This window comes from Curtobacterium sp. WHRI 8282, from assembly GCF_040223925.2.
GTDB classification, from domain to species: domain Bacteria; phylum Actinomycetota; class Actinomycetes; order Actinomycetales; family Microbacteriaceae; genus Curtobacterium; species Curtobacterium flaccumfaciens.
The window spans coordinates 166,873-224,543 of sequence record NZ_JBEHCD020000003.1; the positions used below are offsets into that span (position 1 = coordinate 166,873).

Annotated in this window: 49 protein-coding genes and 1 pseudogene (2 of these 50 only partly in view); 7 read left to right on the forward strand and 43 right to left on the reverse strand. The window is 70.8% G+C overall.

The annotated features are described in order from the left end of the window. On the reverse strand, window positions 1–584 hold the 5' portion of the coding sequence (dnaJ, locus tag ABRP24_RS11740; RefSeq protein WP_349848342.1) for a molecular chaperone DnaJ. It extends 529 nt beyond the left edge of the window; the window shows 584 of its 1,113 coding nt (coding positions 1–584); its start codon is at window positions 582–584; the stop codon falls past the left edge of the window. 33 nt (window positions 585–617) lie between these two features. After that, on the reverse strand, window positions 618–1,637 hold the full coding sequence (gene hrcA, locus ABRP24_RS11745; RefSeq protein WP_027465308.1) for a heat-inducible transcriptional repressor HrcA: 1,020 nt from the start codon (window positions 1,635–1,637) through the stop codon (window positions 618–620). A gap of 110 nt (window positions 1,638–1,747) precedes the next feature. On the opposite strand from hrcA, the gene ABRP24_RS11750 reads away from it, so the two are divergent. Beyond that, window positions 1,748–2,221, forward strand: a complete 474-nt coding sequence (locus ABRP24_RS11750) for a DUF4870 domain-containing protein (protein WP_083404419.1) — start codon at window positions 1,748–1,750, stop codon at window positions 2,219–2,221. 37 nt (window positions 2,222–2,258) lie between these two features. Here ABRP24_RS11750 and hemW read toward each other — a convergent pair whose 3' ends face one another. Continuing rightward, window positions 2,259–3,512, reverse strand: a complete 1,254-nt coding sequence (gene hemW / locus ABRP24_RS11755; protein ID WP_027465306.1) for a radical SAM family heme chaperone HemW — start codon at window positions 3,510–3,512, stop codon at window positions 2,259–2,261. A gap of 28 nt (window positions 3,513–3,540) precedes the next feature. Between hemW and ABRP24_RS11760 the strand changes: the two genes are divergently transcribed. Continuing rightward, the gene (locus ABRP24_RS11760) at window positions 3,541–4,233 is read left to right on the forward strand and encodes an HAD family hydrolase (RefSeq protein WP_051596685.1); all 693 of its coding nucleotides are present in this window, start codon (window positions 3,541–3,543) and stop codon (window positions 4,231–4,233) included. 61 nt (window positions 4,234–4,294) lie between these two features. Here ABRP24_RS11760 and ABRP24_RS11765 read toward each other — a convergent pair whose 3' ends face one another. Then, window positions 4,295–4,942, reverse strand: coding sequence for a DUF1990 family protein (locus ABRP24_RS11765; RefSeq protein ID WP_035808235.1), 648 nt, complete (start codon window positions 4,940–4,942; stop codon window positions 4,295–4,297). A 131-nt stretch (window positions 4,943–5,073) separates the two neighbouring features. Between ABRP24_RS11765 and ABRP24_RS11770 the strand changes: the two genes are divergently transcribed. After that, window positions 5,074–5,571 (forward strand): hypothetical protein, encoded by a 498-nt coding sequence (locus tag ABRP24_RS11770; RefSeq protein ID WP_349848346.1) that lies wholly within the window; start codon window positions 5,074–5,076, stop codon window positions 5,569–5,571. Between the two features lie 76 nt (window positions 5,572–5,647). Here ABRP24_RS11770 and lepA read toward each other — a convergent pair whose 3' ends face one another. Continuing rightward, window positions 5,648–7,495 carry a translation elongation factor 4 gene (gene lepA / locus ABRP24_RS11775; RefSeq protein ID WP_027465303.1) on the reverse strand — a complete coding sequence of 616 codons (1,848 nt, stop codon included), beginning with the start codon at window positions 7,493–7,495 and terminating at the stop codon, window positions 5,648–5,650. A gap of 147 nt (window positions 7,496–7,642) precedes the next feature. Continuing rightward, on the reverse strand, window positions 7,643–8,809 hold the full coding sequence (locus tag ABRP24_RS11780) for a pyridoxal phosphate-dependent aminotransferase (protein ID WP_027465302.1): 1,167 nt from the start codon (window positions 8,807–8,809) through the stop codon (window positions 7,643–7,645). 222 nt (window positions 8,810–9,031) lie between these two features. Here ABRP24_RS11780 and rpsT point away from each other — a divergent pair, with 222 nt between their 5' ends. Next, entirely contained in the window at window positions 9,032–9,292 is a 261-nt protein-coding gene (gene rpsT, locus ABRP24_RS11785) for a 30S ribosomal protein S20 (protein WP_017886662.1), read from the forward strand. Window positions 9,293–9,489: 197 nt separating this feature from the next. On the opposite strand, the gene holA is transcribed toward rpsT, so the two are convergent. The 13 genes and pseudogenes from holA to ABRP24_RS11850 all read right to left on the reverse strand — a co-directional run bounded on the left by holA (window position 9,490) and on the right by ABRP24_RS11850 (window position 26,684). Beyond that, complete coding sequence (holA, locus tag ABRP24_RS11790) at window positions 9,490–10,509, reverse strand: DNA polymerase III subunit delta (RefSeq protein ID WP_027465301.1); 1,020 nt, start codon at window positions 10,507–10,509, stop codon at window positions 9,490–9,492. A gap of 622 nt (window positions 10,510–11,131) precedes the next feature. After that, window positions 11,132–12,832, reverse strand: a pseudogene (locus ABRP24_RS11795) (ComEC/Rec2 family competence protein); the annotation flags it as partial. Window positions 12,833–12,925: 93 nt separating this feature from the next. Next, window positions 12,926–13,699, reverse strand: coding sequence for a ComEA family DNA-binding protein (locus ABRP24_RS11800; protein WP_349848349.1), 774 nt, complete (start codon window positions 13,697–13,699; stop codon window positions 12,926–12,928). 107 nt (window positions 13,700–13,806) lie between these two features. Continuing rightward, complete coding sequence (gene leuS / locus ABRP24_RS11805) at window positions 13,807–16,368, reverse strand: leucine--tRNA ligase (RefSeq protein WP_301600596.1); 2,562 nt, start codon at window positions 16,366–16,368, stop codon at window positions 13,807–13,809. Between the two features lie 50 nt (window positions 16,369–16,418). Beyond that, window positions 16,419–18,107, reverse strand: a complete 1,689-nt coding sequence (cydC, locus tag ABRP24_RS11810) for a thiol reductant ABC exporter subunit CydC (RefSeq protein ID WP_349848352.1) — start codon at window positions 18,105–18,107, stop codon at window positions 16,419–16,421. Further along, the gene (gene cydD, locus ABRP24_RS11815; RefSeq protein ID WP_349848354.1) at window positions 18,104–19,786 is read right to left on the reverse strand and encodes a thiol reductant ABC exporter subunit CydD; all 1,683 of its coding nucleotides are present in this window, start codon (window positions 19,784–19,786) and stop codon (window positions 18,104–18,106) included. The genes cydC and cydD overlap by 4 nt, the downstream gene beginning before the upstream one ends. Before the next feature lie 10 nt (window positions 19,787–19,796). Continuing rightward, entirely contained in the window at window positions 19,797–20,801 is a 1,005-nt protein-coding gene (cydB, locus tag ABRP24_RS11820; protein ID WP_111057761.1) for a cytochrome d ubiquinol oxidase subunit II, read from the reverse strand. A 34-nt stretch (window positions 20,802–20,835) separates the two neighbouring features. Further along, complete coding sequence (locus ABRP24_RS11825; RefSeq protein ID WP_027465275.1) at window positions 20,836–22,248, reverse strand: cytochrome ubiquinol oxidase subunit I; 1,413 nt, start codon at window positions 22,246–22,248, stop codon at window positions 20,836–20,838. Between the two features lie 275 nt (window positions 22,249–22,523). Then, window positions 22,524–23,447 carry an ABC transporter substrate-binding protein gene (locus ABRP24_RS11830; protein WP_027465274.1) on the reverse strand — a complete coding sequence of 308 codons (924 nt, stop codon included), beginning with the start codon at window positions 23,445–23,447 and terminating at the stop codon, window positions 22,524–22,526. After that, window positions 23,444–24,172 (reverse strand): ABC transporter permease, encoded by a 729-nt coding sequence (locus ABRP24_RS11835; protein WP_027465273.1) that lies wholly within the window; start codon window positions 24,170–24,172, stop codon window positions 23,444–23,446. The genes ABRP24_RS11830 and ABRP24_RS11835 overlap by 4 nt, the downstream gene beginning before the upstream one ends. Beyond that, the gene (locus ABRP24_RS11840; protein ID WP_027465272.1) at window positions 24,169–24,885 is read right to left on the reverse strand and encodes an ABC transporter permease; all 717 of its coding nucleotides are present in this window, start codon (window positions 24,883–24,885) and stop codon (window positions 24,169–24,171) included. The genes ABRP24_RS11835 and ABRP24_RS11840 overlap by 4 nt, the downstream gene beginning before the upstream one ends. Further along, window positions 24,882–25,808 carry an ABC transporter ATP-binding protein gene (locus ABRP24_RS11845; protein WP_214521243.1) on the reverse strand — a complete coding sequence of 309 codons (927 nt, stop codon included), beginning with the start codon at window positions 25,806–25,808 and terminating at the stop codon, window positions 24,882–24,884. Before ABRP24_RS11845 ends, ABRP24_RS11840 begins: the two co-directional genes overlap by 4 nt. Window positions 25,809–26,036: 228 nt before the next feature. After that, window positions 26,037–26,684, reverse strand: coding sequence for a TetR/AcrR family transcriptional regulator (locus ABRP24_RS11850; RefSeq protein WP_071248156.1), 648 nt, complete (start codon window positions 26,682–26,684; stop codon window positions 26,037–26,039). 138 nt (window positions 26,685–26,822) lie between these two features. On the opposite strand from ABRP24_RS11850, the gene ABRP24_RS11855 reads away from it, so the two are divergent. Beyond that, entirely contained in the window at window positions 26,823–27,887 is a 1,065-nt protein-coding gene (locus ABRP24_RS11855) for an App1 family protein (protein WP_035808219.1), read from the forward strand. Between the two features lie 78 nt (window positions 27,888–27,965). Continuing rightward, window positions 27,966–29,924: a glycoside hydrolase family 15 protein gene (locus tag ABRP24_RS11860; protein ID WP_349848359.1), complete on the forward strand. Its 1,959-nt coding sequence runs from the start codon at window positions 27,966–27,968 to the stop codon at window positions 29,922–29,924. Between the two features lie 210 nt (window positions 29,925–30,134). Here ABRP24_RS11860 and ABRP24_RS11865 read toward each other — a convergent pair whose 3' ends face one another. From ABRP24_RS11865 to ABRP24_RS11890, 6 genes are all read right to left on the reverse strand, one after another. Beyond that, window positions 30,135–31,508: a glucose-6-phosphate dehydrogenase gene (locus ABRP24_RS11865; RefSeq protein WP_027465268.1), complete on the reverse strand. Its 1,374-nt coding sequence runs from the start codon at window positions 31,506–31,508 to the stop codon at window positions 30,135–30,137. A 158-nt stretch (window positions 31,509–31,666) separates the two neighbouring features. Beyond that, complete coding sequence (locus ABRP24_RS11870; RefSeq protein ID WP_349848361.1) at window positions 31,667–32,083, reverse strand: cytochrome c oxidase subunit 4; 417 nt, start codon at window positions 32,081–32,083, stop codon at window positions 31,667–31,669. A 4-nt stretch (window positions 32,084–32,087) separates the two neighbouring features. Next, window positions 32,088–33,824, reverse strand: a complete 1,737-nt coding sequence (ctaD, locus tag ABRP24_RS11875; protein WP_027465266.1) for a cytochrome c oxidase subunit I — start codon at window positions 33,822–33,824, stop codon at window positions 32,088–32,090. 11 nt (window positions 33,825–33,835) lie between these two features. Next, on the reverse strand, window positions 33,836–34,738 hold the full coding sequence (coxB, locus tag ABRP24_RS11880; RefSeq protein WP_027465265.1) for a cytochrome c oxidase subunit II: 903 nt from the start codon (window positions 34,736–34,738) through the stop codon (window positions 33,836–33,838). A gap of 156 nt (window positions 34,739–34,894) precedes the next feature. Further along, window positions 34,895–35,263 (reverse strand): iron-sulfur cluster assembly accessory protein, encoded by a 369-nt coding sequence (locus ABRP24_RS11885; RefSeq protein WP_035808216.1) that lies wholly within the window; start codon window positions 35,261–35,263, stop codon window positions 34,895–34,897. 58 nt (window positions 35,264–35,321) lie between these two features. Continuing rightward, window positions 35,322–36,773, reverse strand: coding sequence for a dipeptidase (locus tag ABRP24_RS11890; RefSeq protein ID WP_301566646.1), 1,452 nt, complete (start codon window positions 36,771–36,773; stop codon window positions 35,322–35,324). 52 nt (window positions 36,774–36,825) lie between these two features. Between ABRP24_RS11890 and ABRP24_RS11895 the strand changes: the two genes are divergently transcribed. Then, on the forward strand, window positions 36,826–37,401 hold the full coding sequence (locus tag ABRP24_RS11895) for a DUF3043 domain-containing protein (protein ID WP_173033354.1): 576 nt from the start codon (window positions 36,826–36,828) through the stop codon (window positions 37,399–37,401). A gap of 161 nt (window positions 37,402–37,562) precedes the next feature. On the opposite strand, the gene ABRP24_RS11900 is transcribed toward ABRP24_RS11895, so the two are convergent. From ABRP24_RS11900 to murD, 18 genes are all read right to left on the reverse strand, one after another. Then, window positions 37,563–38,639 carry a quinone-dependent dihydroorotate dehydrogenase gene (locus tag ABRP24_RS11900; RefSeq protein ID WP_349848365.1) on the reverse strand — a complete coding sequence of 359 codons (1,077 nt, stop codon included), beginning with the start codon at window positions 38,637–38,639 and terminating at the stop codon, window positions 37,563–37,565. Beyond that, entirely contained in the window at window positions 38,636–39,136 is a 501-nt protein-coding gene (gene nrdR, locus ABRP24_RS11905; protein WP_027465260.1) for a transcriptional regulator NrdR, read from the reverse strand. Before nrdR ends, ABRP24_RS11900 begins: the two co-directional genes overlap by 4 nt. Before the next feature lie 13 nt (window positions 39,137–39,149). Next, window positions 39,150–40,457, reverse strand: a complete 1,308-nt coding sequence (hisD, locus tag ABRP24_RS11910; RefSeq protein ID WP_349848367.1) for a histidinol dehydrogenase — start codon at window positions 40,455–40,457, stop codon at window positions 39,150–39,152. Next, window positions 40,454–41,359 carry a hypothetical protein gene (locus ABRP24_RS11915; RefSeq protein WP_349848369.1) on the reverse strand — a complete coding sequence of 302 codons (906 nt, stop codon included), beginning with the start codon at window positions 41,357–41,359 and terminating at the stop codon, window positions 40,454–40,456. The genes hisD and ABRP24_RS11915 overlap by 4 nt, the downstream gene beginning before the upstream one ends. Continuing rightward, complete coding sequence (locus ABRP24_RS11920) at window positions 41,356–41,706, reverse strand: DUF2200 domain-containing protein (RefSeq protein WP_214521248.1); 351 nt, start codon at window positions 41,704–41,706, stop codon at window positions 41,356–41,358. Before ABRP24_RS11920 ends, ABRP24_RS11915 begins: the two co-directional genes overlap by 4 nt. Before the next feature lie 11 nt (window positions 41,707–41,717). Then, entirely contained in the window at window positions 41,718–45,197 is a 3,480-nt protein-coding gene (gene dnaE, locus ABRP24_RS11925) for a DNA polymerase III subunit alpha (protein WP_071245757.1), read from the reverse strand. A gap of 873 nt (window positions 45,198–46,070) precedes the next feature. Continuing rightward, window positions 46,071–47,000, reverse strand: coding sequence for an RluA family pseudouridine synthase (locus ABRP24_RS11930; protein WP_138803090.1), 930 nt, complete (start codon window positions 46,998–47,000; stop codon window positions 46,071–46,073). Then, a complete protein-coding gene (lspA, locus tag ABRP24_RS11935; RefSeq protein ID WP_349848372.1) occupies window positions 46,997–47,701 on the reverse strand; it encodes a signal peptidase II in 705 nt (234 codons plus the stop codon). Before lspA ends, ABRP24_RS11930 begins: the two co-directional genes overlap by 4 nt. A gap of 2 nt (window positions 47,702–47,703) precedes the next feature. Next, window positions 47,704–48,381, reverse strand: a complete 678-nt coding sequence (locus tag ABRP24_RS11940; protein ID WP_349848374.1) for a DivIVA domain-containing protein — start codon at window positions 48,379–48,381, stop codon at window positions 47,704–47,706. Between the two features lie 185 nt (window positions 48,382–48,566). Further along, the gene (locus ABRP24_RS11945; protein ID WP_017886631.1) at window positions 48,567–48,863 is read right to left on the reverse strand and encodes a YggT family protein; all 297 of its coding nucleotides are present in this window, start codon (window positions 48,861–48,863) and stop codon (window positions 48,567–48,569) included. 68 nt (window positions 48,864–48,931) lie between these two features. Further along, the gene (locus tag ABRP24_RS11950; protein WP_027465253.1) at window positions 48,932–49,516 is read right to left on the reverse strand and encodes a cell division protein SepF; all 585 of its coding nucleotides are present in this window, start codon (window positions 49,514–49,516) and stop codon (window positions 48,932–48,934) included. 41 nt (window positions 49,517–49,557) lie between these two features. Continuing rightward, a complete protein-coding gene (locus tag ABRP24_RS11955) occupies window positions 49,558–50,283 on the reverse strand; it encodes a YggS family pyridoxal phosphate-dependent enzyme (RefSeq protein WP_349848377.1) in 726 nt (241 codons plus the stop codon). Window positions 50,284–50,290: 7 nt separating this feature from the next. Further along, window positions 50,291–51,451, reverse strand: coding sequence for a cell division protein FtsZ (gene ftsZ, locus ABRP24_RS11960; RefSeq protein ID WP_027465251.1), 1,161 nt, complete (start codon window positions 51,449–51,451; stop codon window positions 50,291–50,293). A 146-nt stretch (window positions 51,452–51,597) separates the two neighbouring features. After that, window positions 51,598–52,872 (reverse strand): FtsQ-type POTRA domain-containing protein, encoded by a 1,275-nt coding sequence (locus ABRP24_RS11965; RefSeq protein WP_349848379.1) that lies wholly within the window; start codon window positions 52,870–52,872, stop codon window positions 51,598–51,600. Further along, entirely contained in the window at window positions 52,869–54,290 is a 1,422-nt protein-coding gene (gene murC / locus ABRP24_RS11970) for a UDP-N-acetylmuramate--L-alanine ligase (protein WP_349848381.1), read from the reverse strand. Before murC ends, ABRP24_RS11965 begins: the two co-directional genes overlap by 4 nt. After that, window positions 54,287–55,384, reverse strand: a complete 1,098-nt coding sequence (gene murG / locus ABRP24_RS11975) for an undecaprenyldiphospho-muramoylpentapeptide beta-N-acetylglucosaminyltransferase (protein ID WP_173033332.1) — start codon at window positions 55,382–55,384, stop codon at window positions 54,287–54,289. The genes murC and murG overlap by 4 nt, the downstream gene beginning before the upstream one ends. Continuing rightward, window positions 55,381–56,646 carry a putative lipid II flippase FtsW gene (ftsW, locus tag ABRP24_RS11980; RefSeq protein ID WP_232749389.1) on the reverse strand — a complete coding sequence of 422 codons (1,266 nt, stop codon included), beginning with the start codon at window positions 56,644–56,646 and terminating at the stop codon, window positions 55,381–55,383. The genes murG and ftsW overlap by 4 nt, the downstream gene beginning before the upstream one ends. Further along, a protein-coding gene (murD, locus tag ABRP24_RS11985; RefSeq protein ID WP_027465247.1) for a UDP-N-acetylmuramoyl-L-alanine--D-glutamate ligase crosses the window boundary here: on the reverse strand, window positions 56,609–57,671 show its 3' portion. It continues 473 nt past the right edge of the window; 1,063 of the gene's 1,536 nt are visible here — the last part of the coding sequence; the start codon falls outside the window, past its right edge; its stop codon occupies window positions 56,609–56,611. Before murD ends, ftsW begins: the two co-directional genes overlap by 38 nt.

Below are 57,671 nucleotides of genomic sequence, written 5' to 3' on the forward strand. Positions count from 1 at the left end.
GGGCAGGGGCTCGGGATGACGGTGCCGTAGCCGCGGCACGTGCCGCACGGGGCGCTCGTCACCACGTTGCCCAGGAGCGAACGGACCTGGCGCTGGATGTGCCCGGAACCGCCGCAGATGTCGCACGTGCGTGGGCTGGTGCCCGGTGCGCAGCAGGAGCCGTGGCAGGTCTCGCACAGCACCGCCGTGTCGACCTCGACGTCCTTGTGGGTGCCGAAGACGACCTCGTCGAGGTCGACCTCGATGCGGAGCAGAGCGTCCTGGCCGCGCTCGGCACGGCTGCGCGGGCCCGATCCACGGCCGCCACCACCGCCGCCACCGAAGAAGGCGTCGAAGATGTCGCTGAAGCCACCGGCGCCACCACCGAAGGGGCTGTCGGCCTGCGGCCCGGCGTCGTACCGGCGCCGCTGCTCGGGGTCGCTCAGCACGTCGTACGCGTGCGTCACGTCCTTGAAGCGCTCGGCGGCGTCGGGTGCCGGGTTCACGTCCGGATGGAGCTCACGCGCCAGGCGGCGGTAGGCCTTCTTGATGTCGGCATCGGAGGCGTCTCGCTGGACGCCGAGGACGTCGTAGTGGTCTGCCACGTATCCCTCAGTCGGTTGGGTTCGGTCGGTTGGTCAGTGTTCGCCCAGGAGCTTGGACAGGTAGCGGGCGACGGCGCGGACGGCCGCCATGTTCGTGCCGTAGTCCATGCGGGTCGGTCCGAGGACGCCCAGGCGGGCCACCTCGCCACCGGCCAGGTAGCCGCCGGCGACGATGCTCGTGGCGTCGAGCCCGTACTCGGCGTTCTCGACGCCGATGCTGGCCGCCACCGCGATGTCGTCCACCTGCATCTCCCCGAACAACCGGAGCAGGGTGACTTGTTCCTCGATCGCTTCGAGCACCGGGAAGAGCCCGCCGGAGAAGTCCTGCTCGCTCTTCGCCAGGTTGGCCGCACCGGCCATCAGCAGGCGGTCCTGCCGGTTCGCCGCGACCTGCTCGATGAGCGTGGCGACGACGACCCCGCCGAGCGTCTGGGCGTCGGGGCGGAGCTGCTGCGGCACGGCTCGGAGCGCGGTCGGGACGTCCTGCAGCAGGAGCCCCACCGTCGCGCCGTTCACCACGGTGCGGAGTTCACCCAGCGAGTCTTCGTCGAGCGGGACGTCGGTCTCGACCACGCGCTGTTCGACGCGGGCGGTGTCGGTGATGAGCACCACCATCAACCGGGCGTCACCGAGCCGGACGAGCTCGACGTGCTGCACCCGGGCGCGCACCATCGAGGGGTACTGCACCAGGGCGACCTGGTTGGTGAGCTGGCTGAGCAGCCGGACGGTGCGCCCGAGGACCTCGTCGAGGTCGTTCGGGGCGCCGAGGAAGGTCTCGATGGCGTGGCGCTGGGCGCTGGAGAGCGGACGGGCACCCGCCAGGTGGTCCACGAAGACGCGGTACCCCTTGTCGGTCGGCACCCGGCCGGACGAGGTGTGCGGCGCGGCGATCAGCTGCTCGTCCTCGAGCAGGGCCATGTCGTTGCGGATCGTCGCGGCGCTGACCCCGAAGGCGTGCCGCTCGACGATGGTCTTCGACCCGACGGGTTCACGCGACGCCACGTAGTCGCGCACGATGGCCTTGAGGACCTCGAGGCTGCGTTCACTGACCACGAGCGCCTCCTTTCCCGATCTACCTGGCACTCGGACGTGTCGACTGCTGATCCTACGCCCGACCGCTGACGGCCCGGGACTTCCGGGCGGTCGGCCGATACGCTTCCGCCATGACCTACGGACAGCAGCCCGACGGCCCCGGACCCGAGCAGCCCGGCGGCCAGTACGGCCACGGCCCCGGTGGCCCCCAGCAGCCCGGCGGACCGCAGTACCCCGGCGGACCGCAGTACCCCGCCGGCTACACCCCGCCCCGGCCGATGAGCCCGGAGGACCAGCGCCTGTGGGCCACGCTGACGCACATCGGCGGCATCTTCTTCAACTTCATCGCACCGTTGGTCGCCTACCTGGTCCTCCGCGACCGCGGCGGCTTCGTCCGCGAGCACACCCGCGTCGCGCTGAACTTCCACATCACGATGGGCATCGCCTACGTGGTCGGTTCGCTCACGTCGGTGTTCGGCGTCGGGGTCCTGATCGTGCTGGCAGCGGGCATCGTGTCGCTGATCTTCAGCATCATGGCCGCGATCGCCGCGAACCAGGGCCAGTTCTACCGCTACCCGCTCTCGATCGAGTTCATCAAGCAGTAAGCGGCAAGCACTGCGCAGCCGGCAGTGCGCCGGCCCCTCAGTCGAGCAGCTCCCGCACCACCGCGTCGGCGAGCAGGCGACCCTGCAGGGTCAGGTCGATCCGTCCCCGCACCGCGGCCGACCCGTCCACGAGTCCGCGTGCGATGAGGCCGGCGACCCGGCCACGGGCCTCCTGGCGGATCTCGCTCGTCGCGAGCTCCCCGCGGACCCGCGCCGCCAGCAGCAGGCGCTCGACGTACCGCGTCTCGTCGTCGATGGTCTCGCGGCCGGCGGCCGGCGACTCCCCCGACAGCACCCGGTTCGCGTACGCGGCCGGGTGCTTGACGTTCCACCAGCGCGTGCCGGCGACGGCGGAGTGTGCGCCGGGGCCGACGCCCCACCAGTCGTGGCCCTTCCAGTAGGACAGGTTGTGGCGACTCGCGTGCGCGTCGCCGCGCGCCCAGTTCGACACCTCGTACCAGGAGTAGCCGGCGTCGCCGAGCACCTGGTCGGCGAGCTCGTACATGTCGGCGGCCAGGTCGTCATCGGGGGCTGGGAGCTCGCCGCGGGCGACCATGCGGCCCATCGCAGTGCCGTCCTCGACGATGAGCGAGTACGCCGACACGTGGTCGGGCTCGCAGGCGATCGCGGCGTCGAGCGAGGTCCGCCAGTCGGCGAGGGACTCCCCCGGCGTCGAGTAGATGAGGTCGAGCGAGACGTCGAGCCCCTGCTGCTTCGCGAGGTCGACGACGACGGGGACCCGGAGCGGGTCGTGCGTGCGGTCGAGCGTGGCGAGCACGTGCGGCACGGCGGACTGCATGCCGTAGCTGATCCGGTTGAAGCCGCCGGCCCGCAGGGTCTCGAGCGACGCCGCGTCGACGGAGTCCGGGTTCGCCTCGGTGGTGACCTCCGCCCCGGGCAGGATGCCCCAGGTGTCGTCGATCGCACGGAGGATCATCGCCAGGTCGGACGCCGGGAGCATGGTCGGGGTGCCGCCACCGAAGAAGACGGTCGACACCGGCCGCCGCGGCACACCGGAACGGTCGAGCACGGTCGCGGCCCACTCGATCTCGCGCACGGCGTGCCCGGCGTAGTCGTCGCGACGGACGCCGCGGAGCTCCGACGCCGTGTAGGTGTTGAAGTCGCAGTAGCCGCAGCGCACGCGGCAGAACGGCACGTGCACGTACACGCCGAAGGGCACGTCACCGGCGGTGGGACCAGCCCCCGGCCCGGCAGCGGAGCCCGCCGCCGCCCACGGGGTGATCAGGCCGTCCGCTGGTGCTGGATCGGCGATCGGGAGAGCACTCGGCATGGGCTCCATTCTCCGTCATGATGGAGCCATGGAGCACCATCCCGTCCCCACCACGGTCCTGTGGGACATCGACGGCACCCTCGTGATGAACGCGTCGTCCCCGGGCAACCTCTACCACCTCGCCCTCGAGCGGGCGGTGGGCCGCGACCTCACCCTGCGGGTCGGGCACCAGCACGGCCGGACCGACGCCGGGCTCATCGCCGAGCACGTGCACGCCCACGCGTTCGAGGACACCCTGATCCCCACGGTCAGCCGGCACCTGCACGACCTGACCGCCGAACGGCACGCCTCCGGCGACCACCGCAGCCCCGTCCCCGGGGCGAAGGCGCTCCTGACCCGCTTCGCCGAACTCGGGTGGCGCAACGGCCTGCTCACCGGCAACTCCGAGTACCGCGCCCGGGTGAAGCTCACCGGCGCCGGGTTCGACGCCGACGTCTTCGACTGGGAGCACTCGTACTTCGGCGACACCGAGGTCGAGCGGGCCGGGGTCACCCTGCGCGCCGCCGCCGAGCTGGTCGGCACCCGGGCGGTCATCGTCGGCGACACCCCGCGCGACGGTGAGGCCGCGGACGCCGCGGGCATCCCCTTCCTGGCCGTGGCGACGGGTGTCTACGACGTGGACGCGTTGCGGCACACGAACGCCGTGACGGTCGCACGCGACTGCCAGCAGGACGCCGCCCTCATCGAGGATGCGATCGCCGCACTCCCGCCGCTCCGCTGAGGAGCAGGAGCGAGCGGGGTCGCGAGACCGCGGGCGCGACCGCGAGACCGCGACCAGACGCCTAGTCGCCCCGCAGCGCCGCCAGGTACTTCTCCGCCATGACCTTCTGCTGCCGCCGCACGAACGGCGCGACGAAGCGCCACTTCCGGCTCGCCGGCTGCGAGAACTGCCGGACCTGCAGCCACACCGAGCCGTCCGGGGTGCGCTCGACGACGAACGACTCCTCACCGGAGAGCGGGTGCCCCTCGAGCGTGCCGTAGGCGAACCCCTTGCGGTCGTGCTCGTCGATGATCGACACGACGCGCACCGGTGCCAGCACCGTCTGCCCGAACGCGTGGATCGTCAGCGTCGCGCTGGTGCCCGCCGTCAGCAGCGGGGTGCCGTCGGGTGCGAACTTCTCGACCCGGGGTGTCCCGATGGACGCCGGGGCGATCGGCACACCGTCGTCGTCGAAGGTGACCGGGTTGTACCGGACCTCGTCGTCGTCGGGCTGCTCCTCGACGCGCACGCGGACACCGCTGCGTTCCTGGATCTGCCACGTGAGCGCCTGCACCACGGCGGTCTCGAACCGCTGGTCGCCGTGTCCGATCCGCGCGCGCGACTCGGCCGGCGTGAAGCCGTCCGGCGGGTAGGTCATGAGGTCCGACGCCTGGGTCGCCCCCACCGCGCCGTACGTCAGGGCGGTCCGGTAGCTCCCGCGGATGCTCATGCCGCCATGTTACTTGGGCGGGCCGCCCCGGATCGAACCGATCCACGCTCACCTCCGTCGGATCGGCCCACCCGCCGTGCACCCCGAACTGGAGGCCCGACAACCGCCCGCCCCGGGGCTATCGTCAGCAGGTGCCCCACGCCACCCCCGTCCGTCCGCGGTCCGTCGACCGCCGGACCGCCGTCCTCGCCGCGCTCGCAATCGTCGCGTTCGGCGTGGCGGCGACCGCCCGGGTGCTGGTGGACGTGACCACGTCGGCCGCGGCGTCACCCGCCCGGTACGCCACCGTCGCGCTCGCTCCCGAGGCGTGGAACGGCTTCGACACCGCGAACGTCATCGCCGCCGTCGGGGCGAGCTGCGCCGGCGCCGGGGTGCTGCTGTTCGGTGCAGCACTGGTGTCGGCCGTGCGGCGTCAGCGCGGCCGTCGGCTGCCGCTGGTCCTCGCGGTCGTGACGCTCGCGATGGTCGTCGGCGCCGTGGTCGCCGGGGTGGCCTCCGGCGAGCAGACCGACTTCGACGCGGCTGCCCACTGGGCCATCCTGCGGACCGCACTGGCGGGACTGGCCGCTGCGAGCCTCCCGGCCCTCTGCCTGGCCGCCCTGCGGGCGCGCGCCCGCCGGACCGGCTGACCCGCGCCGAGCTTTCGCGCTCACCGACAGATCTCGGCGGTCGCAGTGCGTGAGCTGTCGCTCAGCGCGAAACGCGCTACTTCTTCTTCTCTTCGACGTCGCCGGAGAGCGCCGCGATGAAGGCTTCCTGCGGGACCTCGACCCGACCGATGGTCTTCATGCGCTTCTTGCCCTCCTTCTGCTTCTCGAGGAGCTTGCGCTTGCGGGTGATGTCACCGCCGTAGCACTTCGCCAGGACGTCCTTGCGCATCGCGCGGATGCTCTCGCGGGCGATGATGCGGGCGCCGATGGCAGCCTGGATCGGCACCTCGAACTGCTGGCGCGGGATGAGCTTGCGCAGCCGCTCGGTCATGAGCGTGCCGTAGGCGTACGCCTTGTCGCGGTGCACGATCGCGCTGAAGGCGTCGACCTGGTCGCCCTGCAGCAGGATGTCGACCTTGACGAGGTCGGCGGCCTGGTCGCCGGTGGGCTCGTAGTCGAGCGACGCGTAGCCCTGGGTCTTGCTCTTCAGCTGGTCGAAGAAGTCGAAGACGATCTCGCCGAGGGGCATCTCGTAGCGGATCTCGACGCGGTCCTCGCCGAGGTACTCCATGCCGAGCAGGGAGCCGCGGCGCTGCTGGCAGAGCTCCATGATCGCGCCGACGTAGTCCTTCGGGGCCAGGATCGCGGCGCGGACCATCGGCTCGCGGACCTCGACGATGCGCCCGCTCGGGAACTCCGAGGGGTTCGTGACCTCGGTCACGGCGTTGTCCTCGGTCGTGACCTCGTAGATCACGCTCGGGGCGGTGGTGATGAGGTCGAGCCCGAACTCGCGGGACAGCCGCTCGGTGATGATCTCGAGGTGGAGCAGCCCGAGGAACCCGCAGCGGAACCCGAAGCCGAGCGCCACCGAGGTCTCCGGCTCGTAGACCAGTGCGGCATCGGAGAGCTTGAGTTTGTCGAGCGCTTCGCGGAGCACCGGGTAGTCGCTGCCGTCGATCGGGTACAGGCCCGAGAACACCATCGGCTTCGGGTCCGTGTAGCCGGGCAGCGCCTGCGTCGCGGGCTTCTGTGCGCTCGTGACGGTGTCGCCGACCTTGGACTGGCGGACGTCCTTCACACCGGTGATCAGGTAGCCGACCTCGCCGACGGACAGCCCCTTCGTGGGCTTCGGCTCCGGGCTCGAGACCCCGATCTCCAGGATCTCGTGCGTCGACTTGGTCGACATCATCTGGACCTTCTCGCGGGGCGAGATGGTGCCGTCGATCATGCGGACGTAGGTGACGACGCCGCGGTAGCTGTCGTAGACCGAGTCGAAGATCATCGCGCGGGGCGCTGCCTCGGCGTCGCCGACGGGGGCCGGCACGCGACGGACGACCAGGTCGAGGAGCTCCGGCACCCCGACGCCGGTCTTGCCGGACACCCGGAGGACGTCCTCGGGCTTGCCACCGATGAGCTGCGCGAGCTCGGCCGCGTACTTGTCCGGCTCGGCCGCCGGGAGATCGATCTTGTTGAGGACCGGGATGATCTCGAGGTCGTTCTCGAGCGCCAGGTACAGGTTCGCGAGCGTCTGCGCCTCGATGCCCTGGGCAGCGTCGACGAGCAGGATCGCGCCCTCGCACGCGGCCAGGGAGCGCGAGACCTCGTACGAGAAGTCGACGTGCCCGGGGGTGTCGATCATGTTCAGCGCGAAGGTCTCGCCGTCGAGTTCCCACGGCATGCGCACGGCCTGCGACTTGATCGTGATGCCGCGCTCGCGCTCGATGTCCATGCGGTCGAGGTACTGCGCACGCATCGCGCGGTCCTCGACGATGCCGGTGATCGACAGCATGCGGTCGGCCAGCGTCGACTTGCCGTGGTCGATGTGCGCGATGATGCAGAAGTTGCGGATCGCGTCGGCCGGGGTCGCTGCGGGCTCCAGCGGAGCGGATGCTTGTGGGCTCACGGTTCCTCAGGTGGGTCGGACGGTCGCAACAGTCTCCCACGCTTCACCCGCCCTGGAGGCACGGCGCGCGTCCGCCACGTGCGTGACGGACGCGGGGCGCGCCTCCGAAGCGGTGATGCGGTCGACGAGGCGGGCGTCGGCCGCCGGTCAGACGGTCGCGTGCGCCGGGGCCGGCAGGGCACCGAGGCCGCGCCGCAGGTCGTCCGCGGTGGCTGCGAGGCACACGCGGATCCACCCCTCGCCGGTGCGTCCGAAGGCGCTGCCCGGCGCGACGGCGACCCGCTCACGCTGCAGGAACCCCAGCGCCCACTCGGCGATGTCCCCGTCGGACGCGTGCGACATGTCGATCCACAGGTAGAACGCCCCGCGCGGGTCGAGGTACCGGATGCCGGCGGCGTCGAGCGTTTCCTTCGCGACCTCGAGGTTCGCGCGGTAGTGCTCCCGAGCGTCGCGCACCGCGGAGTGGTCCCCCACGATCGCCGCGAGGGCCGCGTACTGGTCGGGTTCGGCGACGCAGCTGATCATGGCCTCCTGCGTGGTCCGCATCGTCGCGCCGAGTCCCTTCGGCGTGACGAGGTAGCCCACGCGGACGCCGGTCATCGCGTACGTCTTGCTCAGCGAGAACGCGGAGAACACGCGGTCGTCCTCGTCGAGCGCCGCCAGGCTGACGTGCCGGGTGCCGTAGGTGAAGTACTCGTAGACCTCGTCGCTGATCACCCAGAGGTCGTGCCGCTTCGCGAAGGCCAGGAGCGCACGCAGGGTCTCCTCGCCGAAGACCGAGCCGAGCGGGTTCGACGGCGAGTTGACGATGAGCACCCGCGTGCGTTCGGTGACGCTCGCCTCGAGGGCCTGCAGATCGGGTTCGAACCCGTGCTGCGGCTCGAGCCGGTACGGCACGGGGGTCGCCCCGATGATGTGGGCGTTCATCGTGAAGGTCGTGTAACCCGGGTCCGGCACGAGCACCTCGTCGCCCGGGCTCAGGGTCAGCGTCATCGCCTGGAAGAGCGCCTGGGTCGCACCGATCGTCATCCAGATCTGCTCGAGGTCGGCCTCGATCCGGTTCTCACGGCGGAGCTTGTCGCGGACGGCTTCGCGGAGCGGCGCGATCCCGCCGTTCGGCGTGTACCCGGTGCGGTCCTCGGTCCAGGCGCGACGGGCCGCCTCGCCGATGTGCGGCGCCACCGGGACGTCCGGCTCGCCGATCACGAGCATCGTGACGTCCGTGCCGCTCGACTGCAGCAGGGCCGCCTGCTCGAAAACCCTCCGGATGCCGGAGGCGGGCACGGTGTCGATGCGCGGTGCGAGGGAGGGCATGTCCGTCACGGTATCCGGTGCGTGTTGCCGTGGGGTTTGGCCGCGGTCGGCCGCGGGCTTCCGCCGATCCGGCGGTGTTTCGTGCTTTGGTGGCAGCCCGCTTGCCTGGTAGTGTTGGTGGCTGGCTTCCGCGTTCCCCGCCCACGGGTGGAACGCGATGCGACCAAGGGCCCCTCTACCCTGCGGTCGCGCCCACCCGTACGAGACGAGCAGGAGCAATTCATGGCGAACATCAAGTCGCAGATCAAGCGCATCAAGACCAACCTCAAGGCCACCGAGCGCAACAAGGCCTACAAGTCGGAGCTCAAGACGCACATCCGTCGTGCCAACGACGCCGTCGCCGCCGGTGACAAGGACAAGGCCGTTGCCGCCCTGGCCCTCGCGTCGAAGAAGCTCGACAAGGCCGTGAGCAAGGGTGTCATCCACAAGAACCAGGCCGCGAACCGCAAGTCGGCCATCGCGAAGAAGGTCTCGTCGCTCTGACGTCCTGACCCTTCTGGTCCGAAGGCCCCGCACCGTTGGTGCGGGGCCTTCGTCGTGTGGGGTGCGTGCGCGGCGTGGGGTGCGTTTGGTTCGCTTCGTGAGCAGAAAGGGTCGGGTCGTGATGGAACACCCGACCATTTGTGCTCACGAAGCGCCGGCCGACCGCCGCGCGAGAAGGCCGGGAGGCCCGACTCGCCTCAGCGGGGCTCGCCGCGTCGGGCGATGGTGCGGACCATGACCTCGAGCGCGTAGTGCGCGTCGCGCGAGCCACCCTTCACCGCGGTGTCCGCCTCGGCGATGCTGATGATCGCGTTCGCCAGCCCGGACTCGCTCCAGCCGGCGACGTCACGCTGCGCGCGCTGCACCTGCCACGGCGCCATGCCGAGCGCCGAGGCCGCCTGCCCGCTCGGACCCCGGAAGGCGCTGACCTTCGCCATCGTGCGGATCTTGCTCGCGAACGCGGCGACGATCGGCACGGGTGCCTCGCCGGTGGCCAGGGCGTGCCGCAGCTCGACGATCGCCGGTGCCGACCGACCCGCGAGGGCGATGTCGGCGACCTTGAACGCGTTCGTCTCGACGCGACCGCCGTAGTACTTGTCGACGACCTTGTCGGTGATCTCCTCGGCCTCGTCCGCCAGGAGCTGTCGGCACGCGGCGGCGAGTTCGGCGAGGTCGTCGGCGAACGCGGTCACCAGGGTCCGGACGGCGGAGGGCGCGATCCGGCGTCGTGCTGCGCGGAACTCGGCGTTCACGAAGTCGATGCGGTCGGTCTCGCGCTTGAGCTCGTCGCACAGCACCTCGACCCCGCCGCCGACACCGCTGCGGATCGTGTCGAGGAGCTTCTTGCCGCGCACGCCACCCCCGTGCCGGAGCACCAGGGTGACGTCGTCGGCGGGGGCCTGCAGGTACGAGATCGTCTCGGTGATGAAGGCGTCGGTGCACTTCTCGACGTTCGTGACCTGCACGAGTCGCGGCTCGCCGAACAGCGATGGGCTGGCGAGGGTCGCGAGGAGCCCGGGGGCGTACTGGTCGGCTTCGAGGTCGTGTACCTCGAGCGCGGGGTCCTCGCCCTGCAGCAGGTCCTTCAGCACACCGCGGGCGCGGTCGGCGAGGAACGCTTCGGGCCCGGTGATGAGCACGACGGGTGCCGGACGGATCCCCGACCAGGGCACCTGGTCGATCTTCGCTGCGGCGCGCGCGGGCTTCTTGGCGGCCATGTGGTCCTTCCGGTGGTGCCGGCCCGGACGGTGCCGGGTCGAGTGGTGCACCGACGATCCTACGGGCGGCCGCCGACGACGAGCGCTCCGTCCACACCCGCACCTCGTCGCTGCCGGAGCGGGCGAGCACCACGGTCCCGCGCTCGTCGGTGCGGAGCGGCAGCGTGCCAGCAGCCTCGAGCATGCCGAGCGCGGACGGCGTCGGATGCCCGTAGGTGTTGTCCGCACCGACCCCGATGAGCCCGACCCGCGCGGCGAGCCCTCGGTAGAGCTGCGGGTCCTGGTCCGCGGAGCCGTGGTGCGCCACCTTCACCACGTCGATCGGCCCCGCCGGCAGACCACCGGCGTTGCGCAGCCGACGTTGCGACGACTCCCCCAGGTCGCCGAGGAAGACCCCGGTCAGGCACGCCGGACAGGAGTCTCCGTCCGCCGGCCCCGTGACCAGCACGATGCTCGCGTCGTTGCCGGCGGCACGGTCCCCGCCCGGCGGCCACACCACGCGCCAGGCGAGCGGCCCGAGGGTGCCGGACACGCGGTCGTCCGCCGTCCGGACGTCGACACCGGCACGCCGGAGGTCGTCGACCACCCGCTCGTCCGACGCACGGCCCACGGGTCCGACCAGGGCGGTCTCGACCGTGTCCGCCACGGCGGGCACAGCGCCGACGTGGTCGCGGTCGAAGTGCGTCAGGACGAGCAGGTCGATCCGGGTGACCCCGAGCAGCTCCAGGCACGCCCGGAGCCGTTCCTCGTCGTCGCCGGTGTCCACCAGCGCGACGGCGTCGTCGCCACGGAGCAGCACGGCGTCCCCCTGCCCGACGTCACACGCGGCGACCGACCAGTCGCCCGGCACCGAGCCCCGGACGACGAGCACCGGGACGGTGACGGCTGCGACACCGACCACGACCACCACCCCTGCTGCGAGCAGCAACCGGGAGCCGAGCCGCCCCCGGACCAGCACGGCGACCGCGATGCAGCCGCACACCAGCACCGCGGCGGCCACACCGAGCGCCCCGGCCGGCCAGGGTGCCGAGGCGTAGGGCAGGGCCGCCGCACCGTGCGCGATGCCCCCGACTGCGGCGGCCGGGACCCACGCGACGGCCGCGAGTCCCTGCGCACCGACCGGCCACACCGGAGCGAGGCCACACGCGACGAGCCCGATCACCGTGACGACCGGCGCGAACGGCTCCGCCAGCAGGTTCGCGGGCACCGCGTAGGTCGGAAGCGCCGCCGACAGCGGGATCGTCACCGGCCAGCAGGCCACCTGTGCGGCGACCGGGATCGCGAGTGCGGCGGCGACCGGCGGCCACACACGACGTGCCAGGAGCTCGGTGAGCGGCGGGCCGAGCACGACGATCCCGCTCGTGGCGAGCACGGACAGGGCGAACGCGAACGACCGCGCGAACCACGGGTCGACCACGAGCATGCCGACCGCGGCGAGGGCGATGAGCGGGACGCCCCGCACCGGTCGACCGGCCAGGTGCACGACGAGCACCACGATCGCCATCACCGTGGCCCGGACGATCGACGGGTCGGGGCGCACGAGCACGACGAACACCAGGAGTACGCCGACGGCCGCCGCGGCCCGGGGCCCTCTCGGCAGACCACAGGCTCGACCGAGGACCACGACGAGCCCGACCACCACCGCGCAGTTCGCCCCGGACACCGCCGTCAGGTGCGTCAGCGCCGAGGTCTCCATCGCCGCCTCGGTCGTCGGGTCGAGGCCGGAGCGGTCCCCGATCGCGAGCCCGCGCAGCAGCGCCGCTCCGGGCTGCGGCAGGTCGGCCGTGGCCCGTACGAAGGCCTGTCGCGCGGTGTCGGTGGCGCCGAGCAGCCCGTCGGGCGGCACCGACGACGGCGTCCCGCGCAGGAACGCCACGAAGGCCGTTGCGGAACCGGGTTCGTCCGGCTGCAGGGTGGCGGTCACGGTGACCCGGGCACCGGCTGCCAGCACGGCGCCCGGTGCGTCGCCGTGCTGATCGGGGACGAGCCGGACCGGCACCCGGAGCCCGTCGAGGTCGTCCGCCCGCACCAGCGTCGCGGTGACGGAGCGGTCCCCCGGCACGAGGTCGCGGGTCAGCACGGCCTCGACCTCCACGTGCCCCGCCCCCGGGCCGGCGACGAGTGCACGGAGCGGTTCCGGGGCCCGCCGGGAATCCCCCACGGAGACCGACACCGCGAGCAGCGTCGTCAGGGCCCCCGCGACGAGCAGCAGCCCGGCGACGGCCGGCACGACCCCGGCGCCCCGACGCCACCGGAGCACGCTGCCGCTGACGCCGGTCAGGAGCGCCGCGGCCCCACCGACCACGGGTGCCACGTCGGGCATGCCGACGAGCAGGGCGGTCGCGATCCAGGCGACCGCGACCGGCACCGCGAACCGCAGGTCGATCGCACTCGGCGCGAGCTGCACCGTCGCCCCTCAGACCCGCACACGATCGCGGAGCTCGGCGAACCGCACGTCGCCGATGCCGCTGACGTCGAGCAGGTCCTCGACCGCGGTGAACCGGCCGTGCTCGTCACGCCAGGCGATGATCCGCCCGGCCAGCCCGGGTCCGATCCCGGGCAGGGTCTCGAGCGCGGTCTGGTCGGCGGTGTTCAGGTCGACGACGGCGGTCTCCTCGCCCCCGGTGCCCGCAGTGCCACCGCTGCTCCCGGCCCCGGCCCCGGCCCCGGCGGCGGCGGTCGGCCCGGCGGCAGCACCGTCTGCCATCGGCCCGAGCGCCTCGGGCACCTCCTGTTGCCCGACCCGCGGCACGTACAACCGCTCGCCGTCCGTCAGCACCCGGGCCAGGTTCAGGCGGTCGAGATCGGCGTCGTCGGTGGCCCCACCGGCACGTTCGAGCGCGTCACCGACCCGGCTCGATGCCGGCAACTCGACCACACCGCTCCGCCGCACCGCCCCGAGCACGTGCACCACGACGCGCCCGGCGCCAGGAGCGGACGGAGCAGCACCGGCAGACGCACCTGCGGTCGGAGACGGTACGCCCGACGCCGCACCCGCACCGGCCGTCGGCGCACCACGCACGACGACCCCACCCGTTCCCCCGGCACCCTCGCCACCACCCGACACCAGAGCCCCGACGAGGACCACCACGACGGCGACCACCACCACGACCGCCGCCAGCACCACGGCTGCCCGCGGTGACAACGCGAGACGGGACCACCAGGGTCCGGGAGACGACGGGGACGACATGCCCCGAACGCTACGGAGCCCGGCCGATCGGCAGGGCTCCGGAGGTCACACCCGTGGAGGGGTGCCGCGAACGCCCCTGCTGTGAGGGACGACGCCAGCGACGGTCGCTACCCCTTGATGGCGATGTTCACGAGCTTCGGCGCCCGGACGATCACCTTCACGATCTCGCGGTCACCGATGTACCGCTGGACGTTCGCCGACGACCGTGCGAGCTGTTCGAGCTCGTCCGCCTCGATCGACTTCGACACCTCGAACGAGTCACGCACCTTGCCGTTGACCTGCACGACGGCGGTCAGGGTCTCCTGCACGAGCAGCGTCGGGTCGGCCTTCCGCCAGCCGTACGTGGCGACGGTGGCCTCGTAGCCCAGCTTCTCCCACATCTCCTCGCCGGTGTACGGCGCGAAGACGCTCAGTCCGAGCGCGATGGTCTCGACGGCCTCGCGCACGGCGGGGTCACCGGCGCCGGGGCCGCTGTCGATCGCCTTGCGGGTGACGTTGACCAGGTCCATCAGTCGCGCGATCACGACGTTGAACTTGAACGACTCCATCATCCCGGGGGCGTCGGCGAGGAACCGGTGCGTGACCTGGCGGAGTGCCCGGTCGCCGTCGGCCCACACGACGTCGCGTGCGGACGTGACGTCGAGCGCCAGGCGGTACGCCCGCGCCAGGAACCGAGCAGAGGCGGACGGGGAGACGTCCTCCCAGTTGATGTCGTCCTCGGGCGGGCCGGCGAAGCCCATCACCAGGCGGATCGCGTCGACGCCGTTCGCGTCGAGCTCGTCACCGAGCGAGACGCCGCCCTTCGACTTCGACATCTTGGAGCCGCCGGACAGCACCATGCCCTGGTTGAGCAGCGCCGAGAACGGCTCGGTGAAGTCGAGGTACCCGAGGTCGAACAGCACCTTCGTGACGAATCGGGCGTAGAGCAGGTGCAGGATCGCGTGCTCGATGCCGCCGATGTACTGGTCGACGGGAGCCCAGCGGCGCGCGGCCGCCGGGTCGAACGCCTGGGTGTCGTCGTTCGCCGACAGGAAACGCAGGAAGTACCACGACGAGTCGACGAAGGTGTCCATCGTGTCGGTGTCGCGGAGCGCCGGGGTGCCGTCGACGGGGTTCGGGACGTTCACCCAGTCGGTCGCGCCACCGAGCGGGGACGTGCCCTTCGGCTTGAGGTCGAGGCCCTCGGTGTCCGGCAGCACGATCGGCAGCTTGTCCTCGGGCACCGGGTGCTCGGTGCCGTCGGCACCGTGGATGATCGGGATCGGGGTGCCCCAGAAGCGCTGGCGCGAGATGAGCCAGTCGCGCAGGCGGTAGGTCTTGGCGGCACGGCCGGTGCCGCGCTCCTCGAGCAGCGCGATGGCAGCGGTGATGGCGTGCTGCTTCGACATGCCGTCGAGCGGCCCGGAGTTGATCATCCGGCCCTGACCGGTCAGCGCTTCGCCGGTGGCGACCGGGTCGAGGGTCGGCACGTCGAAGTCGTCGAGCGTCGCGCCCTCGGGGATGACCGGGATCGCGCCGGTGACGGCGGCGTTCGTGTCGACGACCACCTTGACGGGCAGGTCGAACGCCCGCGCGAAGTCGAGGTCGCGCTGGTCGTGCGCGGGCACGGCCATCACGGCGCCGTGGCCGTAGTCGGCGAGCACGTAGTCGGCGGCCCAGATGGGCAGGCGCTCCCCCGTGAGCGGGTGGATCGCGGACCGGCCGAGCGGCACGCCGGTCTTCGGGCGGTCGGCGTTCTGCCGGTCGATCTCGGACGTCTTCTGCGTTGCCGTCAGGTAGGCGTCGAAGGCGTCACGGACGGAGGACGGCACCGACGGGTCGGCGACCAGCTCAGCAGCCAGGTCAGAGTCCGGCGCGACGACCAGGAACGTCGCCCCGTTGATCGTGTCCGGACGGGTGGTGAAGACCGTGACGGGCTCGTCGCGGCCCTCGATCACGAAGTCGACGTCGGCACCGACCGAGCGGCCGATCCAGTTGCGCTGCTGCGCGATGACCTTCGCCGGCCACCGCCCCTCGAGCTGGTTCAGGTCGTCGAGCAGCCGGTCGGCGTACTCGGTGATCTTGAAGTACCACTGCGTGAGCTTCTTCTTCACGACGACGGCGCCGGAGCGGTCCGAGGTGCCGTCGGGCAGTACCTGCTCGTTCGCGAGCACGGTCTGGTCCACCGGGTCCCAGTTGACCCAGCTGTCCTTGCGGTACGCCAGGCCCTTCTCGTACATCTTCAGGAACAGCCACTGGTTCCACTTGTAGTACTCGGGGTCCGAGGTGTGGATCTCGGTGGTCCAGTCGAACGACGGCGCGTAGCGCTTGAAGGACGCCTTCTGCTGCTCGATGTTCGCGTAGGTCCAGTCCTTCGGGTCCACCCCGCGCTTGATCGCCGCGTTCTCGGCGGGCAGCCCGAACGAGTCCCAGCCGATCGGGTGCAGCACGTTGAAGCCCTGCTGGCGCCAGTAGCGCGCGACGAAGTCCCCGAGGGCCCAGTTCTCGGCGTGCCCCATGTGCAGGTCGCCGGACGGGTACGGGAACATCTCGAGGATGTACTTGCGCGGACGGGTGTCGTCGAGGTCGGTGGTGAAGAGCCCGAGCTCTTCCCAGCGGGGCTGCCACTTCTCCTGGATACGACGGAAGTCGTAGGCGTTCGGGTCCTCGGCGTGCTGCTCGGTGGTCACGGTCGTCAACGATACAAGCCGGGAGGCCCGTCCCGCGTCCGCCTGTCGGCTCACCCGGCGAGCAGGCGTCCGTCCCGCATCCGCAGGGTGCGGTCGACCAGGTCCGGCGCCACCGGGACGTGCGAGACGATGACGACCGTCCGACCCGCTGCGCGGGCCGTGGTGACGAGGTCACGCAGCACGGTGTCACCGAGGTCCGGGTCGACGTCTGCGGTCGGTTCGTCGAGCACCAGCACCGGGAACGCGTGCAGCAGTGCGCGGGCGAGCGCGAGCCGGTGCGCCTGGCCGCCGGACACCAGCACGCCGCGTTCCCCGACCGAGGCGTCCAGCCCGCCCCGCCGGACCACCCACTCCCCCAGGCCGACCCGGTCGAGCACGGCGAGCAGTTCGTCGTCGGTCGCGGTCTCACGGGCGAAGAGCAGGTTCTGCCGCACCGACTGGTCGAACACGAACGGGTCCTGTTCGATCAGGCCGACCCGGGCCCGCACTGCGTCGGGGTGCATCGCCTTCGCCTCGACGCCGTCGAGCGTGTAGGAGCCCTCGTGCTCCACGAACCGGACGAGCGCGTCGACCAGGGTCGACTTGCCGGCGCCGCTCGGCCCCTCGAGCACGACGACCTCACCGGGGGTGAGCGTGAACGAGACCCCGTCGACCGCGGGCTCGGCAGCCCCCGGCCAGCGGACCGTGAGGTCGTGGACGGCGAGTGTGACCGGCCCCTCGACCACGAGCGACGCCGGGTCGGCGTCCTCGTCGGGCTCGGGGACGATGCCGACGGGCACCTCGGCGGGCACGACCTGCTCGACCCGATCGGCCGCAGCACGCACCCGGCGGAGCGTCAGGACGGCGAGCGGGACGGTCCCGACGACCTCGAAGAGCGCGAGCGGCACGAAGACCGCCAGTGCCCAGAGCGGACCGTCGAGCGCACCGGACACCACGGCGGGGGCACCGACGGCGAGGATCCCGATCACCGCACCGCCACCGACCAGGCCGACGAGTGCACCGACGAGCGACTCGACCGTGCCACGGCGGCGGACGGCCCGGGTGACGCCGGCGTCGAGCCGGGCGATGTGCGCGAGCCGCTCGTCGAGGGTGCCGTACGCGGCGAAGACGTCGAGCGTCCGGACGGTGTCGAGCACCAGGTCCGCGACGCGACCCCGGTCGGCGGCGGTCTCGCGGTCCGAGCGCTCGGCGATCGACCGGGTGACGATCGTGCCGACCAGGGCCGCGACCGCCAGCGCGAGGACGAGCACGAGCGCCGCCGGCACCGACACGAGCGCCACGGCGACGACCGACAGCACCGCGACGACCCCGGCGGAGACGAGCGGGCCGACGACGCGGATCGGCAGGTCCTGCAGCCGGTCGGTGTCGGTCACCAGGCGCGTCATGAGGTCGCCGCGTCCGGTCCGGCCGAGTCCGGCGGGCGCGATCGACGCCAGCCGTCGGTACATCTCCGTCCGCACCACGGCCAGTTGCCGGAAGGACGCGTCGTGCCCGGCGAGCCGGTCGACGTAGCGCAGCACCGCACGCCCCAGCGCGAAGGCGCGCACGCCGACCATCACGAGCGTCAGGTACAGGATCGGCGGGTGCTCGGCGGCACGGGTGATCAGGTAGCCGCTCGCGGCGAGGAGCGCGACGGCGCAGAGCGCGCTGAGCGACCCGGCGGCGACCGCCTTCGCCCAACCCGACCCGTGCGGCATCGCGAGCCGCAGGACGGAGCCGCCACGGGCCTCCCGGCTCATGCGCGCACCCCCCTGCGGACCGTCACGGACCCGCCGGCGCGGACGTCCACGCGGACGTCCGCCGCGGCCACGACCGCGGGTCGGTGGCTGGCGACCACGACGACGGCGCCGTCGGCCGCCAGGCCTCGGGCTGCCGCGATGACGCGTTCCTCGGCCTCGGCGTCCAGCGCCGAGGTCGGCTCGTCGAGCAGCACGAGGGGCGTGGCGGCGCGGCGTGCGCGGTACAGCGCGCGGGCGACGGCGACGCGCTGTGCCTGGCCGCCGGACAGTCCGCTGCCACCGGCGCCGACCGGGAGGCCCGGGTCGAGTCCCAGCCCCGCGTCGCCCAGGGCGGTGCGCACGTCGGCGTCGTCGGGGGTCGCGCTGAGCGCGACGTTCTCGGCGATCGTCCCGCGGACGAGACGCGGGCGCTGGTCGGCCCACGTGGTGCGCTCGGCGACGGACGCGCCGGCCGGGCCGGGCACGGTGACGGCACCGTCGTGCGGCAGGACACCGCGGAGTGCGGCGATGATGCTCGACTTGCCGGAACCGCTCGGGCCGGCCAGCACGACGACGGTGCCGGGCTCGGCGTGCAGGTCGAACGGTCCGATCACGACGTCGGGTCGGCGGACGGTGAGCCCCCGGACGTCGAGCCCCCGGACGTCCACGGCGGTGGCGGGTGCTGCGGTGTCCGTGTCGGTCCCGCTGCTGCCGGTCGCGGACGACGATGCGGTCTCGTCGTCGGCCAGCACGTCGAGCACCGCGGCCGAGGCCTCGACGCCGTCCTGGGCGGCGTGGAAGTCGGCGCCGACCTGGCGGATGGGGGCGAAGGCCTCCGGGGCCAGGACGAGCACGAACATCGCGGCCCCGAGGCCGAGCGAGCCGTCGACCAGGCGGATGCCGATCGAGACGGCGACCAGCGCGACGGACAGGCTCGCGGCGAGCTCGAGCGCGAAGCCGCTCACGAACGACAGCCGGAGCACGCTGATCGTGCCGCGGCGGTACTCGTCGGTGACCGCCCCGATGCGACCGACCTGGCGGCGCGCACGGCCGAAGACCTTGAGCGTGGCGAGCCCCTCGACGGCTTCGGTGAAGGCGCCACCGAGCTTCGCGAGGGCGTCCGACTGCTTCCGCTGCAGCGACTGCGTCGCCAGGCCGATCAGGATCATGAAGACCGGGATCACCGGCAGGGCGAAGAGGATGATCAGCCCGCTCGTCAGGTCGCCCAGGCCGATCGCGACCAGGAGCATCGGGGTCGCGATCGCGGTGAGCGCGAGCTGCGGCAGGTACCGGCCGAAGTAGGCGTCGAGTGCGTCGAGCCCGGGACCGAGCGTGGTGGCGAAGCCGGCGCTCGACCGGCCGGCGAGCCACGACGGACCGCGCTCGGCGGCGCGGGCGAGCACCGTCGTGCGCATCTCGCTCTTCACCTTCGCCGCAGCGCGTGCCGCCAGGTCGTCGGTCGCCCAAGCGGCCACCGCACGCAGGACGAACGCCCCGCCGAGCAGCGCGAGCGCCTGCCCGAACGCCGCCGGGACCGTGCCGTCGCCGACGGCGTCGACCCCGAGGGTGACGGCCGTGGCGATCCCCCACGCGATCGCGATGGTCGCGAGCGTGCGGAGGACACCGGTGCCGGCGGCGGCGACGATGAAGCCGCGCGCCGTCCGGGACAACCGCAGGAGTCGGGGGTCGAGGGGCTTCATCGTCGTCCGCCTAGTGCGCGGCCGCGGTGACCTGGGCGCGGGAGACGCGCTTGCGGAACACCCAGTAGGTCCAGGCCTGGTACGCGAAGACCAGGGGCACGAAGATCAGCGCGACCCAGCTCATCACGGTCAGCGTGTACGACCCGGACGAGGCGTTGTACACGTTCAGGCTGTTCGCGACGTCGTTCGAGGCCGGCATGACGTCGGGGAAGACCGCCGTGAACATCGCGAGCACGATCGCGGCGATGGTGACCGCCATCAGCGTGAAGGCGCGCCCCTCCTTGCCCCAGGCGTTGCAGAGCACGGCGAGCACCAGGGCCAGGGCGGCGACCACGGAGAGCACCAGCGAGGCCGGGGTGGCCCGGACGAAGGCCATCGACACCAGGAACGCGGCGCCGACGACGATCGTGACGATGCCGGCCCGGGTCGCCAGGCGCTTGGCGCGGACGCGGATGTCGCCCTCGGTCTTCAGCGCGACGAAGACGACCCCGTGGGTGAAGAACACCAGCAGCGTCGCGGCACCGGTCAGCAGCGCGAACGGGTTGAGCAGGTCGAAGATCGTGCCGGTGTAGTTGTGCCCGGCGTCCATCGGGATGCCACGGACCACGTTGCCGAACGCGACGCCCCACAGGAACGACGGCACGGCACTGCCGACGATGATCATCAGGTCGAAGCGGCGCTTCCACTCGAGGTGCTTGTTCTGGTGCCGGTACTCGAACGACACCCCTCGCAGGATGAGTGCAGCGAGGATGAGCAGCAGCGCCAGGTAGAAGCCGGAGAACATCGTGGCGTACCACTCCGGGAACGCCGCGAACAGGCACGCCCCGGCGACGATGACCCAGGTCTCGTTGAGGTCCCAGACCGGGCCGATGGTGTTGATCAGGACCCGACGGTCGGTGTCGTCCTTGCCGAGGAACGGCAGGGACATGCCGACACCGAAGTCGAATCCGTCGAGGACGAAGTAGCCGACGAAGAAGACGCCGACGATCGCGAACCAGAGAACGGGGAGATCCATCAGGCAGCGTCCATTTCTCGTGCAGTGTCCATTGCTAGTAGACCGTCACTTCGTGCTTGACCTCGCCGGTCTCCTCGTCGACCTCGTCCGGGTCGGCGGGCCCCTCTTGCGCGACCTTCTTGATGAGCTTGAACTCGACGACGGCCAGCGAGCCGTAGATCAGGGTGAAGACCAGCAGCGAGATGAGGACCTCGAGTCCGGTCACGTTCGGCGAGACACCGTCCTTCGTCTGGAGCAGCCCGAACACGAGCCACGGCTGGCGACCCATCTCGGTGAAGACCCAACCGACGATCATCGCGGCCATCGGCAGCGGCACCGTCCAGGTGGCGATGCGCCACACCCAGCGCTGCGTCGGGAACCGGCCCTTGCGGGTCAGCCACAGCCCGACCAGCGAGACCATGACCGCGCCGACGCCGAGGGCGATCATCCAGCGGAACGACCAGTAGGTGACCCAGATGATCGGCTTGTAGTCGCCAGGGCCGTACACCTGCGTGTACTGCGCCTGCAGGTCGTTGATGCCCTCGACCGTGCCGTTGAACGTGTGCGTCGACAGGAACGACAGCAGGTACGGCACCCGGATCGAGAACAGCTCGTGCACGCCGTCCGGGGTGCCGAGCGTGAAGATCGAGAACGAGGCGTCCTTGCCGGTCGCCGTGTTGTACAGCGCCTCGGCCGCCGCCATCTTCATCGGCTGCGTGTCGACCATCGTCAGTCCGAGCTGGTCGCCGGTCAGGACGGTCAGCGCGCCGGCCGCGAGCATGGTCCACATGCCGAACTTGAGCGCCGGCATCATCGTCTCGAGGTTCTGGTTGCGCGCCAGGTGGTAGGCCGCGACCGAGATGATGACCGCCGCGGCGACCATGAAGCAGGCGAAGAGCGTGTGCGGGAACGCGGCCAGGGCGACCTTGTTGCCGAGCACCGCCCAGATGTCGGTGAGTTCCGCACGGCCCTTGGCCTCGTTCATCGCGAAGCCGACCGGGTGCTGCATGAAGGCGTTCGCGGCGATGATGAAGTACGCCGACATGATCGTGCCGGCGCTGACGCACCAGATGCTCGCCAGGTGCAGCCCCTTGGGCAGGCGGTCCCAGCCGAAGATCCAGATGCCGATGAACGCCGCCTCGAAGAAGAACGCCAGGATCCCCTCGAGCGCGAGCGGTGCGCCGAAGACGTCACCGACGAAGCGCGAGTAGTTCGACCAGTTCATGCCGAACTGGAACTCCTGCACGATGCCCGTCACGACACCCATCGCGAAGTTGATCAGGAAGATCCGCCCGAAGAACCGCGTCAGCTGCAGGTAGTGCGCGCGGCCGGTCCGGTACCAGGCGGTCTGGAACACGGCCACCACGGCTGCCATGCCGATCGTCAGCGGGACGAAGAGGAAGTGGTAGATGGTCGTCAGACCGAACTGCCACCGCGACAGGAGGAGCGGATCGAGGAGGTCGTTCATGCGGCGATTCCGAGACGGGTGGCCGCGCGCTGTTCGTGCACGTCAGTTGCTTCCTGTGGAACGGATACATCAGGTGTCACAGCCCTTGGGACACCCCAACGCTATCGCGCCGCACCCCTGTTCGACAACTTGTAGAACCTCCCTGTGCACAAACGTGCACAGCCTCTGCACGGCACAACCGTGCGGCACGGATGTTCGCGCTGCCCCGTCCGCGAACGACGACAGGCGCCGGGTAGATACCCGACGCCTGTCGCTTTTCTGTCGTGGAGCTGTGGCTACAGCAGACCCTCGGCCTTGAGCCAGTCCTCGGCGATGGTGGACGCCTTCTCCTTGTCGGCCGTGCTCTTGGTGTTGAGCTCGATCAGGGCCTCGGTCGTGAGCTTCTCGTTGACCGAGTCGATCGCGTCCGCAGCCTTCTCGTTGACCTTCTTCGAGACGACCGGCACGACGTTCTGCGGCAGGATCAGGTTCTCCGGGTCCTTCAGCGTGACGAAGCCGTTCGCCTTGATGCTCGGGTCGGCCGTGTAGATGTCGGCCAGCTGGACGGTGTCGTCCTTGAGCGCCTTGACGGTCAGGGCGCCGCCGCCGTCCTCGATCGCCTTGAAGTCGACGTCGACGCCGTAGACCGACTTGAGCCCCTTCGGGCCGTACGGCCGCGTCTGGTTCTCGGAGTTGGCGCCCACGGTGAGCTTCTCGTCGACGTTCTTCAGGTCGGCCAGGCTCGTGACGTCGTTGTCCTCGGAGAACTTCTTCGTGACGGTGTAGCTGTCCTGGTCGGTGGCGTCGGCCTCGTCGAGGACCCGGAGACCCTTCGGCAGGGCCTTGTCGAGCCCGTCGTCGATCTGGTCGGCGGTCTTCGCGTCCGAGCCCTTGTCGAAGTACTGCAGCAGGTTGCCGCTGTACTCGGGCATGACGTCGATGGCGCCCTTCTCGAGCTGCGGGATGTAGACCTCACGCTGCCCGATGTTGAAGTTGCGCTTCACGTCGAAGCCGTCCTTCTCGAGGACCTGGGCGTAGAGCTCGGCGATGATCTCGTTCGAGTAGTACTGCTGCGAGCCGACGACGATCGTCTTCGAGTCGGACGAGTCGCTGGAGCCGCTGTCGAGCGGGTCGCTCGACGCGCAGCCGGCGAGGGCGGCGACGACGCCCACCGCCATCGCGGCGGCGACACCGGCGCGGATCTTGGGTGCTGTGATCACGAGGGATTTCCTTCCGGGAGTGGATTGCGGGCTCGCTCACGCGACCCCTGACGCTGTCGGGCCGACGGGTCCGCGGTGCCCTTCGGCACCGCCGCCCGCTGCAGCACGGCGAACACGATCTCGAACGCGATCGCGAGGGCGATCACGAGGATGGAGGCGCCGAGCATCTCGGCGTAGTCCTGGGTCTTCAGGCCGAGGAAGAAGTACCCGCCGAGGCCACCGGCCCCGACGTACGCGGCGAGCGTGGCCGTCGCGACGACCTGCAGCACCGCGGCACGGATGCCGCCGATCAGGAGCGGGAGCCCGAGCGGGATCTCGACCTTCCACAGGATCTGCCAGCCGGTCATGCCCTGGGCCTTCGCGGCGTCGACGACCCCCGGGTCGACGGACTCGATGCCGGAGTACGCACCGGCGAGCACCGACGGGATCGCCAGGATGACGAGGGCGAGCAAGGGAGCCTGCAGCCCGATGCCGAGCAGCAGCCCGAACAGCGAGAGCACGCCGAGCGTCGGGAGTGCTCGCACCCCGCCGGACACCGCGATCGAGAAGCCGCGAGCACGGCGCGTGTGGCCGATCGCGTACCCGACCGGCACGGCGATGACGGCGGCGATGAGCACCGCGAGCAGGGTGATCCAGACGTGCTCCCAGAGGCGCTGGGGGATGCCGTTGTAGCCGCCGTAGTTCGCGGGGTCGAACACCCACGCGAAGGCCTGTCCGATGATCACGAGGAGACCTCCGCTGCTTGCAGGACCCGGCGGGCCTGTCGGCGTGACACCGAGTTCGTCCGGGTCCACGGCATGACCAGGCGCCCGAGCAGCACGAGGAGGCCGTCGAGGGCGAACGCGAGCACGAGCACCATCACGATGCCGGAGAGGATCTCCTCGTAGATCCCGCGCCCCAGGCCGTCGGTGAACAGCAGGCCGAGACTCGGGATGCCGAGGACCGCGCCGACCGTGGTCAGCGAGATCGTGGAGACCGAGACCACCCGGAGCCCGGCCAGCAGGACGGGACCGGCGAGCGGGAGCTCCACACGGAAGAACCGCTGCGCCGGTGAGTAGCCCATCGCGGTCGAGGCGGACTTGGTCTCGGAGTCGACCGAGGTCAGCCCGTCGACCGTGGACCGGACCATCAGTGCGAGGCCGTACAGCGTCAGGCCGATGACGACGTTGATCGGGCTCTGCAGGCCGGTGCCGATGATGCTCGGCAGCGCGACGAACAGGGCGAGCGACGGGATGGCGTAGAGCAGACCGGCGAGGGTCACGATGCTGCTGCCCACTCCCGACGCGAAGCGCGACCCACCGGGGCGCTGCAGCCGGACCACCAGCCACCCGATCGGGATCGACAGCAGGAACGCGACGATGATCGGCGGGATCGCGATCGCGAGGTGGGAGAGGGTGTTGTCCCAGATCGTGTCGAGGTTCGCCAGCACCCACTTCACCGGGTGCCCCCACCCTGCGCCGGAGCACCCGGTGCGTCGTGCGACGCTCCGGCCTCTGCTGCTCGGGCGTCGGACTGCGGCACGGCCTCGGCGGCGTCGACGACCCCGACGGGGCCCGTCAGCACGCCGGCCGCGCGGCCTTCACCGTCGACGACGATCGGACCGGTCGGGGTCTGCTCGACGCGGAGCGCGCGGCGCCCGCGGCCGGCGCCGATGAACGTGGCGACGAAGTCGTCGGCGGGTGCGGCGAGGATCTCGGCCGGCGTCCCCTGCTGGGCGATCTCCCCGCCCTTCTTGAGGATGACGACCTGGTCGCCGAGCTTGAACGCCTCGTCGATGTCGTGCGTCACGAACACGACGGTCTTGCCGAGTTCGCGCTGCAGGCGGATGAGCTCGTCCTGCAGGTCGTTGCGCACCAGGGGGTCGACAGCACCGAACGGCTCGTCCATGAGCAGGATGTTCGGGTCGACGGCCAGCCCGCGGGCCACACCGACGCGCTGCTGCTGGCCGCCGGACAGCTGTGACGGGTAGCGGTCGGCGAAGGCACGGTCGAGTCCGACGGTGTCCATGAGCTCGAGGGCGCGCTTGCGTGCGTCGCCCTTGGAGACGCCGGTCAGCAGCGGGACGGTCGCGATGTTGTCGACGACCTTGCGGTGCGGCAGCAGTCCGGAGTTCTGCATGACGTACCCGATGTGGCGACGGAGCTCGACGGGGTTGATCCCGGCGACGTCCGAGCCGTCGATCTCGACGGTGCCGGAGGTGGGGTCGACCATGCGGTTGATCATGCGGAGCAGCGTGGTCTTGCCACAGCCGCTGGATCCGACGAAGACGGTGGTGGTTCGGGATGGGATGACCAGATCGAAGTGCTCGACCGCAGTCGTGCCGTCCGGGTAGGTCTTGCGTACCGAGCGGAACTCGATCATGGGGTGCCCTTCTGTTCGGAGGTAGCCCGACTCCGGATGAGAGTACCCGGGGGTGCCGACATCGGTTCGCTGTGACGATCCGTGACGGACCCGCGGCGGTGCACCGGTCGGTGGGGATGCCGACGGGCACGACGGGATCGGCGGGGACGACGACGCCCGCGCCTCGGTGTTCGGAGGCGCGGGCGGATCGGATCGGTCACCGGCGTGTCGCGCCGGCTGAGTGGGTGGTCAGGACGCGGCGATCACCGATTCCAGGTGCGCACGGTTCATCCGGCGGTACTCCTCGATCAGCTCCGTGTCGGGGTGCTCGCGGTCGCGGTGCGCGCGCGCCAGCACAGCGTGACCGGACTCGGCGAGGACGACCCAGGCGCGGGTGATGTGCTCGTCGTCCGGCAGCCCGAAGCGGTCGCGCATGATCTGGCCGACGGTTGCGCCGAGCGCGCCCATGCGGTCCTCGGCGTCTCCGGTCCCGGTGTCGGCCGGGTCACCGAAGCGGATGGCCCGGAAGCCGGGCTCGGTGCGGTACATCTCGGCGGTCATGTCGATGAGCGCGTCGTTGGCGTCCTGCCAGGTCTCGGCGCCGCTGGCGTCGAGGGCCTCGACGAAGCGGGAAGCGAGCCGCTGGGTGCAGCGGATCGCGAGTGCCTCGACCACGGCGATGCGGTCCGGGAAGTACCGGTAGACGGTGCCGATCGACGCCCCCGCGCGCTCGGCGACCATGGCGGTCGTGAGCCGTTCGAACCCGATCTCGTCGATCACCGCGGCTGCGGCGTCGAGGAGGCCGGCGAGGCGCGCCGAACTGCGGGCTTGGACCGGCTCGTTCCTGAGCAGTGATGATCCCCCCGGCAGAGCGTTCGTTACCTCGGTGACGAGCACGTGTTCTCCTCTTGCGCTCCAGCGCGGTTGGTTGGTGTGACGGGGACAACTTTCGCAGAACGCGCCTGGAACATGGCTGCGACTCACCAGTTCCGCCCAGCGCGCGGTTTCGTCAGCCGTACATGGGATGATGGCCCCATGCCCGACCCGACGTCCCACGAGCCGTCGTTGGCCGAGCCGCTCCTGCACCGCGCGGCCCGCATCGAGGACGCCGTCCAGGAGTTCCGCGAGCACCGTGCACGCCGTCGCGGACTGGTGCCGACGGTGGTCCCGTACACCGGCTACGGCGCGCCCGGTTGGGTGCGCATTCTGTGCCGTGTGCTGCTGACCCGCCGCGGTCTCGCCTCCGACGTCTCCTACGCGGGCGTCCGAGGCTGGAAGAGCTTCACGAGCGTGGCCGTCGACCACGCCGAGGTCACCGTCACCGCCGGCGGTGTCTCCCACGTGGTGAAGACCGACCGTGGCGGCGTCGTCGACACCATCGTCCCGATCGACCTCGAGCCCGGCTGGCGCACGGTGCGGCTGTCGGCAGGCGGTGGGCGCGACGTCGAGGCCGACGTGTTCGTCGTGCACCCGGACACCCGCTTCGGGCTGCTGTCCGACATCGACGACACCGTCATGGTGACCTCGCTCCCCCGCCCCATGCTCGCCGCCTGGAACTCGTTCGTGCTGACCGAGCACGCCCGCCGCCCGGTGCCGGGCATGTCCGTGCTGTACGAGCGGATCCTCGCGCAGCACCCCGGCTCCCCGACGGTCTACCTGTCGACCGGGGCCTGGAACGTCGCCCCGACGCTGCAGCGCTTCCTGTCGCGCAACATGTACCCGTCCGGCACGCTCCTGCTCACCGACTGGGGTCCCACCCACGACCGGTTCTTCCGAAGCGGCCAGCTGCACAAGCAGGAGAACCTGCGGCGGCTCGCCAAGGACTTCCCGGACATCCGCTGGCTCCTGGTCGGCGACGACGGACAGCACGACGAGAGCCTCTACGGGGACTTCTCGCGGGAACACCCGGACAACGTCGCGGGCGTCGCCATCCGGCAGCTGTCCACGAGCGAAGCGGTCCTGGCCGGTGGTCGCTCGCGGGCGCAGGAACGCTCCCGTGACTCGTCGGCGCCCTGGGTGTACGCACCGGACGGCGCCGGCCTGTGGAGCGAGCTCGCTCGGGTCGGCATCATCGAGTCCGACGGTTCCGACCCGGCCTGAGCGACCCTTCATCACGTTCTCGGCCCGGAGCCCCCGTCGCCGACCGCGGCGCTCGGGCATCGGGTGTTCGATCGGTCCATGAGCACCGAGCCGGCCGCACCGCCCGAAGCCGCACCACACCCAGCCGCACCGCACGCAGCCGCGCCGCAACCAGCGCCGAACACACCGCCGAACCGCATCGAGGACCACGCCCTGATCGGCGACACCGGCACCGCTGCCCTGATCGGCCGCGACGGGACCATCGACTGGGCGTGCCTGCCGCGCTTCGACAGCTCGTCCACCTTCGCCTCGCTGCTCGGCACCGAGGACCACGGGCACTGGACACTCCGACCCGTCGACGACGACGCCACCGCCGAGTGGCGGTACCACGGCGACACCCTGGTGCTCTCGACCGTGTGGACCACCCGTGACGGCGTGGTCGAGGTCACCGAGTTCATGCCCGTCGGCGCGCACCGCCCCTCGATCGTCCGCCGAGTACGCGGGCTCCGCGGCACCGTCGAGCTCCGGCAGACGCTCCGGATCCGCTTCGACTACTCGCGCGCCCTGCCCTGGATCCGGCAGATCGGGGACGACGACGAACCGGCGCTGCTCGCGACGGCCGGCCCCGGCTCGGTGATCGTCCGGGGGCCGCAGTTCCGCGCCGACGACCACCGGCACACCGCCGTCACGACGATCCACGACGGCGACGTGCTCGACACGGTGCTCACCTGGTACCCGTCGCACCGCGAGCCGCCGGAGCCGCTCGACGTCGACGCGGCCCTCGCCCACACCATCTCGTGGTGGACGGCGTGGACAGCCCCGGCGCAGACCACCGGTCGGTACGCCGACGCCGCACGTCGGTCGCTGGTGTTCCTCCGCGCGATGACCCACGGCGAGACCGGTGGCGTCGTCGCCGCCGCGACCACGGGCCTGCCGGAGGACCCCGGCGGCGAACGCAACTGGGACTACCGCTACGTGTGGCTGCGCGACGCCTCCCTCGCGCTCGCGTCGCTCATCGCCCACGGCTACCGCGACGAGGCGACGCACTGGCGCGGCTGGCTGCTGCGCGCGATCGCGGGCGACCCCGCCGACGTGCAGATCATGTACGGCATCGCCGGCGAACGCGAGCTGCCCGAACGGGAGCTGCCCGAACTGCCCGGGTACCTCGGGTCGACGCCCGTGCGCGTCGGCAACGGCGCCTCGACCCAGTACCAGGGCGACGTCTTCGGCGAGGTGCTCGCGGCACTGCACGACGCGCGCGAGCTCGGGGTCGAGGAGAACGCCGACTCCTGGGCGCTGCAACGGGCACTGCTCGGCTACGTCGAGGAGCACTGGCAGGAGCCGGACAACGGCATCTGGGAGATGCGCGGCCCGCGGCGCAGCTTCACCCACTCGCGGGTGATGATCTGGGCTGCGTTCGACCGCGGGGTCGCCGCGGTCGAGGAGTTCGGCCTCGAGGGCCCCGTCGACCGCTGGCGGACCCTGCGCGACACCGTCCGCGCCGAGATCGAGGAGCACGGCTGGAACGCCGATCGCGGTTCGTTCCGCCAGCACTACGACACCGACGAGGTCGACGCGAGTCTGCTCGTCCTGCCGCAGGTCGGGTTCTGCCGCGCCGACGACCCCCGGATGACGGGCACCGTCCGCGCCATCGAGAAGGACCTGCGCGTCGGGGACGAGGGCCTCGTGCTCCGCTACCGCACGACGGCCGGCTTCGACGGACTGTCCGGTGCCGAGCACCCGTTCTTGGCGTGCTCGTTCTGGCTGGTGGAGCAGTACGCCGCCTCGGGACGGGTCGAGGACGCCGAGCATCTGATGGACGTGCTCGTCGGGTACGCCAACGACGTCGGCATGCTCTCCGAGGAGATCGACGTCGCCACCGGGCACCACATCGGCAACACCCCGCAGGTGCTGTCGCACCTGACGCTCGTGTCGGCAGCTGACGCCATCGAGCGCGCACGTGGCGCGACCGTCGGGCACCGCACGCGGTTGCCCGTCCACGACGGCGGCACGCGGTCGTGGACCGGCGAGGGTGAGCGCGCCGGCTCCCCCGCCTGACGTCCGGCTCAGCCCCCGGGAGACGCCGTCGTCTTCGCGCGACACCTCGAAGCCGCCGAGACGCCGCAGGATCCGGCGGCGTCTCGACGACACGACGGCGTCTTGCGGTGCCCTGATGGTGACCCCAAGACGGACGGGAGGCCCGGTGCCAGCTGGCACCGGGCCTCCCGTCCGTCAGGGCGTCCGTTCAGGACGTCGGCAGCGTGTCCGTCAGGACGACGACTCCCAGTCCGCCGGGCCGCGCGAACCGGCGCGGTACTCCTCGAGCGGGACCTCGTCGGCCTTCCAGGCGGCGACGACCGGCTCCACGATCTCCCAGCAGCGCTCGGCCACGTCACCGCGGATGGAGAGCAGCGGGTCGTCGTGGAAGATGCCGTTCAGGACCTCGCCGTACGGGGTGAGCTCGCCGTCGCTGAACGACGACGACAGGGTGACCTGTCCCATCTCGAACGGGTTGCCACCGCCGTTGGCCGACACCGACAGCTCGATCTCGTCCGGGTTCAGGACGATGCGCAGCGTGTCGGTCTTCGGGCGACCGCTCAGACCGGAGGGCAGACGCGTGACCGGCTTGAAGGTGATCAGCACCTCCTTGCGGCTGGCGCCGAGGGCCTTGCCGGAGCGCAGCGTGAAGGGGACACCTGCCCAGCGGGCGGTGTCGACCTCGACCGAGATCTCGGCGAGGGTCTCCGTCTGGCGCGACGGGTCGACGCCGTCCTCTTCCTGGTACGACGGCAGTTCCTTGCCGTCGATGGTGCCGGCGGTGTAGACCGCGCGGCGCGAGGCGATCTTCGCGTCGTCGCCCTTGAGGCGGGTGGAGCGCAGGACCCGGGCGAGCGACGAGCGGAACTCGACCGCGTCGATCGCGGCCGGGGCGTCCATCGTGACCAGGCCGAGGATCTGCAGCAGGTGCGACTGGATCATGTCGACCATCGCACCGGCCTCGTCGTAGTACTGGGCGCGGTTCTCGAGACCGAGGGTCTCGTCGTAGAAGATGTCGACCTTCTCGATGTTCTCCGCGTTCCAGATGGGCTCGAACAGGCGGTTCGCGAAGCGCAGACCGATGATGTTCAGCACCGTGGTGCGGCCGAGGAAGTGGTCGGTGCGGTGCACGCGGTCCTCGGGGACGAGCTTGAGCACCGTCTCGTTGAGGGCCTGGGCGCTGGCGACGTCGGTGCCGAAGGGCTTCTCGAAGGCCAGGGTCGTGCCCTCGGGGAGCTCGACGTGCTCGAGCGCCTCGCAGATGTCGGAGGCGATCTGCGGCGGGAGGGCGAAGTACAGGATCGGCTCGGAGTCGGCCGCGGCCAGGAGCGCCTCGAGGTGCTTCGGGTCGGTGGGGTCGCCCTGGATGAACTGCGTCGACTCGATGGTCGCGTCGACCTCCGGCCCCTTGACGTCCTGCGACGCGAAGGACTGCTTGACGATGTCCTTCCACTTCTCGGGGCTGCGCTCGCTGCGGCCCGTGCCGATCAGCTGCACGGGGACGGCACGGCCGCTCTGCAGGAACGTGCCGAGGCCCGGCAGGAGCAGGCGGGAGGCGAGGTCGCCCGTCGCGCCGAAGATGATGAGGGTGCGCTTGTCGGTCACCTGAGGTGACTCCTTTCGCTGTGGTGGGAGGTCCGCTCCAGTCAAGTCGCGGGCGGGCCCGTTTGTTCCGGATCGGGACCGGAGTTCGTCTCCTGGACGCACTTCGGGCGGCACCGTTCTGGTGCCGCCCGAAGTGTCAGGTGCGCTGCAGCGCCGGGTCAGTGCCCGAAGTTGCCGCGGTAGTACTCGTAGACCCAGCCGACCAGGGTGATCGCCACGAGGACGAGCCCGATCGGGACGATCCACAGGCCGGCGGCCACGCCGAGGAAGCAGACGGCGACCGCGGCGGCCAGCAGGATGGGCCACCACGACCACGGGCTGAAGTGCCCGAGCTCGGCGTCGCCGTCCTCGATGTTGGCGTCGGGACGGTCCTCGGGCAGGACCCCGCCCTGGGACGACATGACCTTGCCGAGGTAGAAGGCGATGAACGCCGACATCAGGCCGGTCAGGCCGATCGCCACGGTGCCCACCCACTCGGGCTCGCCGTAGTAGAGCATCGCCCACGTGGTGTAGGCGGCGTCCGCCAGGATGAAGAACCCGAAGAGGATCCAGAACAGGTTGGTGTTCGCGCGCATGGCGTTACTTCACCTCGCCCTTCGCGGCGTCGTAGGTCGGGGCATCGGGGGCGTCCTTCGCGGGACCCACACCGATCGGCACACCGGCCTCGGGGTGGTTCAGGTCGAAGGCCGGGGACTCCGAACGGATGCGCGGGATCGACGTGAAGTTGTGGCGCGGCGGCGGGCAGGAGGTCGCCCACTCGAGCGAGCGGCCGTAGCCCCACGGGTCGTTCACAGCGACCTTCGGTGCGTTCCGGGCGGTCACGTAGACGTTGAAGATGAACGGCAGGAACGAGATCGCGAGGATCATCGAGCCGATCGTCGACAGCTGGTTCATCCAGGTGAAGCCGTCGTTCGGCAGGTAGGTCGCGTACCGACGCGGCATGCCGATGACGCCCAGCCAGTGCTGGATGAGGAACGTCGTGTGGAACCCGATGAACAGGAGCCAGAAGTGGATCTTGCCGAGACGCTCGTTGAGCATCTTGCCGGTCCACTTCGGCCACCAGAAGTAGAAGCCGGAGAACATCGCGAAGACGACGGTGCCGAAGACCACGTAGTGGAAGTGCGCCACGACGAAGTACGAGTCGGACACGTGGAAGTCGAGCGGCGGCGACGCCAGGATCACACCGGTGAGACCACCGAAGGTGAACGTGATGAGGAAGCCGAGGGCCCAGAGGAGCGGGGTCTCGAACGTGACCGATCCGCGCCACATGGTGCCGACCCAGTTGAAGATCTTCACGCCGGTCGGGACCGCGATGAGCATCGTCATGAGCGAGAACCACGGGAGCAGGACGCCACCGGTGACGTACATGTGGTGCGCCCACACCGTGACCGAGAGGGCCGCGATGGAGATCGTCGCGTAGACCAGGGTCTTGTACCCGAAGATCGGCTTGCGGCTGAACACCGGGAAGACCTCGGAGACGATGCCGAAGAACGGCAGCGCGATGATGTAGACCTCGGGGTGCCCGAAGAACCAGAACAGGTGCTGCCAGAGCAGGGCCCCGCCGTTGGCCGGGTTGAAGATCTGTGCGTCGAACACGCGGTCGAGCCCGAGGCCGAAGAGCGCCGTCGCGAGGACCGGGAAGGCCATCAGGACGAGGAGCGCCGTCACGAGGGTGTTCCACGTGAAGATCGACATGCGGAACATCGTCAGACCCGGGGCACGCATCGTGATGATCGTGGTGATGAAGTTCACCGCGCCGAGGATCGTCGAGAAGCCGGTCATCCCGAGCCCGAAGACCCAGAGTGTGCCGCCGAGCCCTGGTGTGAACGTCGTGTCACTCAGTGGCGCGTAGGCGAACCACCCGAACGAGGCAGCGCCCTGCGGGGTGAGGAAGCCGCCGACCGCGATGAGCGAGCCGAACAGGTAGAGCCAGAAGGCGAAGCCGTTGAGTCGCGGGAAGGCGACGTCCGGCGCACCGATCTGGAGCGGCATGATCGCGTTCGCGAAGCCCGAGAACAGCGGCGTCGCGAACATCAGCAGCATGATCGTGCCGTGCATCGTGAACAGCTGGTTGTACTGCTCCTTCGTCGCGACCACGTGCAGGCCGGGTTCGAAGAGCTGGGCACGGATCACGAGGGCCATCACACCTGCGAGCAGGAAGAAGATGAACGACGCGATCAGGTACATGTACCCGATGGTCTTGTGGTCGGTGGAGGTGATCCACCGAACGACGATGTTGCCCTTCCGACCCACCTTCGACGCCTGGAAGTCCGGCGACGAGGTCTGGGTCGGTTGGCCGACGAGTGACGTTGTCATCTGACGAGCCCCTACTTGTTCTCGCTGGACGCCTCGACCGGCGCCTTGTTGTTCGGTTCGTTGGTGTTGGTGTTGTACTCGTCACCGAGCAGACCGACCTTGCCCTGGTCCTTCAGGGTGTCGAGGTAGTCCTGGTACTGCGCCGGCGTGACGACCTTCACCTGGAAGAGCATCAGCGAGTGGTACTCACCGCAGAGCTCCGCGCACTTGCCCTGGTACGTGCCGAGCTTCTCCGGGATGAAGTACTCCCAGTTGGTCTTGCCCGGGAGCATGTCCTTCTTGTAGAGGAAGTCGATGACCCAGAAGGAGTGGTCGACGTCGCGCGAGGAGAGCTCGATCGCGACCTTCTTGCCCTTCGGCAGGTAGAGGGTCGGCAGCTGCGACTCGTCGATCGCCCCGTTGGCGTTCTCTTCTTCCTGGGCCTGGATGCCCTGGTAGTAGACGCTCTCTTCGGGGTTGTCCTTGTTGATGTAGTTGAAGTCCCACGCCCAGCGCTTGCCGTACACGTGCACGGTGGCGTCGGGGTCGGCGAAGGGCTTCTCGATCGCGGCCTGGTCCTTCGCGGTGAAGGCGAAGAAGCCCAGCACCAGGATCAGCGGCACGATCGTGTAGAAGATCTCGAGCGGCATGTTGTACCGCATCTGCACGGGCAGGCCGGTCTGGCCCTTCCGGCGGCGGTAGACGATCGCTGCCCAGATGATCAGGCCCCACACGATGAGACCGACGGCGAGGAGAACGACCCAGCTGGTGGTCCACAGGCCGACGATGCGGCTCGTGTGGTTGGTGACGTTCTTCGTCTCCTCCGTGCCGGGGAGCCATCCGTTCATCTGCTGCTGCGTGCAGCCAGCCAGTGCGATGACCAGACCGACGGCCACCGGGACGGCCGCCCAACGTATACGGCGATTCGAACGCACTGTTACCTCTCGCAAAAGACGTGAGCTTCAGGAGGTCAGCCCGTCGAGTCCGACGGCGAGCCGCACGAAGGCGGCGCATGGCTGGCTCCCAGCTTGATTGGAACACTCCTAGCTTACTCGCAGCTCGGTGCCGCTCGCGTGTCGGATCGCTGGTGATCAGTGGAAGCTGTCACCACAGGCGCAGCTGCCCTGCGCGTTCGGGTTGTCGATCGTGAAGCCCTGCTTCTGGATCGTGTCCTCGAAGTCGATCGTCGCGCCGTCGAGGTACGGGACGCTCATCTTGTCGACGACGACCTCGACCCCGTCGAACTCGGCGGTGACGTCACCGTCGAGCAGACGCTCGTCGAAGTACAGCTGGTAGATCAGGCCCGAGCAGCCACCGGGCTGGACGGCGAGGCGCAGGCGCAGGTCGTCGCGGCCCTCCTGCTCGAGCAGGCTCGCCACCTTGCCGGCAGCGGCGTCGCTCAGGAGGACGCCGTGCGACTGCGTTTCGGTCGCCGGTGCTTCGGTGATGGTGTCGCTCATCGCGCGTCTCCCTCCGGGCGGTGCTGGTCACCGCGCCTGGCGTCGATTGTAAGCACCCTCAGCTGCGCGTCGCGAGCCTGGCGAGCAGGATCGTCTCCGACGCGATGGCACGGTGCAGGACACCGAGGTGCTGCGACTCGTTCGGGCTGTGCGCACGGGTGTCCGGGTCCTCGACGCCGGTGACCAGGATCTGCGCGTCCGGGAACTCCGCGGCGAGGTCGGACACGAACGGGATCGACCCGCCGATGCCCTGCTCGACCGCCTCGGCGCCCCACCCCTCGCGCATCGCCGTGCGCGCCTCCTGGACGGCCCAGCCAGCGGTGTCGACGAGGAACCCGTCGCCGCTGTCCGGCTCGGTGATCTCCATCCGTGCGCCGAACGGGACGTGCTCGCGCAGGTGCCGCTCGACGGCCGCGGACGCCTGCCTGGCGTCCTGGCCGGGGGCGACGCGGACCGAGACCCGTGCCGAGACCGTGGGCAGCAGGGTGTTCGAGGCGTTCGCGACGCTCGGCACGTCCATGCCGGTCACCGTGATCGACGGCTGGAACCACATGCGCGACAGCACGGCGCCGGTGCCGATCGGGCGCACACCGGGGACGAGCGCGGCGTCGGCGGCGAGTTCGTCCTCGGTGCGCTCCGGCACGTCGGCCTCGTACGAGGTCAGCCCGTCGACGGCGACCGAACCGTCGGCGTCGTGCAGCGAGGCGAGCAGCCGCACCATGGGGATCATCGCGTCCGGGGCAGCTCCCCCGAACATGCCGCTGTGGCTGGCGTGCTCGAGCGTGGTCAGGGTGAGCTTGAAGGTCACGTTGCCCCGCAGGGAGACCGTGATCGACGGCACCTCGGTCGACCAGTTGTCGCTGTCCGCCACGACGATGACGTCGGCGGCGAGGTGCTCCTTCTGCTCGCGCAGGAACGTGCGGAACGAGCGGGAGCCGAACTCCTCCTCGCCCTCGACGAACAGCACGATCCCGAGGTCGAGGTCGTCACCGAACTGGGCGTGCACCGCGCGGAGCGACGCGATGTGCGTCATCACACCGGCCTTGTCGTCCGAGGCGCCGCGGCCGTACAGGCGGTCACCGCGCAGGGTCGGCTCGAACGGCGGCGTCTCCCACAGGGCCTCGTCGCCCTGCGGCTGCACGTCGTGGTGGGCGTAGAGCATCACCGTCGGCTTGCCGTTCCGCGCCGGGCGCACCGCGAGCACCGCGGGCTGGCCGAGCTCGGTCTCGGCGTCGGCCTCGGCGACGTCGGCCGTCGAGCCGGACACCGCCGACCGCACGATCCGGACGTCGTCCGCGCCGAACACCCCGGTGGACCGTGCGAGGTCCGCGACGGCCTCGGCACTCGCGCGCACGTTCGCCGGGTCGAAGGCCGACCAGGACACCGACGGCAGGCGCACCAGCGCGGACAGGTCGGCGATCGTCGTGGGCAGTGCCCCCTGCACGTGTTCGCGCAGGGCGTCGAGGAGCGCGGGGTCGGTCGCGGGGCTGTGCTGTTCGCTGTCGGTCATGCCCGGTAATCTAGAGGAGATCCCGCACGCACACCGCCGTTAGGAACGCACCGTGGCGAAGGCAGCCCCCAAGACCAACACGACCGTCAACCCGACCGAGGCCGAGCTCCTCGAGCAGGGCAAGGGCCGCCCCACGCCGTCCCGCCGCGAGCGAGAGGCAGCGAACCGCCGCCCCCTCGTCGGCAACACGCCGGTCGACAAGAAGGCTGCGCGCGCACGTCTCAACTCGGAGCGCGAGCGTGCCCGGGTCGGCATGGCCAACGGCGAGGAGCGCTACCTGCCGGCGAAGGACCGCGGTGAGCAGCGACGCTTCGTCCGCGACTGGATCGACGCCCGCTGGAACGTCGGCGAGGTCATGATGCCCGTGCTCGTGCTGTTCCTGATCGTCGGGTTCGCGGCCGCGCAGACCGTGATCGCGTCCTACTCGCTCCTGCTGGTGTGGGCGTTCGTGGCGCTGTTCATCATCGACTGCGTGGTGCTGTGGCTGTCGCTCCGCCGCAAGCTCACCGCCAAGTTCGGCGAGCTCCAGCGCGGCACGTTCCTCTACATCCTCACGCGGGCGTGGCAGCTGCGCTTCCTGCGGCTGCCGAAGCCCCAGGTCCGGCGTGGGCAGTACCCCACGCTCTAGCCACACGCACACGACGAAGCGCCGCCCGGCCTGCCGGGCGGCGCTTCGTCGTTCCCGCTCCCCCATTCCTGCTCACGAAGCGGCCGTGAGCGCACCCACACGACGCACTGGAGGCCCGTGGCGGTGTCGCCACGGGCCTCCAGTCCGTCAGGTGGTCGCGTCTACCGCGCGGCGCGACGCAGCCGCCGACGGCGCAGCCGGTTGATGCGCGCGGCCCAGGTCGGTCCCTCGTAGAGGAACGCCGTGTAGCCCTGCACGAGCGTGGCCCCGGCGTCGATGCGGTCCTGCACGTCCTGCTCGGTGGTCACACCACCGACGGCGATGACGCAGAAGTCGGCGGGCACCGCGGCGCGGACGCGACGCAGAACCTCGAGCGAGCGGGCGGCGACCGGCGCACCGGAGAGGCCCCCGGCACCCATCGCCTCGACGTCGGACGGATCGGCCGTCAGGCCGTCGCGGGAGATCGTCGTGTTGTTGGCGATCACCCCGGACAGTCCGAGCTCGACCGCGAGGCCCGCGATCGCGTCGATCTGCTCGTCGGTCAGGTCCGGTGCGATCTTGACGAGCACCGGCGTCCGGCCGGCGGCGTCACGCACCGCGGACAGCAGCGGTCGGAGCTGGTCGAGTTCCTGCAGTCCGCGCAGGCCGGGCGTGTTCGGCGAGCTGACGTTGACCGCCAGGTAGTCCGCGAACGTCGCGAGCCGACGGGTGGACTCGAGGTAGTCCTCGATGGCGTCCTCGACGGAGACGACCCGGCTCTTGCCGATGTTCACGCCGATGACCGGTCGGCCGGGGTTGCGGCGGGCGCGCTCGAGGCGTCGGGCGGCCGCAGCGGCGCCGTGGTTGTTGAAGCCCATGCGGTTGATCAGGGCGCGGTCGCCGATCAGCCGGAACAGGCGCGGGCGCTCGTTGCCGGGCTGCGGCTTGGCGGTGATGGTGCCGACCTCGACGTGGCCGAAGCCGAGCAGGCCGAGACCGGCGATGCCGCGGGCGTCCTTGTCGAACCCGGCGGCCAGGCCGAAGCGCGACGGGAAGTGGATGCCCATCGTGGTGACGCCGTCGGACGCCGCGGGACGGCAGTACCGCTCGACGACGCCGCTCAGGAACGGCACGCGGGGCAGCCCCGCGATGACGGCGAACGCCAGGTGGTGGGCGCGCTCCGGGTCCATGTTCGCGAACACGGAACGGAACACGACGCGGTAGCCACCGCGCACGATCCGTTCGGCGATGCCGCTCACGCGCGCGTGCCGGACGGTGCGGACGACCCGGCGGCCGTGTCGGACGCCCCGTGGTGGTCGCGGCGGAGCTGGCCGATGGCGTCCTCGAAGTCCTCGAGCGAGTCGAACGCCTGGTAGACGCTCGCGAACCGCAGGTAGGCGACCTCGTCGAGCTCCCGCAGGGGCGCGAGGATCGCGAGGCCGATGTCGTTCGCGTCGATCTGGCTGGATCCGGAGGACCGGACGGTCTCCTCGACGCGCTGCGCGAGCACGGCCAGGTCACCGTCGGTGACCGGGCGTCCCTGGCACGCCTTGCGCACACCGGAGACGATCTTGTCGCGGCTGAACGGCTCGGTGACGCCGTTGCGCTTCACGACGTTGAGCGATGCGGTCTCGGTGGTCGAGAACCGTCGACCGCAGTTGGGGCACTGACGACGGCGGCGGATGGAGGTTCCGTCGTCGCTCGTCCGTGAGTCGACGACGCGGGAGTCCGGGTGGCGGCAGAAGGGGCAGAACATGTCGTTCCCCAGGCTATCGGTTCGTGCGCTCCGTCACGGCGGCCCCGTGCGCGGGGAGCTGCTCCTCGGTGGACAGCGCGACGATGTGCGGGGCGACCTCGGCCAGGGCCTCGGGCGTGTACCGGACGATCTGCTGGGGCCGCAGGAACGTCGACGCCGACAGCCCGGCCCCGAAGCGGGCCTGGCCGCCGGTCGGCAGCACGTGGTTCGAGCCCGCCAGGTAGTCCCCCAGGCTCACCGGCGTGCTCGGTCCGACGAACACCGCACCGGCGGCGTCGATGTCGGCCAGCACCGCGTCGTCGTCGACCGTCTGGATCTCGAGGTGCTCCGGCCCGTACGCGTTGCTCACGGTCGCCGCGTCGGTCAGGGAGTCCACCAGGACGATCGCGGACTGCGGCCCGTCCAGGGCGGCCTGGAGGCGCGCAGCCGTCCCGAGCACCGCCGTGCGTTCCGGGATGGCCGCCTCGACCGCGTCGGCGAACGCCGCGGACGTCGTCACCAGCACGCTGCCGGCCTGCTCGTCGTGCTCGGCCTGACTGATGAGGTCGGCGGCCACGAACCCGGCGTCGGCGGTGTCGTCCGCGATCACGAGGATCTCGGTCGCCCCGGCCTCGGAGTCGATGCCCACCACCCCGCGCACCAGGCGCTTGGCCGCGGCGACGTAGTTGTTGCCCGGACCGGTGACCAGGTCGACCGGCTCGAGGTCGATCTCGGCGACGCCGTACGCCAGCGCGCCGACGGCTCCGGCACCGCCCATGGCGTAGACCTCGTCGATGCCGAGCAGCCCCGCCGCGGCGAGGATCGTCGGGTGGACCGCGCCGCCGTGGTCGCGCTGCGGCGGCGACACGAGGGCGATCGAGGGCACGCCCGCGACCTGGGCCGCGACGACGTTCATCACGACGCTGGACGGGTAGACGGCCTTGCCACCGGGCACGTAGAGCCCCACGCGGCGCATCGGCTGCCAGCGCTGGTGGACCTCGGCGCCGTCGGCCAGGGTCGTCACGGACGGGGCGGGGATCTGCGCGGCACTCGCGGCCCGGACCCGGCGGATGGCCTCGTCGAGGGCTGCTCGGACCTCGGGGGTGAGCCCGGCCACGGCGGCGGTGATCTCGGCAGCGGGGACCCGGACGTCCGCGGGGGCCCCGCCGTCGAAGCGCTCGGCCTGGTCGTGCAGGGCCGCGGCACCACGGTGCCGGACGTCCTCGATCAACTCGCGCGCGGCGTCGACCGCGTGCGACACGTCACCCGCGGCACGGGGCATGAGTCGGAGGAGTTCGGCACGGGCGGGCAGGCCGCCGCGGAGGTCGATTCGCTGCATCATGAGGCCTCCAGCGTACCGGCGGCGTGCTGCACGACGGCGTCGACCACGGGCCGGTGGCGGACCGTCTGGTCGGCGTCCCACGCGTCGAGCAGGTGCAGCGTGGCGATCCGGAACGCCAGGGCACGGACGAGCAGCTGCGGCCACTCGGGGACGCCGGTGCCGAGCACGCCGAGCCGACCGACGGGGACCCCGTGCCAGCACACGGCGTCGACCGCGGCGATCGCGGCGCCGAGGCCCGCCGGGCGCCAGTACGGCGCCCAGTCGAACACCGTGGGCGGCTCCCCCGGCGTGAAGAGCACGTTGCCGAGCAGGTCACCGTGGACGAGGTGCGACGGGGACGTCACCGGCCGGAACGTCGCGGCCAGGCGGTCCAGCGTCGGGTCGTCGGGCAGGGCCGCTCCGCCCCAGGCCATGCGGTCCGCCCGGCTCCAGGGCTCGTCGCGGTCGTCGAGGAAGTCCGGGCGTGGCAGATGGGCGATCGCCCGGTGGAACGCTGCGCCCGCGGCGATCACGTCGTCCACGCGAGTGGGGTCGGTCCGACCGTCGACCCACCGCCAGGCCTCCCAACCGTCCTCGCCGGTGCTGACGCCGGCGCCGGCGCCAGCGCCAGCGCCAGCGGCGTCGCCGGCGGCGTCGCCGGCAGCGGCAGCGGCGGCGCTGGCGTCCACGACCCAGTCCCCGGGCGTGGCGGCGACCGGGCGCGGGGTCCGGAACCCCGCCGTGTGGACGAGCCGCGCCAGCGTGGCGGACCGCCACCGGGCCTCCAGGCGGTCACCGGACGGGCGGAGGACGACGTCCCCGGCGCGCCACGTGAGTCCACGCCCGCCGCCGAGGCGCTCGAGCGGCCGGCCGTGTACGCCGAACGCCCGCAGGACGTGCGGTGCCGGCTGGCCGTCGGTCACGCGGTCCGCAGGATCTTCACCATCGGCCGGCCCTTGGCGACCTCGTCGACGAGCTTGTCGAGGTACCGGATCTGCCGCATGAGCGGGTCGTCGAGCTCCTCGATCCGCACCCCGCAGATCACCCCGGTGATGAGCGGGGCGTTCGGGTTGAGGTGCGCGCCGGCGAAGAAGTCCTCGAACGTGGTCCGGTCGGCCAGGTGCTGCGCGAGCGCCGGGCCGTCGAAGCCGGTCAACCACTCGATGACGGTGTCGAGCTCCGCCTTCGTGTGGCCCTTCCGCTCCACCTTCGCCAGGTAGTGCCCGTAGACGTCCGCGACGGGCGTCCCGAAGATCCGGTGACCGGCCATGGTCGACGCTCCTACACCAGGCAGCGGGGTCCGAGCAGGCTCTTCAGCTCGCCGAACAGGTCGGGGGTCAGGTTCACCGGGAACGGCAGCTCGAAGGTGCGCGCGACGTCGTCCTTGAGCAGCTTCAGCCGGACCTCGGTGTCACCCTGGTGGCGGCCGAGCACGGCGGCGAGTTCCGTCACCGTGGTCGTCGTTGCCTGGCGTTCCGGCAGGGACAGGGTGAGCGGGCCGGAGCCCATCGCGTCGCCGACGTTCGGCTGGAACATGCTCACCGCGTGCAGGGCCTTGCCGTCGTCGCGGACGTTGACGCGGCCGCGCAGGACGACGATCGAGTCGGGCACCAGGGACGGGCCGAACTCCTGGTAGGTCTTGCCCAGGAACATCACGCCGATCTGGCCGCCGAAGTCCTCGATGTCGACGATGCCGTACGGGTTGCCGCTCGTCTTCGCCACCCGGTGCTGCACGCTCGTCAGCAGGCCGGCGACGGTGACCGTCTCGCCCTCGATCGAGTCGTCGGCCGTCAGCAGGTCGGCGATGGTGATCGACTGGTGCTTCGCGAGCTCGATCTCGAGCCCGGCGAGCGGGTGGTCGGACACGTAGAGCCCGAGCATGTCCCGCTCGAACGCGAGCTTGTCGCGCTTCGACCACTCCGGACGGTCCGGCACCTGCGACACCGCGGCGCTCGGGGCGTCCTCCGCTGCCTCGGCGAAGAGCGAGTCGAAGTCGAACCCGACGTTGCCGTGGGCCTCGTCGCGCTTGACCTTCACCGCACCCTCGACCGCGCCCTCGTGGATCTCCACCAGGGCACGCCGGGTGTCGCCGAACTCGTCGAAGGCACCGGCCTTGATGAGCGACTCGACCGTGCGCTTGTTCGCCGACGAGATCGGGATCTTGCGCAGGAAGTCGTGGAACGACTCGAAGGCGCCCTTCTCGGTCCGGGCCTTGACGATGTCGTCGACGACGTTGAACCCGACGTTGCGGATGGCACCCATGCCGAACCGGATGTCGTCGCCGACGGCGGCGAAGAAGCCGATCGACTCGTTGACGTCCGGCGGCATCACCTTGATGCCCATCCGGCGGCACTCGTTGAGGTACAGGGCGAGCTTGTCGCGGGCGTCGCCGACGCTCGTCAGCAGCGCCGCCATGTACTCGGCCGGGTAGTGCGCCTTGAGGTACGCGGTCCAGAAGGACACCACACCGTAGGCCGCCGAGTGCGCCTTGTTGAACGCGTAGTCGGAGAAGGGCAGCAGGATGTCCCACAGCGTCTTGATCGCCGCGTCGGAGTACCCGTTGTCCTTCATGCCCTGCTGGAAGCCCGCGTACTGCTTGTCGAGCTCGGACTTCTTCTTCTTGCCCATCGCGCGGCGGAGGATGTCCGCCTGGCCGAGGGAGAACCCCGCGACCTTCTGCGCGATGGCCATGACCTGCTCCTGGTAGATGATCAGGCCGTAGGTCGTGCCGATGATGTCCTTGAGGGGCTCTTCGAGCTCCGGGTGGATCGGCGTGATCGGCTGCTCGCCGTTCTTGCGGAGCGCGTAGTTCGTGTGCGAGTTCGCACCCATGGGCCCCGGGCGGTACAGGGCGATGAGCGCGGAGATGTCCTCGAAGTTGTCGGGCTTCATCAGCCGCAGCAGGCCACGCATCGGCCCACCGTCGAGCTGGAACACGCCGAGGGTGTCGCCGCGCTGCAGGAGCGCGTACGCCTCGGGGTCTTCGAGACCCATGTTCTCGAGGTCGAGCTCGGTCCCGCGGTTCGTCTTGATGTTGTCGAGGGCGTCACTGATGATCGTGAGGTTGCGGAGCCCCAGGAAGTCCATCTTGATCAGGCCGAGCGACTCCGCTGCCGGGTAGTCGAACTGCGTGACGATCTGGCCGTCCTGCTCCCGCTTCATGATCGGGATGATGTCGATCAGCGGGTCGCTCGACATGATGACGCCGGCCGCGTGCACGCCCCACTGACGCTTCAGTCCCTCGAGCCCGAGTGCGGTGTCGAAGACGGTCTTCGCCTCGGGGTCGGTCTCGACCACGGTGCGGACGTCGACGGCCTCCTTGTAGCGCGGGTGGTCCTTGTCGAAGATCCCGGTGAGCGGGATGTCCTTGCCCATCACGGGCGGCGGCATCGCCTTCGTGAGCTTCTCGCCCATGCCGAACGGGAACCCGAGGACGCGCGAGGAGTCCTTGAGCGCCTGCTTCGCCTTGATCGTGCCGTACGTGACGATCTGCGCGACGCGCTCCGACCCGTACTTCTCGGTGACGTACTTGATCGCCTCACCGCGGCGCCGGTCGTCGAAGTCGACGTCGAAGTCGGGCATCGAGACGCGGTCCGGGTTGAGGAACCGCTCGAAGATCAGGCCGTGCCGGATGGGGTCGAGGTCGGTGATGCGCATCGCGTACGCGACCATCGAGCCGGCACCGGAGCCACGCCCCGGACCGACGCGGATGCCGTTGTTCTTGGACCAGTTGATGAAGTCCGCGACCACCAGGAAGTAGCCGGGGAAGCCCATCTGGTTGATGATGCCGACCTCGTAGTCGGCGCGGTCCTGGACCTCTTTCGAGATGCCGTCCGGGTACCGGTAGTCCAGCCCCTTCGCGACCTCTTTCTCGAACCAGGAGTGCTCGGTCTCGCCCTCGGGCACCGGGAACTTCGGCATGTAGTTGGCCGAGGTGTCGAACTCGACGTTGCAGCGTTCCGCGATGAGCAGCGTGTTGTCGCAGGCCTCGAGGTTGTCGCGGAAGACGTGCCGCATCTGCGCCGGGGTCTTCAGGTAGAACTCGTCGGCGTCGAACTTGAAACGGTTCGGGTCGTTCAGGGTCGAGCCGGACTGCACGCAGAGCAGTGCCGCGTGCGATTTGGCGTCGTGGGCGTGCGTGTAGTGCAGGTCGTTCGTGCCGACCAGCGGGATGTCGAGGTCCTTCGCCAGGCGGATCAGGTCGCTCATGATCCGGCGTTCGATCTCGAGGCCGTGGTCCATGACCTCGGCGAAGTAGTTCTCCTTGCCGAAGATGTCGCGGTAGTCGGCGGCCGCCTGCACTGCTTCGTCGTACTGGCCGAGACGCAGGCGCGTCTGGATCTCCCCCGAGGGGCAGCCCGTGGTGGCGATGATGCCCTCGTGGTACTCCTGCAGGAGTTCGATGTCCATGCGGGGCTTGAAGTAGTAGCCCTCGAGCGACGCCTTGGACGACAGCCGGAACAGGTTGTGCATGCCCGTCGTGTTCTCGGCGAACATCGTCATGTGCGTGTACGAGCCGGCGCCGGACACGTCGTCGCCACCACCGTCACCCCAGCGCACACGGGTCTTGTCCGAACGGTGCGTGCGGGGCGTGATGTACGCCTCGGTCCCGATGATCGGTTTGACGCCACCGGCCTTGGCGGCCTTCCAGAACTCGAAGGCGCCGAACATGTTGCCGTGGTCGGTCACCGCCACGGCGGGCATCCCCTGCGCGGCGGTCTCCGCCACGAGGTCGGAGAGCCTGGCGGCACCGTCGAGCATCGAGTACTCGCTGTGCACGTGCAGGTGGACGAAGGAGTCGGAATCCGACACGGAACCTCCGGTTCGTACGGTGTGCTGCGGGGTGGGAACAGCCTAACCGCGGCCGCCCACATTCCCGCGCGCGTCGGGGCGGTCTGGAGGCGCGGGGCGGGGCCGCACTGCGCCTCCAGGCCGGCAGCGGGTCGCGACACGCGCGGGGCGCGCCGCCCAGCGGTCAGGACACGCTGCGCGGGGGCCGCCGCGGGTACAGAACCCGTCGCCTGGCGGCCTCCCAACCGACCGTTCCTGACCCTTCGGCGCAAACGGCGGGGTGCGGCGGCCTGGAGGCACGTGGCGACCCCGCACCGCGCCTCCAGGCCGGCAGCGGGACGCGACACGCGCGGAGCGCGCCGCCCAGCGGTCAGGACACGCTGCGCGGGGGCCGCCGCGGGTACAGAACCCGTCGCCTGGCGGCCTCCCAACCGACCGTTCCTGACCCTTCGGCGCAAACGGCGGGGCGCGGCGGCCTGGAGGCGCGTGGCGACCCCGCACCGCGCCTCCAGGCCGGCAGCGGGACGCGACACGCGCGGGGCGCGCCGCCTAGCGGTCAGGACATGCCGCACGCGAGCCGCGGCGGGCGCGCAAAGTGTCGCCTGGCGGCCTCCCCGCCCACAGTTCGTGACCCCTCGGCGTTTACGGCCGGGCGCGGCGGCCTGGAGGCGCGGCGCTGCCCCGCACCGTGCCTTCAGACCGGCAGCGGGTCGGGACACGCGCGGGGCGCGCCGCCGAGCGGGCAAGGGACACCGGCCGCGGGCCGCGGCAGGTACGGAACCCGTCGCCCGGCGGCGACCCAGCCGACGGTTCGTGACCACTCGGCGCAAACAGCCGGGCGCGTCAGAGCGACGCGCTCCGGATCTGCTCCAGCGCTGCCTGCAGGTCGTCCGGGTACTGCGCCTCAAACGACACCCACTCGCCCGTGCGGGGGTGGTCGAAGCCCAGCCGGACGGCGTCGAGCCACTGGCGCGTCAGCCCGAGCTCGGCCGCCAGCACCGGGTCGGCGCCGTACATCGTGTCCCCGACGAGCGGGTGGCGTGTCGCCGCCATGTGCACCCGGATCTGGTGGGTGCGCCCGGTCTCCAGGTGCACCTCGAGCAGGGTGGCCGAGCGGAAGGCCTCGAGCGTCTCGTAGTGGGTGACGCTCGGCTTGCCCTCTGACGTGACCGCGAACTTCCAGTCACTCGACGGGTGCCGGCCGATCGGCGCGTCGATCGTGCCCGAGGTCGGGTCGGGGTGGCCCTGCGCGAGCGCGTGGTACACCTTCTCGACCGTGCGCTCCTTGAACGCCCGCTTCAGGTGCGTGTACGCCAGCTCGGTCTTCGCGACCACCATCAGGCCCGAGGTCCCGACGTCGAGGCGGTGCACGATCCCGGCGCGTTCGGCGGCACCGGACGTCGCGATCGTGAAGCCGGCGGCGGCGAGTCCCCCGGGCACGGTCGGCCCGTCCCACCCCGGCGAGGGGTGCGCAGCGACGCCGACGGGCTTGTCCACGACGACGATGTCCTCGTCGTCGTGCACGATCGTCATGCCCGGCACGGCCGCCGGCACGATGCGCGGCGGCTCCTTCGGGGTCCACTCGACCTCGAGCCAGGAGTCGGCATGCAGACGGTCCGACTTGTCGACGGGAACCCCGTCGACGCGGACACCCCCGGCGGCGACGACGTCGGCAGCGAACGACCGGCTGAAGCCGAGGAGCTTCGCGATGGCGGCGTCGACGCGCTCACCGGCGAGCCCGTCGGGGACGGGAAGAGCACGCGATTCGCTCACGTGGCGTCGTGGCCCAGCGTGTCGCGACGGTCGCGGTCCTCCGGCCTGGAGGCGCGGGTCGGCTCGTCGAACGCCGCATCAGCCGACGAGAACGCGGCCCCACCGTCGAGCGGCTGCGCCGCGTCGACCGGCTGCGCCGCGTCGACCGGCTGCGCCGCGTCGAGCTGCGCCTGGCGCTTGGCCGGGAGCGTGCGGGTGCCGTCGAGGTTCACCCCGAGGATCACCAGTAGCACGAAGACCACCATGCTGATGCAGATGAAGGAGTCGGCGACGTTGTAGATCGCCGGCATCATCCACGGCGTCGAGATGAAGTCGACGACGTGCCCCCGGCCGAAGCCGGGCTCACGGAAGAGCCGGTCGAGCAGGTTGCCCAGCGCGCCGCCGAGCAGCATGCCGAGCACGATGGCCCACCACATCGACCGGATGCGACGCGAGTACACGATGATCGCGACGACGACCGCGGCCGAGATGACCGAGAACACCCAGGTCATGTTCACCGCGAACGAGAACGCGGCCCCCGGGTTCCGGACGTACAGGAACTGCAACGCACCGCCGAGGACCGGGACGGGGGTGCCGTACGGCAGGTTCGCGACGACCAGCGTCTTGGCGACCTGGTCGAACGCCACCACCACGACAGCGGCGAAGGCCAGTGCCGCGATCGCGCGGACACTGACCTTCGCTCGTGATGCTGGTCGCGACAACGTCAGTTGCCGAAGCCCTGCGCCGAAGCCGGCGCCGGGGTGAGACCGGACTGCTCGCCCGAGTCGAGCTCGGAGAGCTGCCCCTGGATGTAGCTCTTGAGCTGCGCACGGTAATCGCGCTCGAAGGTCCGGAGCTCGTCGATCTTGCCCTCGAGCTGGCGCTGCTCCTGCTCGAGCACCGCGACACGCTGACGGTTCGTGTTCTCGGTGTCGGCGATGATCTGGCGCTGCTTCGCCTCGGCCTCGGAGACCAGGCGAGCGGCCTGGGCCGTGCCCTCGGCGATGAGCGCGTCGCGCTTCTCGATGCCCTCGCGGACGTGCTCCTCGTGGAGACGACGCGCCAGGGTCAGGAGGTTCGTGGTGCCCTCGGTGTCCTCGTCGGCGGGGACCGTGGTGGTCGGTGCCGCCGCGGCGACCGGAGCGGGCTCCGGTGCTGCCTCGACCGGGGCCGGGGTGGGCTCCGGCTCGGCTGCGGGAGCGGGCTGCTCGGCCTTCGCCGACTGCGGGGCCGATTCGGCCGCCTGCAGGCGCTGGCGGAGCTCGTCGTTCTCCGCGGTCAGGCGACGGAGCTCGACCACGACCTCGTCGAGGAAGTCGTCGACCTCGTCCTGGTCGTAGCCCTCGCGGAACTTCGTCGGCTGGAACCGCTTGTTGACTACGTCTTCCGGCGTCAAAGCCATTGCCGTCACCTCAATAGAACTGCTGAACGTGTGGAACCGCGTGCGGTGCGACCGAATGTACCAGTCGTACCGTGCGGTGCGGATGCGCCACCGGAGCGGGCATCGATCCCGACCACCGTACACCGACGATGGGGAGGAACCGTGCCGCGCGCCTGGCGTGGCGCGTGTCGCGGACGGGAGTCCGCTCAGATACCGCGTGCCAGGGCGGCGACCACGAACCGGGCGATGATGACGACGAGCATCACGATCGTCCAGCCGAAGTCGAGCGCCACCGGCCCCAGGCGGAGCGGCGGGAGGACCCGTCGCACCGCTCGGATGGGCGGATCCGTGATCGTGTAGACGAACTCGGACACCACGAGCATGCCCCCGCGCGGACGCCAGGAACGGTTGAAGCTCTGCACGAGGTCGAGCGCGAACCGCCCCCACATCACGAAGAAGTACAGGAGCAACGCGAGGGAGATGATCCCTAGGATCACGGACACGATGGGGCTCGCTCGTCTCGGGCGAGCGTCGTCAGACGACGCTCAGGGGCGGGTGTGCCGGGTACGGCTCAGGACTGGGCGAAGAAGTTCGCCTCGATGTCGGACTCTACCTCAGCGGGCTCACCGCTCACTGCGACGTGCGCCGGCGACAGGAGGAAGACCTTGTTCGTGACGCGCTCGATCTTGCCGAACAGACCGAGCGACAGCCCTGAGGCGAAGTCGATCATGCGTCGGGCGTCACCCTCGGTCATCTGCGAGAGGTTGATGATGACGGGGATGCCGTCGCGGAAGCTCTCGGCGATGGACTGGGCGTCCTTGTACTCGCGCGGGTGGACGGTGAGGATCTCGTTCATTTCCTGGACCGGGGTCGCCTTCTGTGCGGTCGTGTGCGAGCGGCGGAGCGGAGTGACCTGGGCGCCGCGCTGGTGGGTGTGCGTCTTGGTGGGAGCCGGGACGGCTGCGGGAGCGGCCGCGGGGGCTGCTGCCGCCGCGGGGGTCTCCTGCGGCTCGGCGGGCGCCGGAGCAGCCGCTGCGGCCTGGCGTGCAGGGGCTGCCTGCTGGCGCGCGGGCTCGGCCTGCTGCTCGTCCTCGTAGTCGAGTTCCTCATCGGCGAGGCCGAGGTAGACCATCGTCTTCTTCAGCGGGTTGGCCATGGTTCCTCCGGGGTTCGTGCTCGTGGTGCCCTGCAACGAGGCTAGGGTGCGGGCGGCCGGTTTCCCGTGATTGCGGTGCCGATCCGCAGGTGTGTCGCGCCCTCGAGGATCGCCTCGGCGTAGTCCCCGCTCATGCCGGCCGAGATGTCGGTCGCAGCGGGTTCGAGCGCCACGACCCGTTCGGAGATCGAGCGGAGTCGGGCGAAGGCGGCTCGGGGCTCCTCGTCCAGGGGTGCGACCGCCATGACACCCCGCAGCCGGATCGTCCCGGTGGCCAGTACGCGCGACACCATGGCCTCGACGTCGTCCGGCTGCACCCCGCCACGGCCGGGGTCGTCGGTGAGGTTCACCTGCACGAACCCGTCGATGACCCGGGGCTCCGGCTCGGCCTCGGTCGGGGCGAACGCGTCGACGACGGACTCACGGTCGAGCGACTGCACCACGTCGGCGTACCGCCGGGCCTGCCGGGCCTTCTTCGACTGCAGCTGCCCGACGAAGTGCCAGGTCAGGCCGAGGTCCGCCAGTTCGGCGGCCTTCGCCTGCGCCTCCTGGTGGCGGTTCTCCCCCACGTCCGTCACGCCGAGTGCGGCGAGCTCGCGGACGAGCGACGCCGGGTGGTACTTCGTGACGACGACGAGCGTCAGCTCGTCGGGCGAGCGCCCTGCGGCGCGCGCCGCGTCGGCGATGCCGCTCCTGACGGACGCGAGACGCGCCTCCGGTCCGTCGTCGGGTGACGAGGCGGACGGGAGGCGCGTGTCGGCTACCAAGGGTGGGTTACTTCAGGAAGTCGGGGACGTCGAGCTCGTCGTCGTCGTCGAACGCCGGGTCGGCGGCGCGCTGCACCGGCGGCTGGTGCTCCTGCGAGGCCCAGGACGGGCTCGACGTGGTCGAGTCCTCGATCGCGCCGGTCGAGGCGGCGACGGGCGCCGCGGCGCTCGACTCCGGGTCGACGTAGCTCGAGCGGCGTTCCTTCTGCTGCTGCGCCGGCTCGCCACCGTCGAAGCCCGCGGCGATGACGGTCACGCGGACCTCGTCACCCAGGGTGTCGTCGATGACCGCACCGAAGATGATGTTCGCCTCGGGGTGCACGGCTTCCTGCACCAGACGCGCGGCGTCGTTGATCTCGAAGATGCCGAGGTTCGAGCCACCCTGGATCGACAGCAGCACGCCGTGCGCACCGTCGATCGAGGCCTCGAGCAGCGGCGACGCGACGGCGAGCTCGGCCGCCTTGATCGCACGGTCGGCACCGCGGGAGGACCCGATGCCCATGAGCGCGGAACCCGCACCCTGCATGACGCTCTTGACGTCGGCGAAGTCGAGGTTGATCAGGCCCGGGGTGGTGATGAGGTCGGTGATGCCCTGCACACCGGCGAGGAGCACCTGGTCGGCCGTGGCGAAGGCCTCGACCATCGAGATGCCGCGGTCGCTGATCTCGAGCAGGCGGTCGTTCGGGACGACGATGAGCGTGTCGACCTCGTCCTTGAGGCCCGCGACGCCGTTCTCGGCCTGCGACTGGCGGCGCTTGCCCTCGAAGCTGAAGGGCTTCGTGACGACGCCGATGGTCAGTGCGCCGATGGACTTCGCGATGCGTGCGACGACCGGTGCGCCACCGGTGCCGGTGCCGCCGCCCTCGCCCGCGGTGACGAACACCATGTCGGCGCCGGCCAGGGCCTCTTCGATCTCCTCGGCGTGGTCCTCGGCGGCACGACGGCCGACCTCGGGGTCCGCGCCGGCACCGAGGCCGCGGGTGATCTCGCGGCCGACGTCGAGCTTGACGTCGGCGTCGCTGAGCAGCAGGGCCTGGGCGTCGGTGTTGATCGCGATGAACTCGACGCCACGGAGACCGAGCTCGATCATGCGGTTGACGGCGTTGACGCCGCCGCCGCCGACACCGACGACCTTGATGACGGCGAGGTAGTTGTGGTTCGTGGTCACGTCAGTCAGGCCTCCGGTCGAACCCTCAACCTCTACTTGAAGTTCAGGGGCAATGCTGGTAGATGTGGTGCTGGCTTCGACGCTACGGGTGCGTTCGGCGCACTGTCGCCCCGCCACGCCGCGTGTCGCCGATCAGGTCCGGCAATTCAGTCCTTGGCGCGGATCACGCCGTTGTCCGGTGCCGAGACGTCGTACTCGACGACGACGCCGGGGTTCCGCGCCGCGTGGTCCTTGACCAGCGCGGCGAGCAGTTCGGCCTTGGCGTCCGAGTCGTCCGGGCTCCCCCACACGACGGTCGAGCCGTCCTTGAGGGTCAGGGTGACGTCGTCGGCCGTCGACCCGGCGACACGCGTCACCTGGGACCGCACGGTCGACGGCAGTGCCAGCACGACCTCGGTCATGGTGCGGAAGCTCGCGGAACCGAGGCGCGCCCGGCCGATGTCGGCGAGCGGCATCGTGGCGGGACGCTTCGGCGACGACTGCACGACGATGCCCGCGGGGTCGACGAGGTCGAACGTGCTGCCGGACTGCACCGCGACCACCGGCGTGCGCTCGGTCACCGTGACGACGAGCGTGTGCGGCGGAGCCTCCTCGGTCACGTAGCTCTCGATGAGCGGGAAGCCGGCGACGTCCCGCTTGATCGCGTCGAAGTCGAGCCGGGCCAGGGGCGTGCCGATCTGGTCGGACAGCGCCTGGCGCAGCGCGGACTCGTCGACGCGGTCGGTGCCCCTGATCTCGATCGTGCGGAGCGCCATCAGCGGTGAGAACACCGCGACGAGGATCGAGACCCCGAGCACGAGGACGACGCTCGCCGCCGTGATCCACGCGGCGCGACGGTGCCGGCTGCGCCGGGTGAACCGGCGGACCTCGGCACGCTCGAGCAACCGGCGTCGGCGCTTCGCGATGCGTGCCTCACGCGCGGTCTCGGCAGCGCGCACCCGCGCCCCGATGGGCGCCTCGGCGTGCTGGTCGGTCCGGGAGGCACCGGTCGCGTCGAGCACGTCGGTCACGGTCGCGTCGTGGTCGGCTCCACCGCTCGTGGCGGCTCGGCGTTCCGCGTCGCGGCGGTCGGCCTCCGGGTCCCGGTGGTCCTCATTCGGCGTGTACTCGCGCAGGCGGTCCGCCACGGTGGAGAGTCCGGCGCCGAAGCGGCGTCCGGCCGCACCGGCGAAGGCGCCGACACGATCCCGCTGGGGACCGGAGGTGTCGGCGTCGGGCTGGACCGCGGGGGTGGGGTCGACCGTCTCGTCGACCGGGGGTTCCGGGGCGGACGCGGGGCGGGCCTCCCGGTCGTCGGCGACGCGTCCGCGGAACGGGAGCCGCGGCTTCGAGGGACCACGACGCTGCCGGGGCGCTTCCGCGGCCTCGGCCGGGGCGTCCCTGCGGGCGTCCCCCTCGTCGAACCCCTCGGGGCGCTTCACCGGGCCGACGCTCCGTCGGTGCCCAGGGCGCCGAGCACCTGCGGGATGATCCGGTACACGTCGCCGCAGCTGAGCGTCATGATGATGTCGCCGTCACGGGCGACCGCGGCCGCGCGTGCCGCCGCCTCGTCCCAGTCGGGCAGGAACTCGACGCGCGACTGGTCGGCGAAACGCTCCTGCACCAGGGCCCCGGTCACGCCGGGCTCCGGGTCCTCGCGGGCGCCGTAGACGTCGAGCACGACCGTGTGGTCGGCGAGCTCCTCGTACACCTTGGCGAAGTCGCCGGCCATCAGGCGGGTGCGCGAGTACAGGTGCGGCTGGTGGATCGCGATGATGCGGCCGTCGCCGACGACGTTGCGGGCGGCCTTGAGCGCCGCGGCGACCTCGGTCGGGTGGTGGGCGTAGTCGTCGTAGACCGAGACCCCGCGCTCGACGCCGTGCAGCTCGAAGCGGCGCTGCGTGCCGCCGAAGGCCTCGAGCCCGCGGATCGCGTCGGCCGGGGCGACGCCGAGACCGGTCAGGACCGCGAAGGCCCCGACGGCGTTGATCGCGTTGTGCCGGCCGGGCACGCGGAGGGTCAGGTGGTACGCCTCGCCACCGGCGCGGAAGTCGACCTCGACGCCGGCCGACTCGGTGATGCCCTCGATGCGGACGTCCGCGTCGACGGCCTCGCCGAACGTGACGATCTCGGGGGCGTCGACGCGCTGGCGGATGCCGGCCGTGACCGTCTTCGCACCGGCGTCGTCGCTCGAGATGACGACGCGCTCGCTCGCCTTCGCGGCGAACTCGACGAAGGCCTCGGTGAAGGCCTCCTCGCTGCCGTAGTGGTCCAGGTGGTCGGCGTCGACGTTGGTGACCAGGGCCACGGCGACGTCGTAGAGCAGGAACGAGCCGTCGGACTCGTCGGCCTCGACCACGAACAGGTCACTGGATCCCGGGGCCGAACTCGTGCCGAGGGACTGGATGACGCCGCCGTTGACGAAGCTCGGGTCGAGGCCGAGCTCGACCATCGCCGTGACGATCATGCCGGTCGAGGTGGTCTTGCCGTGCGCACCGGCGACCGCGACGAGGCGGTGCTCGGCGATCAGGGCGGCGAGGGCCTGTGAGCGGTGGAGCACCGGCAGACCGCGGCGCTGCGCCTCGAGGAGCTCGGGGTTGTCGGGCCAGAGGGCGCTCGTGACGACGATGGTGTCGGCCTGGCCGACGTTCGCCGCGTCGTGACCGATGTGCACGGTCGCGCCGAGGTCGCGCATCGTGCCGGTCGTCTCCGTCTCGCGGGAGTCGCTGCCCGTCACGCGGTGTCCGGCGGCGAGGAACATCCTGGCGATCCCGCTCATGCCGGCGCCGCCGATGCCGACGAAGTGCACCGTGCCCAAGTCGTCCGGGATCGGCTGGGTCAGGTCCGGCTTGATGGTCATCGTTCCTCCGTGGTGCTGGGGGCCTGCTTCGCGGCGTCGAGGACCAGGTCGGTCATCCGGTCGGCGCCGTCGCGGTGGCCGACGCTGCCCGCCCGCACGGTCATGTCCGCGATGCGGGAGCGGTCCTGCAGGATGCTCAGCAGCTGGAACGTCACCCAGTCCTGGTCGAATTCCCCGTCGGCCACCAGGACGGCTCCCCCGGCGTCGACGACGTCCTTCGCGTTGTGGCGCTGCTCGCCGTTGCCCACCGGGTACGGCACGAGCACGCTCGGCAGCCCGACGGCGGTCAGCTCGCACACCATGCCGGCACCCGAACGCGACACGACGAAGTCGCTCGCCGCGTACGCCAGGTCCATCCGGTCGCAGTAGGGCAGCACGTGGTAGCCCTCGAGGTCGCTCGGGCCGATGTCCGACGCGGCACCCACGACGTGCAGGACCTGCCAGCCGGCGCCCACGATCGTGGCGGCGGACTTGTTGATCGTCCGGTTGATGCTCCGCGCACCCGAGGAGCCACCGGTCACGAGCAGCACGGGCCGGTCCGGGTCGAGCCCGAACTCGGCGAGCCCCTCGGCCCGGACGGCACGGCGGTCGAGCGACTCGATCTCGCGACGGAGCGGCATGCCGACGACGCGGCCGTGGCGCAGGCGCGTGTTCGAGAAGGTCAGGCCGACGTGCTCGGTGAGGAAGGCGGCGAGGCGGTTCGCGAGCCCGGGCTTGGCGTTCTGCTCGTGCACGACGATCGGGGTGCCGGTGCGGCGCGCGGCGATGTACGCCGGAGCGGCCGCGTAGCCACCGACGCCGAGGACCACCTCGATCTCGTGGTCGCGGATGATCTGCTCGGTCCGCTTGACCGCCGCCGCGAAGCGCTGCGGGAAGCGCAGGGCCGCGCCGTTCAGCTTCCGCGGGAACGGCAGGCGCGGGATCGTCAGGAGCTCGTAGCCGCGCATCGGGACGAGGCGGGACTCCAGGCCCTCGGCGGTACCCAGCACGAGCACCTCGGCGCCGGGCTCCCGCTCGGTCAGCCGGTCGGCGACCGCGAGCAGGGGGTTGACGTGGCCGGCGGTGCCGCCGCCGGCGAAGAGGTACTTGCTCACCGCAGTGATCCGTTCGTGGAGGTCCGGCCGAGTGGGGCGTTCGTCAGGCCGGGGTCGTTCTTGCCGGGCAGGTCACGGGCGAAGGAGAGCACGACGCCGATCGCCACCAGGGTCATGATGAGGGCCGAACCACCGGCCGAGATGAGTGGCAGGGGCACACCGAGCACGGGCAGCAGTCCGAGCACGACGGCGATGTTGATGAGCGCCTGGCCGATGATCCACGCGAGGATGCCACCGGTGACCGTCTTCACGAAGGGGTCGCGGGACTGCCGGATGATCTTGATCATGCCGACGGCGAGCACCACGAACAGGCTGAGCACCACGACGGCGCCGACCAGGCCGAGCTCCTCGCCGATGATCGCGAAGATGTAGTCGTTGTCCGCCTCGGGCAGCCACGACCACTTCGCCTTCGAGTTGCCGAGGCCGACGCCGAACACGCCGCCGGACGCGAGCGCCCACATGCCGTGCACGGGCTGCCAGCAGATGTCCTGGTACTGGCTGGTGTCGGTGCACCCGGACAGCCAGGCGCTGATGCGGGTCGAGCGAGATGCCGAGGCCATCGTCACGAAGGGCAGCATCACGGCGAACGCACCGAGGCCGACGAGCAGGTGCCGGGCGCGGACGCCGCCGATGTACAGCGCGCCGAACACCAGTATGAGCATGACCATCGCGGTGCCCTGGTCACCCCCGAGGACGACGAGCCCGAGGGAGAGCATCGAGGCGATCCCGATCGGGATGAACACCTCTTTCCAGTCGTCGAGCTTGTCCCGCTTGACGTAGATGATGGCGCCGATGCCGAGCACCAGGCCGAGCTTCACGACCTCGGACGGCTGCGCGGTGAACGACCCGAGCTCGATCCAGTTCCGGTTGCCCTGGATGTCGATGCCGAGCGGGGTGAACACGAGCAGCTGCAGCACGAGCGCCGCACCGAGCAGACGCATCGCCCACTTCCGCCAGATCCGGGTCGGGACCCGGCTGGCGATGAGCATGAGCGGCACGCCGAGCACGGCGTACAGGCCCTGACGGGACGCCGCCCCGAAGAAGTCGTGGGTCGCCGCGTACTCCTCGACGCTCGACGAGGACAGCACCATCACGACGCCGAAGACGACGAGGAACAGCGTGACGCCGAGGATCGTGTAGAAGGTGCTGGACTCCGCGACGAAGACGTTCTTGACGGCGACGATCGCGCCGTTGGTCCGTCGTGGGGTCGACGCGGTCCGGCCGTTACGGCTGTTCGGAAGATCCGTCGGTGTCGTCGCCATCGACTTCTCCTCCCAGGTGCTCGTTGACCGCGGCCGCGAAACGCTGCCCCCGGTCGGCGTAGGAGCCGAACTGGTCGAACGACGCCGCCGCCGGGGCGAGGAGGACGGTGTCGCCCGGCCTCGCGACCGATGCGGCATGCCGGACCGCCTCGCGCATGACCTGATCAGTGTCCGTCGTCTCCACCTGGAGCACCGGGACCGTGGACGCGTGTCGCGCGAATGCCTCGAGGACCGGGGTCCGGTCGGTGCCGATCACCACGACGGCGCGGACGCCGGGGCCGAAGCGCTCGACCAGACCGTCGACGTCGACGCCCTTGAACAGGCCACCGACGATCCACACGACGGTGTCGAACGACGCGAGCGACGCGGTGGCGGCGTGCGGGTTCGTGGCCTTGGAGTCGTCGACCCAGGTGATGCCGTCCGCCTGGGCCACGAGCTCGGTGCGGTGGTGGTCGGCGCGGAACGCCCGGACGGCCGACTGGATGGCGCTCGGCTGGACGGTGCCGGCACGGGCCAGTGCAGCGGCGGCCAGGACGTTCATGGTCATGTGCGGGCTGGCGAGCCCGGCGGCCTCGAGGTCGGCGATGGTGGACAGTTCGAGCGCGCTGTTGCGACGGTCCTCGTTGAAGGCCCGGTCGCACAGGACGTCCTCGACGATTCCGACGTCGCCGGGAGCGGGGACGCCGGGCGTGAAGCCGACCGCACGGCAGCCCTCCACCACGTCGGCCTCCTGCACCATCTGCCGGGTGGCGTCGTCCGAGGTGTTGTAGACGCACGCCATCACGGTGCGCTCGTAGACCTTGGCCTTCGCCGCGCGGTACGCCTCGGCGGAGCCGTGCCACTCCAGGTGGTCGTCGGCGATGTTCAGGCAGGCGCTCGCGAGCGGCACCACGGCACCGTCGCCGGACGTCGCCGCGTAGTGCAGCTGGTGGCTCGAGAGCTCGACGACGAGCACGTCGTAGCCGACCGGGTCGCGGACGACGTCGAGCACCGGCACGCCGATGTTCCCGCACGCGACGGCACGC

What these genes read in the sequence shown, in the direction of transcription:
- ABRP24_RS11950 (WP_027465253.1), bottom strand. Translation starts at nt 49,516, where the DNA reads ATGGCCAACCCGCTGAAGAAGACGATGGTCTACCTCGGCCTCGCCGAT.
- ABRP24_RS11940 (WP_349848374.1), bottom strand. Translation starts at nt 48,381, where the DNA reads ATGGCTTTGACGCCGGAAGACGTAGTCAACAAGCGGTTCCAGCCGACG.
- ABRP24_RS11760 (WP_051596685.1), top strand. Translation starts at nt 3,541, where the DNA reads ATGGAGCACCATCCCGTCCCCACCACGGTCCTGTGGGACATCGACGGC.
- ABRP24_RS11855 (WP_035808219.1), top strand. Translation starts at nt 26,823, where the DNA reads ATGCCCGACCCGACGTCCCACGAGCCGTCGTTGGCCGAGCCGCTCCTG.
- cydD (WP_349848354.1), bottom strand. Translation starts at nt 19,786, where the DNA reads ATGAAGCCCCTCGACCCCCGACTCCTGCGGTTGTCCCGGACGGCGCGC.
- cydB (WP_111057761.1), bottom strand. Translation starts at nt 20,801, where the DNA reads ATGGATCTCCCCGTTCTCTGGTTCGCGATCGTCGGCGTCTTCTTCGTC.
- holA (WP_027465301.1), bottom strand. Translation starts at nt 10,509, where the DNA reads ATGGCCGCCAAGAAGCCCGCGCGCGCCGCAGCGAAGATCGACCAGGTG.
- ABRP24_RS11890 (WP_301566646.1), bottom strand. Translation starts at nt 36,773, where the DNA reads ATGACCGACAGCGAACAGCACAGCCCCGCGACCGACCCCGCGCTCCTC.
- hemW (WP_027465306.1), bottom strand. Translation starts at nt 3,512, where the DNA reads ATGCCGAGTGCTCTCCCGATCGCCGATCCAGCACCAGCGGACGGCCTG.
- ABRP24_RS11885 (WP_035808216.1), bottom strand. Translation starts at nt 35,263, where the DNA reads ATGAGCGACACCATCACCGAAGCACCGGCGACCGAAACGCAGTCGCAC.
- murC (WP_349848381.1), bottom strand. Translation starts at nt 54,290, where the DNA reads ATGACCATCAAGCCGGACCTGACCCAGCCGATCCCGGACGACTTGGGC.
- ABRP24_RS11825 (WP_027465275.1), bottom strand. Translation starts at nt 22,248, where the DNA reads ATGAACGACCTCCTCGATCCGCTCCTCCTGTCGCGGTGGCAGTTCGGT.
- ABRP24_RS11800 (WP_349848349.1), bottom strand. Translation starts at nt 13,699, where the DNA reads ATGTCGTCCCCGTCGTCTCCCGGACCCTGGTGGTCCCGTCTCGCGTTG.
- rpsT (WP_017886662.1), top strand. Translation starts at nt 9,032, where the DNA reads ATGGCGAACATCAAGTCGCAGATCAAGCGCATCAAGACCAACCTCAAG.
- ABRP24_RS11870 (WP_349848361.1), bottom strand. Translation starts at nt 32,083, where the DNA reads ATGCGCGCGAACACCAACCTGTTCTGGATCCTCTTCGGGTTCTTCATC.
- ABRP24_RS11845 (WP_214521243.1), bottom strand. Translation starts at nt 25,808, where the DNA reads ATGATCGAGTTCCGCTCGGTACGCAAGACCTACCCGGACGGCACGACT.
- ABRP24_RS11920 (WP_214521248.1), bottom strand. Translation starts at nt 41,706, where the DNA reads ATGGCCGGTCACCGGATCTTCGGGACGCCCGTCGCGGACGTCTACGGG.
- ctaD (WP_027465266.1), bottom strand. Translation starts at nt 33,824, where the DNA reads ATGACAACGTCACTCGTCGGCCAACCGACCCAGACCTCGTCGCCGGAC.
- ftsW (WP_232749389.1), bottom strand. Translation starts at nt 56,646, where the DNA reads ATGGCGACGACACCGACGGATCTTCCGAACAGCCGTAACGGCCGGACC.
- ABRP24_RS11780 (WP_027465302.1), bottom strand. Translation starts at nt 8,809, where the DNA reads ATGCCCTCCCTCGCACCGCGCATCGACACCGTGCCCGCCTCCGGCATC.
- dnaE (WP_071245757.1), bottom strand. Translation starts at nt 45,197, where the DNA reads ATGCTCGACGGTGCCGCCAGGCTCTCCGACCTCGTGGCGGAGACCGCC.
- nrdR (WP_027465260.1), bottom strand. Translation starts at nt 39,136, where the DNA reads ATGTTCTGCCCCTTCTGCCGCCACCCGGACTCCCGCGTCGTCGACTCA.
- ABRP24_RS11860 (WP_349848359.1), top strand. Translation starts at nt 27,966, where the DNA reads ATGAGCACCGAGCCGGCCGCACCGCCCGAAGCCGCACCACACCCAGCC.
- hisD (WP_349848367.1), bottom strand. Translation starts at nt 40,457, where the DNA reads ATGATGCAGCGAATCGACCTCCGCGGCGGCCTGCCCGCCCGTGCCGAA.
- cydC (WP_349848352.1), bottom strand. Translation starts at nt 18,107, where the DNA reads ATGAGCCGGGAGGCCCGTGGCGGCTCCGTCCTGCGGCTCGCGATGCCG.
- ABRP24_RS11750 (WP_083404419.1), top strand. Translation starts at nt 1,748, where the DNA reads ATGACCTACGGACAGCAGCCCGACGGCCCCGGACCCGAGCAGCCCGGC.
- ABRP24_RS11765 (WP_035808235.1), bottom strand. Translation starts at nt 4,942, where the DNA reads ATGAGCATCCGCGGGAGCTACCGGACCGCCCTGACGTACGGCGCGGTG.